At 65.5% G+C, this 57,671-nt stretch carries 1 protein-coding gene (running past one end of the window); it reads left to right on the top strand.

The window, feature by feature from the left end; all coding sequences use genetic code 11:
- The coding region annotated (locus ACQI5H_RS21780) for a LuxR C-terminal-related transcriptional regulator (protein WP_427081364.1) crosses the window boundary (this coding region is incomplete at both ends): on the top strand, nt 1–57,671 show 57,671 of its 64,580 nt. Its footprint begins 6,909 nt before the window's first position.

Raw genomic sequence — 57,671 nt, 5'->3', positions numbered from 1 at the left:
TGCGTGACGACCCACAGTTCGAGCGCCGACAGCGGCGGTATCGGGCCGAGGACCGCGCCATCCGCAAGGTGGTAGATACCCGCTTCGCCGAGCCACTGCTGGTCCGGGTGGTCGACAACGGCGAGTGGGATCTACTGCATCTGGTGGGCCAGGATCTCTCCGGTTGGCACGGCCGCTACCGCATTGCGCTTGAGCCGACCGAGGACGGCCTCGCGGGTGCGCTGTTCGATGATGTTGAGAGGGTCGGCGAAGTCGTGTGGCGCTTCTCCGGTGACGGTCAGGGCAATCGGGTCGCTGAACTCGCGAATCTGAGGCTGGAGCACGATTTTCGGGGCAAGGGGATTGCCAGGCAGCATCTGGCGTTCATGGAATCCCTGTTGGAGCGTTGTGGCTTTCGCATCGGCCAGGGTCAGCCTGCCGACGTCTCCAACGACGAAGGGGACGACCGACGCGCCGACGCCGAAGACGTAGCCGGCGAACACGCCGAGGACGATGACACGGCCGGTGATGCTCTTCCGTTGGAGGACTACTTCGACAACTGGCGTCCGTCGTCTGTCGGCGACATCGCGAACAACTGGAGCGACGCCCAGTGGGTTGCGTGGGCGTTGAAAGAGATCTATCTCCGTGAGATCGACCTGGGCGTTGCGCCGGGAACGGTTACGCTGCTTGAAACGCTGGATAAGGCCGTCGGAAGCGATGCGATGTTCGCGACCGACACGGACGTCGCCGCGGTTCTGCGCGACGGCCTGAGACGCGGCTCAGCGGCGATCGTGACCTTAGATTTTGGAGCACCCGGCTACACTCGCTTTTTCTTCGCAGTCAACATCCGCGGAGAGATCCACTACTACGACCCCCACTTTCAGATACTGACGAGCTGGCCACCCCCGTTTGGCACAGCAGCGGTCGATGGAGAACCCGTGTACTGGGGCGACGCGCTGGCCCGTTACCTGGATCGCGCTGGGCGTCCCTGGATCCCGTTCTCCGATGAGCCGATTCGCGGCTGGGCGGGGGTCCCGGATAAGAAGAAGCTCTCCGAGGCGGGCAGCTTAAAGTTTGGGCGCGACATGGCTGCCCTGGACGCCGATTTCGCCGCGGCGATGGCTCGGTATCAGGCGGATGGGAGTATGGCGCCGGGCTCGGAGGAGGCCAACAGGCTGGCCGAACGACACTTTGCGCTGCAGAGGCGAATCATCAACGACTTCAGCTATGCGAGGCATTCCTATGGCGCGCGCAGACTGGTGGTGCATTCCCGAGATCGTGCGCCCTATGAGCGGCGGGCGATCGGGTTGGCCCGATACATCCATGATGTGATCGCCGCTAACGCTGAACGATTCCTGGGCAGTGACGCCCACAGCGTGGAGAACCAGGCGGACGCGGCTGGGCCGGGTGAGGGCGCCGGGGCAGAACAGGCCGAGGGCGGCGACAACCCGCCCGGTGTCGACTCCTCGATGCGCATCAATACCAACAATCCGGGTGGCGGCGAGGATGCGTCGAGCCTGGATGAGCGGCGCGCCCGAGTCGAGCAGTTGTTGCGTCGGGTCGCGCCGCAGTACGGGTCGGATCCGGAGCGGTTGCTGGCACGCGGTAGTTACCGGCGAGAACTGCGGGACGTTCAGGAAAGCCTGCAGGTCGAATTCGACGGTGGCTTCTGGCGGCTGGTGGAGCTGACGCAGCAATACCATCGGCTGGGTCGTCTGATCGCGATCCTTGGTCCTGAGTTGTCGGGGTTGGCTGGCGAGTTGGGAAGGACGTCCATCGACGGGCCGCTGGCTTCGGGGCCCGGGTGGAGGTCGGTCGGTACAGCCGACGGCGAGGTTTACCAGATCGTCGAGGCTAGCGGCGCGATCTGGCGTTTGTGGTTCGTCGACGAGGCGGCGTCCGACGATCCAGACCAGTCGCCGGGATGGCGGCTGCAGCATCCGCCCAATGAGTACGGGTTATCCACTGAGCCTATCGGTGCTGAGGTGGTCGAACGGATCCGCGATTGGATCGACGGCCAAGCGGTCGACACGGACGACACGCTGGGGGCCGCCGTGGCCCGGTGGGTGAAGGTAGCCACCAGAATCCAGGAGTTGGCTGATGTCTTTCCATGGTTGAGCGAGTATCTCAATGATCACCCAGAGGGCCTCGGCTCAACGTATATCGACCGCACGCTGGACCTTCTGGGACAGACGCCCATGGCTTCAGAGTGGCGCGAAGCCTTCGATGAAATGTTGCTGCTGGTACCGGTTTTCAAGCTTGCCGACGCCGCGATCCGTCGGGACCGGCTTGACGACAATCACACCCGCGGCTCCCCCGGAAGCTCGGATGACCACAGCTTCGACAGCGACAACACTCCGGACCACGACGACTCCGACGCCGAGCTGCACACCGAGAGTGAGTATGCCGGGCAGCAGGTGCGGGATGCGCGGCTGGCGCTGGCTGCGGCGGAAAGCAGGCTGGCGCAGTGGATGCGCGGGCTGGCGATCGATGTCGATGACGCGTTGTTGTCGCCGCAGAAGTTGTTGGACGCGATGGAAAGCCAGGATGTGCGTCTGGCCGCCTCGACGATGGGCGAGGAGGAGTACACGAGGTTCGCTGGGTTGCTGGCGCAGTATCTGACGGCCCTCGCCAAGGTGGGCATCTACGAGCATTGGCGGGCCAACTTGGCCGCTCAGGAGGGCGTTGCCGGACCGGCGATGGACGTGGTCGGCGAGCTGCAGGCCAAAACCGAGGGGGCTTGGGAGTTGGTGTCGCTGGAGGAAGCCGATCTCAAGCGTCAGTTGGCCGCGGTGGTTGCCACACAGGCGCCGGCGCTGCAGGAGGAGATCCGAAAAATCCCGGTAATTGCCCGGGTGTCGCGGTTGTTGCTGGAAGGTTTGTTCTGGCACGACCGCGGATTGGCGCGCGAACTCGTCGAGGCACACGTGCGACTCGAGGCCGCACGGCACCGGGTGTACTGGATGAAGCAGGCGCTCGACGCGGTCTGGCCCGACCAAAACGAGCCCCGCACCGAGAGTGAGGATGCCGCGCAGCAGGTGCTGGATGCGCGGCTGGCCATGGCTGCGGCGAAAAGCGGACTGGCAACGTGGATGCGCGGGCTGCGGCTGCCGCTCGATGTCGAGGAGGCGTGTTCGTCGCCGCAGAAGCTGTTGGATGTGATGGAAAGCCCTGTTGTGCGTCTGACCGTCTCGACGATGGAGGAGAAGGAGTACAGCAGGTTCGCTGGGTTGCTGGCGCAGTATCTGACGGCCCTTGCCAGGGCGGACATCTACGAGCATTGGCGGGCCAACTTGGCCGCTCGTGAGCGCTCCGCGGCACCAGCGATGGACCCGGTCGGCGAGCTGCAGGCCAAATCCGAGGAAGCCTGGGGGATGGTGTCGCTGGAGGAAGCCGTCCTCAAGCGACAGCTGGCCGGGGTGCTCGCCACCCAACCGCGGGAGCTGCAGGAGGAGATCCGAAAAATCCCGGTTATGGCCCAGGTATCGAGGTTGTTGGTCGGAGGTTTGTTCTGGCACGACCGCGGAATGGCCCGGGAACTCATCGAGTCACACGTGCGACTCGAGGCCGCGCGGCAGCGGGTGTACTGGCTGAAGCATGCGCTCGACGGTCGTCACCAGCAGCCAGACCCAGGCGCGGGAGGAGACGGTAGCGGTTACCACGGCGAGGCCCAGGTCGGCGGTTCCGGTGATGGACAAGACGATTCCGCCGACACTGACGCCCACAGGACCGGGAACCAGCCGGACAGTTCGGTCTCCGATGAGGCATCCACTACTCCCCCGGCGGGCGTGGATGAGCCCAGCGGCCCCGATGGATCCCCGTTCATTGTGGACCGCGACGCGGTCGCATCGATGAGGATGAACACCCAAAACCCCGACGGCGGCAAAAATTTCGACGCGGACGGCGACCGGCCCGAGAACGAGGGGGCGCGGAAGCGCGTGGTGGTGTTGACCGTCGACGAACGCCGTGTGCAGGCGATGGTTGCCAACGGGTGGACCAACGAGGACATCGCTGAACAGTTGCGCGTCGGTGAGACCGCCGTGGAAGCGCACGTTAGTCGTGTCATGGAGAAGCTGGGTGCGGAGAACCGCCCGGAACTGGTGGCGAAGACCTGCCTGGGCGGCCTGGTAGATCTGACGTGCCCACCCGACATGCCACTGCTCCTGCCGACGAGCGAGCTGACGTTAATCGACCTCAAATACCGGGCGCTGCTGATGGTCGTCGAGGGTCGCAGCGAAAAGGAGATGGCCGCGCGGTTGTACGTCGGAAACGACACCGCCACAGCGTTGGTCGCGGCTATCTGCAAGCTGCTGGGCGCAAGGACCCGCTACGGCGTGGTGAAGAAGGCTCACCAGCATGGCTGGCTGCCACGGGGGACCCTCGCCGACGGACCATCCGAACTGCGGCCGCTCCTGGAGAAGCTAACCGCGCAAAATCGCCGAGTTGTGGCGGCCCTAGCCGATGGGGGCGCCCTCAAAGAGGTCGCTCAAAGCTTGGGCCTGAAACGTAAGGGATTGAAAATCCACATGGAGCGCCTTCAGGGGAGGCTGCGCATACAGAGCCGCAACCAGCTGGTGGACATGTTCTTCCGACACGGCGTGCTAGATCCGGAGCCGCCCGACGCGCCATTGGTCCTGCGGATGAGCCACCAGATGACGTTAATCGACCGCAGATACAGGGTGCTGCGGTTGGTGGTCGAGGGCCGCAGCTATGACGGGATCGCCGCAGAATTGGACATCAGTGGGAACACCGCCAAATCGGACTTCGCGGCTATCTGCCAGCTGCTGGGTGCAGAGACCCGTGAGGATGTAGTGAAAAGGGCTCACCAGCATGAGTTGCTGACTCGGCTGACCCTCGCCGACGCACCATCCGAACTGCGGCCGTTCCTGGAGCAGGTGACTGAGCAAAATCGCCGGGAAGTAGCGGCCCTAGCCGATGGCGGCTTCCTCGAAGAGGTCGCGTCAAAGTTGGGCACGGAACCTGAGGCACTGCGAAAGCGAATGATGCGCCTTCGGGCGGCGCTGGGGGTAAAGACCCGTGAGCAGCTGGTGGACATGTTCTTCCGATACGGGCTGCTGGACCCGGGATTCCCCGACGCGGATGGCCCGGCCGAGCGATCAAAGCCGAGCACCGCCAGTCCCAGTCCGAAGTCCGCCGAGTTTCCAGAACCCGGTGGACCGCAGTCCCTGGAGGACGTGTCGCTCGCCGGTTCTGCCTGGGCCGAGGATCGTCCGGATGTGGCGCCGGCGGTGGGTGCTGGGCTCAATCGGTGCGCTGCTGCGGTGGCGGCAAAAGTCGATGAGATTGTTGGGCAAAACGTGAGCGATCCCGGACATCGTTGGCGGGTCAGTGTTCCCCATGTGGAGGCGCAGGGGGTGCCGGTCGGTCGGATGTTGGCGGCGTTGCTGGGCCGCCCGGTTGAGAGTCGGCGGGATAGAGACCAGTCGGACGAGGGCTGGCTCCCAGGTGAGGTCAAGGACTATTTCCTGCGTGTGTATCTGGACGACAGCGACTCGGTCCGCTACCTGGCGAATGCTCTGAGCAAGTGCATTGACGAAGCCGCGGGGCAAGGTGCTGGGGATGGCCTCATGTTGGTGGTGTTCATTCCGCCCACAGCGGGCCGGAAGAATTGGCATGCCGAGTTGTGGAAGCGGGATGCCGAGGCCGGCAGCGTCAAGGAGGTGCCGCTGGGCTTGGAAAAGGTTCGCGGCCAGCCGGAGGCGGGGACACCCCGGGTGGTGCTGGGTCTCACCAGGCACGGGTATCCGTTTAGGCCGGTGCCGGAAATGGTCATGGAGCAGCATCCGGATATCCACTGGCACGATGGCTCCGATTGGCCCTTTGGCTGGGACTTCTACGTCGGCGCATCCGGTAACCCTGGCCATGGTGGAAGCCGGCACGACGACACATCCGGCTCCGGCAACGAGCCGTCACCAACCGATCCATCCTCGTCTTCCGCTGGGCCTGTTCCAGGCGCTGACGATCGTGGAGCGGGTGAAGGTCGTGATCCGTCGGAGTTGGTTCAGCCGGCCGGTGACACGCCGTTTGATGCGCAGCGGCGGTTGGAAAAAGGGGCATTGGATAAGCGGACGCCGTCGTTGTTCGCCAAGGAACTAGTCGCGCGACCGGGTGACGCGGAGCAAGCCGCCAGGTTGGCCGGTGCCAATGTCCCATGGATGGTTAAGCTCTCCTCGGACGAGGTCGACGCGCTGATCGAGCTTCATTGGCTAGAGATGGCCAACGGGGTGTTCGGCCAGGATGAGATCAACGACAAGGCGTTTCGCCGTAGGCAGGCGCGTGCGCTGGACCGAGCAAATCGCTTGCAGTCCAAGCAGAGTCGCCGCACGCGCGCAAAACGCAAGGCACTCCGCAAGTCCGCGCAGCGGGTGTTCTGGGTAGAGGCGGCGAAGCTCCAGATCGATCAAGACGTCGAGCGGGCCGGGATGGGCAGTCCGCTGTGGGCGGGGTTTGATTCCGCGGCGTGTGGCGGTGATGGGCGCGCGATGATCGTCCTCGGCAACCGCTACCGGGCGAAAACGGTGACGTGGTGGATCGTCAGAGAGCCGATCGACGGGCTGTGGCAGACAGACATCGGCCCTGTGCTTGACCAATTGCGGCTCGACCAACAGAACGGGTCGGCGGCCGCCGTCATCTGCATCGCTACGAATACGGGTCTTCTCTACGCTGACCTTGCGGCGTTCCACGCTGCCCGTAAGGCCTTGGGCGAGCCGCGCGCCGAGAACCACGTGTACGCGCTGGGCTCCCCGTCGAGCGCCGGGCGGACGAGGGACAGCGACCGCACCCCGGGCAAGCCGCTGTGGGTACCGCGGGATGCCCGCCCGTCCGCGGTTGCCCATCGTGGAGCCTCCGCCGATCGCCCCGAGAGCACTTGGGCCGCATACAAATTGGCCCTAGAGCAGGGCGTCACCTGCCTGGAAGGCGATTTCCACCTCAGCAAAGACGGCCACCTGGTCCTCATTCACGACCCGTGGATTAATCGCACCTCCGATGGCAGAGGCTTTGTCAGGGGCAAGACCCTCGCCCAGCTGAAGGCCATCTACGTCGAGGACGGGATACTCACCGGCGACGAGTGGGTGCACCGGGTGAAGGACTGGGTACACAACAACGACCCCGAACGGCAGGTGACGCTGTTCCTCGAGGTCAAGCACTTTGTGCCGCGTTACAAGTACTACGACGTCGAACGCGAGATGGTGGCGCTGCTGAAGCGCCATGGCCTGGCCGAGCCCGCACCAAACGACCAGCTTCGCGCGGCGGTGATCGGGTTTTTCCCGGACGGCCTGCGGCTGGTGCGTAAGCTCGCGCCGACACTACCGACCGCGTATCTCGTGCCGCCACTTGGCAATACCGCGCCGCGGGCGTTGGCGATGCGTGCCCTGGATGTGGCAAAGGCTATCGGAGCCACCGCATTCGGGCCCAGCATTCGAACGCTGCGCGCCTACCCCGAACTCGTCGACCTGGCGGCCGCCGAAGGCATGGTCACCTACGCCTGGGTTGTCAACGACCCGCGCAATATGGAGTACGTCAGAGCTCTCAGGGTTCCCTTCATCGGCAGCGACTATTCAGAGCAAGCCATCAGCTGGCTTGCGCGGGGGCCCACCGACGCCGGGCCCGAGGAGGCTATTAGCGAACGCGACCCCGCCGAGCGTTGGCGTGATGTGCCCGCCGGGATCGACCCCGGCGGCGGCCTGGCCCTCCACGCGCTGGCGACGAAGTGGGATCCGCCGCTTTCGCCCGAGGCCGTCGAGAAGTTGCTCAACGAACAGGGCACCGCCACGGAACGTGTCGAACAATCAGCGGCCGACGCTCGGGCGTGGCTGACATTGACCGGCGAAGAGCAGCGCTCCCTGATCGACAACTACTCGGAATTCGTTGGCAACGGCGGCTTCCCGACTGGGGCGCGCTACGAAGCCAATGAGCTGACCTTAGAGCGGCTCCGAAATTACCGGCACGGGCTGCTGTTGCAGCAACGCGGCGGCACGAAGCTCACCGCCGCAGAGCGCAAGTTTGTGGCGGACGTGGACGAGGCCGACAAGAAGATTGAGACCACCACCACCGGCGCTGCTGAAGTCGGGATAGCCAAGCCGCATATATGGGCGTTCGACCGCCACGGCCGCCTTGTCCTCAGCGGTGGCGATCCCCTCAAGGAACCGATCGAGTTGCTGGCCGACAGGCGAGGCAGGCTTCCCAACGTCGATGCCTTCCCGCCCGCGGTGCTCGACGAGGTGCGCTCGGCCGATCCGCACGCCTGGATGTTGTGGGCACGCCCGGATCGCGAGCCGGTTAAGGATGCGGCCCTGCGCCCATTAAGGCTGGGCCAGAGCGCTCTTTACCGCGACCTCGTGGACTTGACCGCCGCGCGGCGAGTGTGGGGGCCCGAGGGCACCAAACCCGCCGTCCCGCAGGTGCATTGGGCGTTCGACCCGTCGCGGCGTCCTGAGCACCCCGCGCACAAGTCGGTGCTGCGCGCCCCCGGCGGTGGCGTATTGGTGGTGGGCCACCGCGGGGCTCCACTTGACCGCAAGGAGCTAACCCTGGCGGGCTACAAACTGGCGCTCGAGCAGGGTGCGCACGCCATCGAATGCGACGTCCAGCCCACCAGCGATGGGCATCTGGTCGTCATACACGACAAGACAGTCGACCGCACCACCACAGGCACCGGCCGGGTCGCCGACAAGACGCGGGATGAGTTGCGCGCACTCGACCCCGAGCTGCTCACGTTGGAGGAGCTCCTCGACTTCGTGCGTAAGTATCCGCGCCCGGTAACGATCATGATCGAGACCAAACCCCCGTATGTTGCGCCCGCGGCGTATTCGCGCGAAGCGCTGCGGGTGTTCAACCGTCCTCCGAAGCCCGCGGGAGCGCTGGAGCGCGAGCTAGTGCGGCTCCTTGACCGCTTTGGCATGGCCGCGCCCATATCGGCAGAGGAACCCCGCGCGGTAGTCGTTTCCTCGTATCAGGATTCGCTGTGGCAGGTGCGGCAGCTCGCTCCCAGCCTGCCGACCGGGCTGATCTGGGGTAGTGGGCCGGAGGCCTTCGCCGCCGCAAAGCGCATCGGCGCGTCGGCGATCACCGTCAACATCGCCGAGCTGCGCGCACGTCCCCACTTAGTCCAGATGGCCCATGATGCCGGCCTCGATCTCATCTGCGCGTGCCGCCGCGGCGCATTTGGTCACACCGCGCGCAGGGACGCGGAAATATGCCAGATCCTTGGGGTGGACGTCATCACGACCAACGAAGCCGGCCAGGTGGCGGGCTGGCTTCGGCCCCAATCCGGAACTCCGTCGGAGCAACGCATTGCCGGCGTCGACGACGATCACTTAACCGAATCACTTGTGCATGAGCATCGCCGTGCCGCTTTCGAAACGCTGAAGGCGGCCCGCGAGATCTCTCCCGACGGGTACGGATGGGAGTTCTTCCCCGAAGGATCCAGCCGTCAGCTTGCCGATCCTTCCCAATTGAGCAAGTCCGCGTTGGCCGAGGCCGCCGCGTGGGTGCTCGACAACCCGGATTCGGACTGGCGCTCCCAGACGTACGCCGACGCTCGCGCGTTCTGGCAGATGCCGCCGCTCGACGCGGCGGAGGTGGAGCGATTCCAGGCAGCCGAGCGGCTGAGCATCGACAAGCCGCACCTGCGAGACCGCTCCGAGCTGGACGCGATGGTGGCAGCGGTTGACGATACGGCCGCGTCACTCGACCTCGCGGGCATCGCCGGCGGGGGGCCGATCGTCATTCCGCCGTCCAGCTGGTTGAACGCCAAGCAACTGCTCGCACTGCGCGCCATGCTGGGCGGTGTCGATCCGTCGGGCCGGGACCGGACTATCGAGCTGGCAATCGACTACACCGATTTCCTCTCACTGCGGGGCGTGGCCTGCGCGGTGGCCGTTGACGTCGCACGGGACCGATCGGCGGTGACGCTGCGGTTCGAGTTCCGCAGGGTCGGGATCAACCAGCAGGTCCCCCCCGCCCGGGATCCGTGGCCGGACATTGTACTTACCGCCTTGGCGGCGATCGAGCCGAGCGTGGCGTTGCGCGTCTCTCCCACTGAGCCGACCTTGCTGCAGGCCGAGATCACCGTCGTCGCCGCGGGACGCGATGATGGGGCCCATTCGCTTGCGAGCGAAGGTGGCGCTGACGCCGACGCGGCTGTTGACCTGGGGGCCGACCCCGAACACGTAGTCGACGGCCGCGACGCGCACAGCGACACCGACTGGTTCTTCGAGACCTTCGATAGTTCAGCGGACCCGAGCGAGATGTCGGAGCCGGTGATCTCGTGGTGGGTTCCGGCACGACTCGATGCGGTCGGCGAGGCGTTGGCCAAGCAGATGCGACTGTTGGGTCATCCGTCCGGCGAGATAACCCTTGCGGTCGAGTGGGCCAATGATCAGCTGCGGCAACGGATTCGGGTGCAGTGGGTGTCCCGGGTGGTGGTTGGGGTCCTGGCGTCGGGCGAGCCGCTGTTGGTTTTCCAGGGCAACGGACCGCTCCTGGATTGGGCTGTGACCCCCTCCGGGGTAGTGGCGGCAGCCGATGAGCTGGTGGTGCCGGCGGGAGCGTCCGATCGCGCCCCGGTGCTGCGGGGCTTCCTCGCCTCTCGGCTGCCGGGCGATTGGGGCGGTCGCGCCAGGCGGCGGGCTAGGCGGGTGCTCAAAGCCGTGGTCGGTGGCCTCGCGAAGGATCAGCCCGTCACGGTCCGGATCGGTGTTCGCGGCGACGTGGCCAGGGGAGAGGCGGCAAGTGTTGTCGTTGCGGTCGAGGGGACTCCGTGCGATCCCGTCCTCGATAGCTTCGCGGACTTCGGGTATTTACCCGGGGCCGCACCGTGGTGGGTCGAGCAGCTCCCGGACGGGGACAAATCGCTGCGGCGGGTGGTCTTCGAGGTTTCACAGCGCACGCCGTCAGCCCCACGGGTGCAGTCATCGCACGACGAAACCGTAGCCCCACTTCGCCCGCCCGTTAGGCACGGCGGCTTCCCCTGGATACGGGAAGGTCCGCCCGAGGATCTCGCCAGTGTCCTGGATGTCTCGTCCTTCACATGGACGGCGGACTGGATTCGGCACTGGTGTGCCGTGGCGCCCATCACTGGCGCACGAGCGGAGCTGACGAACCCGACAAGATCTCAGCCCGCCACGTTGTTCACGAAGCTGATCGGCGGCGTTGCGGGGGATTGGGTCCTGCTCGGGCCTGCCAGTTCGCTGGTGCCGTGGCAGTTGTCCGTCAGCGCCCGGTTGCCCATCGCGGCGCGCGACGGGATGGATGGGCTCGCCGCGGCGGCCTGGGTCGCGAAATTGGCTCGCGACGAGGGTGTCGCCGAGAAGCATGCCGATGCCGCCGCGGCGATCGCCCATGTGCTGGACGAGCGGCATCTCGCGGCGAGCGGAGAGCGCGGTTCGCTGCGCTTGCAGCTGTCCGGTCCGGTTCCTGGGACGGCCGCGCTGACCGGCGGGGTGAATGACGATGCCGGCATGCACGAGCCGAGAGGTTCTGACTCCTTCAAGCCGGCGCTGGGCGAGCCTCAGCTGGTGCTCGAGGTGGTCGATTCGGAGGGCAAGGTCGCCTATTCCTTTGCGGGTTTGCTGTTGGATCGTCGGCCGCCGGGGTTTTTCGACCACCCTTGGTTCGAGTCCGTCGCCATGCGTGCGGGCTTGCCTCCGGGGCTCGATGATCACGGCTGGGAGCAGGTGCGGCTGTTCGGGCCATTGCACTTGCAAATGGTGCCGATCTCGGGTGCAGTGCACCGCGCCATTGGGGCCTTAGGCCTCGGCTGGTTTGAGCGCATCGAGGGATTGGCCTACGAGTTGGTGCGAGCCGAGCTGGCAACCGGCGACGACTTCTTGCAAGACGGGATGCTATACGTCACACACACCACGGGCGGCGCGACGGAACCGGTCATCGTTGTCGCCGTCGCGGGCCGCGCTCGCGCACACGAGGCTCAATTCGAGGTTCCGGCTGGTCTCGGTGTGTCCCGCACCGGAATCGAGCGTCTTGCCGACGTCCGGGTCGCGTTCGCGTCGGTGCCGCGGCCGTCGTGGCAGTTGCTGCGCGCGGAGGGGTTGAGCCGTTCGGAGCCGGTGGGCGAGGCCAAACGCCGGATGCTCGGTTTCGCCGAGAAGAGTGGAGCGTTGGATCCTGACGGCGTCGGCCGCGCCGACAAGGTGCTCACCGAGCTTGTTGGTCATTTGTTGGGGTGCACCGAGGGCGCGGTGGGGACGCGGTTGTTGGGCACGGGGCGTGGTGTGCGGGTGGAGGTGGAGGGCGACCTCGAGGAGTACTTGCGGCGTGCGGCGGGGTCGGGGGCTGAGCTGTCGAGCACGGTGATGCTGGATCGGTTGGCGGATCGCTGGGGTGTGTCGGCTGACGACGGGCGGCTGGTGTTGTGGTTCGAGATGGACCGGGGGTCGGCGGGCAAACCCCAGTCGCCCGAGTCGGCGGGGGTGGTGTTGTCGCGGCTGGTGCGTCGGATTGTGGCGTGGCAGCAGGCCGCCGCCAATGTGAGCGTTGCTGATGTCGAGGATCAGGCGGTGCTCGAGGCGCTGCGCGAGCGTTTGCGCGGGCCGGTGGACGAGTTGCCGTTGCCGTGGGAGTTGGTGGCGGTCATCGGTAAGTCCGGGGAGTCGATTGGGGCCAAGGTGTTGCTGCGCGGCGAGGAGCTCGCGCCGGTGGGCGGAGGCGACTTATCGGTCGCGCAGGTGCTGGCCCGCACGGCGGTGGAGATGCGCGGTGTTGTGGGTGTGCGGGCGATCGATCAGTGCGTGCCGGCGTTGACCGCGGCGTTTTGGCTGAGCACCAACCAAGCCAACGAAGCCGACGGCACGGTGGGTGCTCTCAGCGATGTCGTGGTGGGCCGCAAGGTTTCCTCGCTGCGGGAACTGGAAACGGCGTTGCAGGGGCGGTGGGCCCGCGACCGCGCCCAACGCCGCGGCTTGTGGCGTGACCTGTGGCGCCGCCTGCTCACCGGTCGCGGACCAGCCGAAGGTTTTCCGCAGGTGCAAAAGGTGGAAAGTCTGGAGGCGGCCTACAAGTTGTTGCCGGCATTGGGGCAAGGCCTCGTCGATGCGGGCCGCGAGGGTGATGGGCTGCGGATGATCGTGGGCCTGCCTGGCGGTGTGGGCCACGCCGCGGAGTTGGATTTCGACGCCGCCACCGGCGAGGTCACGTTGGCCGACGTCACTGGGGACGAGGAAGGGCTGCGATCGATCGCGGCGAACACACCGGTGTATGTCATGGTCTACACCCGACGGGGCGCCCCGATGACGGTGGTGCCGGGCAGGCCGGAATTCGCCGGCATCGGCACCATCTCGCTGCCCGACGCGGTAACGGATTTCCCGCTCGGCCGATCCTCGGGCTCGTCGCAACTGACCGACCCCGAGCAGCAGGTGCTTGAGCTCGCAGCTCGAGGGCTCACCGTCCAACAGATCGCGGACGTGTTGGTCATCCCTTGGCAGCGCGTGAGGTATTTCGCCGGGCGCATGACGCGCAAGCTGGATGCACGCAACCCCGCAGACGCGGCGGCAAGGGCTTATCGGCGCGGCCTACTGCCTCCGCGATTTCCGAGCGACCCGGACCCGCGATCTCCGGAGGACCCTGACGCCCTGAAGGAGCGCATTAAGAGGTTGGGCGCCCGTGATCGTGAGGTGCTGACGATGCTGGGCGGCGAGGGGCTCACCGACGAAGAGATCGCCCGCAATCTGGACATCAGTCTGGGCATGGTCGAGTGGCATGTTGTTAGCTTGCAGTGGAAGCTATTTGCGCGCGACCGCTCGCACCTGGAGGCGCTGTACCGGCTGCTGACTGACCGCGAATACCAGGTGTTGTGGCTGTTGGTCGAGGGCTGTACCACTAAACAGATCGCCAATAGGTTGACCATCACCGAGCAAACTGTGCTCGAGCATGTGATGGCCTTGAAGAGGATGTCGTATGCGCGCACCGTCGCGCAGGTAGTGACGGTGGCCCTGCACAGTGGGCGGGTGCCTCGGGGCGACCGGGCCGACGCCGCAGCCTTGCGGGATTGCGTAAACAAGCTGCACACCCGGTACCTAGACGTGTTGGCGCTGGTGGTCGAAGGCTACGACGACGATGAGATCGCCGACGAGTTGCTCCTCCAACCGCGCATCGTGGCAGACCGCATCTCGGTCTTGAAGGAGAAGCTGGGTGCACGTAGTCGCCACCAGCTGGCGACAGTGGCCTATGTCGTGTCGGACGTCCTGCAGGAGCGGCTGGAGAACCTGGCGAGCCGGCAGGTCGCGGTGTTTGCGCTATTCGCCGAAGGGCTCCCCGATAGGGAGATCGCCAACCAGTTGGGCGAGCCGACGCGCTTTGTGGATGATTACTCCCGGCGCATCAGGAACAAGCTGGGTGTACATCGTCTACACCAACTCCGCCCGACGGCGCTCGATTGCTGGAAACGCATGCTACGGGTGCGGCACCCAACCCACACGACAGTGGCCCTCTGGAAGACCAAACTGGGCCCTGGCCAGCCGCCGGGCTCACCGGCCGATATCGCCCAAATCTCCTTCGCCGAAAGTCCTTGGTTGCGTGGGGGTTTCGCCGGTCCCGGGGCGGGGTCGGGGTTGGATTGTGTGTTGTGGAATGTGGGGTTTGTGCGGGAGTTTTTCGCCGAGCGCGGCGTGGTCGGGGTGGTGGATGGGTCGCGGTTGCCGGTCGGTGGGGCGGGCGGTTTTGTGTTGTCGGTGCAGCACTCGACCGGCGCGGGGGTTTTTCGGGAGGTGGGTTCGGGTGCGGAGTTGGCGCAGGAGTTAGCGCCGGGTGAGGTCGCGTGGCTCGCCTACTGGGACGCCGAGGCGGTTCGGCCACTGAGTTTGGATGAGGATCCGGCGAGGTCGCATTTGGTGACGGTGTATCGAGACGAGTCCGGCCAGGTGTGGATGCGCGATTCTGTTGTGCGGCAAGGGGAACCACAGCGGTTCGATGTGGGGTCGTTGCCGTCGGGGGCGAGGTTGTCGGTGATCCGTTGGTCGGCCGACGGCGACATTCGTGACTGGCCGGGCGACCCGCTGCTTCCGCCTGGGTTTATGGCTGGTATCGGCGCGTCTGAGCAACGCGGCGATGGGGAGAGCTCGTCGCTGCTGAGTGAGCGCGAGAACGAGGTGTTCCAGCTGATGGCCCGGGGGCTCCAGAACAGAAGCATCGCCAGCAGGTTGTCTATCCGTTTGGAGAGGGTGAGATCGACTGTCAGCCGCATCTTGAACAAGCTCGATGCTTCCTCGCGGAGCGAGGCGGTCGTGAATGCCTTCGAGCTCGGCCTAGGCCCGGGATCTCCCGACAACGAGGGTCGGCTGAAGACGCTCATGAAGACGCTCAGCCCCCGTGAACATGACGTGCTGGAGGTGCTGGGCTGCACGGGGGCCAGCAACGAACAGATCGGCGAAGTTTTGGGCATCCCAATTAATACCGTGAAGACGCACGTCACTCGTTTGAAGCGCAAGCTTGGTGCAGGCGGCCGTGCCTACCTAGTCACGCTGTACTGGCAGTGGAGAAATATTGAGGAGCCGGGGTGGCGGCCAGTCGGCAGGCCGCCCACGCCAGGATTGGATCGCCAACGGCCGAATTCGCCGAAATCCGCGGGTGATCACCTGAGGGATGGGTCCGCCGGCGAATCGAACGCTGGCCAGGCCGCGGTTGTCGGAAGCGTTGAGCGTGGAGGCGGTGAGCACGCAGAGCAAGGCTTAGCGCTGCTGAACAAGCACCCATGGCGGGTGATTGAGCTGGTGGCCTGGGGGTTCAGCGGGCCTGAGATCGCCGAAGAGTTGGGCATCAGTGTGGCCAAAGTGAAATGGGATATCTCGGAAATCCTGACCACGCTGGATGCAGAGAGGGACGTTGCCCGGGCGGTTGCGATCGCCTATCTGCTCGGCCTCATACGCCCGCGGTGGCCCGATGACGCAGACGATCTGCGGCACCGCGTGGGGAAGCTATCCCGTCGTGAACGCGAGGTGCTGGCGTTGCTGTGCGGCGAGGCGCTGACCACCAAAAAGATCGCCGAACGCCTGATCAGCAGTCCGCTGACCGTGCAGGCTCAGATCGATGGATCGCGATTCAAACTGCGTGCAAGGGACCGCGCCCATCTGGTGACGCTATATTGGCAGTGGAAGCTCATCGAATCGCAACGGCTGCAAGATGGCGCCCAGCCTTTACCGGCGGAGCCGACTGTCGAAACCCAAACTCCACCAATCGCCCCGCCGAAGCTGACACAACCCGACCGCAGCGAAACCGATGCGAACGTGCACGGCCACCCCGAGGAGCGCGGTCCGGCGCGGCAACAGCAGCACCTGCCGGCGGTATCCGGGAGCCGGCAGCAGCTGATTAATCTGATGGTCGCGGGTCACGACTACACAGAGATCGCCCGTTTGCTGAACGTCAGCGAACGCCGTTTGCACGGGGACGTCCGGGCTTTGGAGTCGAAGCTGGGTGCACGCAACCGCGCAGACCTGGTGCTGAGAGCCCTGCAGCTTGGGGTGGAAACTTCGGGGTACCGGCCCGACACTACATTCCTGCGGGGTTACCTGAGGGATCTCGACACCCAGGACCTCAAGGACACCCGGTACCTCGAGGTGTGGTCGATGGTGGTGGGAGGCTACAAAACCGATGAGATGGCCGATGAGTTAAACCTCTCGATGCACTACGCGCGGACCTTCGTCGGGCACTTGCGTGCCGTCCTGGGTGCACGCAGCGACCATCACCTGGTGACGATGGCCTATTACGTGTCGGAAGTCCTGCAGCAGCGGCTTGAGAACCTGGCCGACCGACAGGTCGCAGTGTTTGCACTATTCGCCGAGGGGCTTCCCAACAAGAAGATCGCCAGGCAGTCGCGCGAAAGCCAGCGCTTTGTTGATGACTACGTCCGGCGCATTAAGAAGAAGCTGGGTGCATACGACCCCTTCCACATGACAGTCGGCGATTACTGGCACCAGATGCTGCGTGCGAAACACCCGGCCCACATGGCAGAAGCCCTCGCGAGGAGCTTCGCGAGACTGGCCTCCCGCGTCGGCGCCGAGCCGGAACGTAAGGCTCGGGAGGCCGCCGACGTCATCGGTTTCGCTACAGAACCGCGCGAACAAGGCGGCGAGGCTGGCGCCCCGCCGGCCGATATCGGCCAAACCCCCATCGCTGAAAGTCCTGGGTTCCGTGGGGGTTTCGTCGGTCCCGGGGCGGGGTCGGGAGAGCCCAACCGCCTAGATCCTGAGCGTGCGACGGGTCGTGACGATGAGGGCCCGGAGAATCCGGAACAAGCCGGTGGGCTGGGCGACCATTTCTTGGATGATGACTATCGGCGCAATGCGCCTCGCGACCCCGAGGACATTGCCGGCCGCGGTGCCCGCTTGAGAAGGGGAGCGCGATTGCGGGCCAGGTCGGGTGCCTCCGGCGGCGGTCACACCCGGGGCGGCTCCGATGACCACCGGGGCGCGGACAGGCGGGACGTCGACAGCACCCCAAGCCATCGTGAGGACCCGCAGCACCGCCGGGTGCAGCTGGCGCCTCGTGAGCGCCAGGTGCTTGAGAACATAGCCGATGGGCTCGCCAGGGACGAGATCGCCGAAAAGCTGGGCCTCGCCAAGCGGACGGTGAAACACCATGAGGCTAATGCCAAGCGGAAGCTGGGTGCACGTGATCGCACTCATGCGCTCGTGTTGGCCTACCGGCGCGGTCTACTCGATCTGCCCGACGTGCAAGAAGAGGTGCGGGAGCGCCTGAAGACGTTGACCGAGCGTCAACGCCAGATCATTGCGTTGCTTGCCACCGAGGGACTCACCGACCACGACGCGATCGCCGCGCGGCTGCGCCGACGTGGGCACGATTGCGATGCGGGCATGGTCGCGGCGGAGTTCCTTAAGATCCGCAAGACACTGGGTCTCAGAGGCCGTCTTTACCAATCGCAGCTGGTGAAGATTGCCCACGCGGGTGGGCTGGTCGATCGGGGATCGCTGCTCGATGCGTCACCAGCTATGCCGGAGCGCGCAGTCGAGCTGACTGCCCGCGCGGGCGAGGTAATTTCGCGGGTTGCCCAGGGGTACTCCGACCGAGATGTCGCTCGCGCGTTAGGCATCAGTGAGAAAACCGTCGGCTGGCACCTCGCCAAGCTGTTTATGACGCTGGGTGTCCACGACCGCACCCAGGCGGTGGTGGTGCTCTACCGGCTCGGCGAACTACACGCGAGCGTCCCGGAAGACTCAAAAGCCCTGCAGGAGCGCGTGGCGGCGTTGTCCAACGATGAATACAAGGTGTGGACGTTACTGAGCACCAGCGGGGACACCAACGCCGAAATCGCCAAGACGTTGGTCATCAGCGAGGACACCGTGAAACGGTGTGTCGATAGCTTGCAGGTGAAGCTGGATGCACGTGACCGCACCCACCTGGTGACGCGATACCAAGAGGGGAGGCTCGACCTGGGGTTGGGACTGCCACAGCCCGCAGAGGGTGCACCGCCAACATCGAACCTCGACCTGACTGCCGACGAGCGCACACTGTTGGGTCTACTAGGTCAGGGGCTCACCAACCCGCAAATCGCCGACAGGGCGAAACGATCCCGGTCCACCATTCATCGTCACGTCATCAACCTGCTGGACAAGTTGAGGCTAGACAACCGCACCCAGGCGGTGGAGTTCGCCTACGAGCTAGGTGTACTCGATCGCAAGCCGCCGCAGCGCGCGCCGCCACGCCTGCGAGCCGCTGTTGAGGGGATAACCGGTACGGCACGTGAGGTACTGCGGCTGCTGGTGCTGGGACTCGATGACCAAGAGATCGAGAAAGAGCTGTACATCAGCGCAAGCGACGTGAAGAGCCACACCAAGACGCTGCTGAAAAAGCTGGAAGCACACACGCGCGCTCAGGCGGTGGCAAGGCTTGAGGAGTACGGCTTAGTCGATGAGTTTGGGCTGCGTTTCAAAAAGTTTGCAGAGCATGGCCCCGGAATCGCGCCGGTGGAGCTGGCGACGCTGACCGGGCGCGAAGTGCGAGCGCTGACGCGCTGGGCCGAGGCGTTAAGTGATGAGCAGATCGCTGACCCGCGTCAGTTCGACCTCATCGGTGTCGATCCGGTGCTCCACAAGGTGCTAGCGAAGCTCGGCGGCACTCCCGCGTACATGATGGGGATAGCCTGCGCCAGCGGCCTGGTGGATCCACCGAAAGATGAGCGCGAGGCGCAGCTACGCCCCGCAGGACAGTTTGTGGTCTGGCGGGTGGCCGTCGGAGAAACCGAAGCCGAAATCGACGAGCATCTCAACGTCGGTGTTGAGCTCGTGAGGGAAGTGATTGATCGTCTCCGCACTGCGCTGGATGCGGACAGCGACGCCCAGCTGGTCCTCAACGCTTACAAGCGGGGTGTGCTACGGCGGCCATCGCCGACCGGCAGGCCGGCTGCGCCGATGCGGCCGAATACCGAAGACCGACAAAGCTTGGCGTCTCTGACCAGCCGCGAGCGCGAGGTGCTCGAGCTGGTCGCCCGGGGACTCACCGACCAGCAGATCGCCAAAAAGCTGCGGATCAGTCCGGGCACTGTGCGAGGTCACCTCCGGCACACGCAGGCGAAGGTGAATGCACAAAACCGTACCGAGGCGGCCGTGATATTCCTCCGGCAGAGCCGGCAAGATGGGCGGCCTGCGGATGACAACGCAATCGCAGGCCTGACCCCTCGCGAGTTCGAGATATGGACGTTGCTTGCCAAGGGCCAGAAGAACGGACAGATCGCCAAGCGGTTGAATATCGGTGTTCAGATCGTAAATGGCACAGTAACCAACGTACTGAGGAAGCTCGGCGTAACAAATCGCACCGAGGCGGCCGCGCTCTACCTTCGGCACACTCAACACAGCCCGAGGCCGGCGATTCGTTTGCCGTTGGGGCCGTTGCAGGATCGTTGGGCGTGGCGGCGTGCCGGGGGTGAGATCTGGCCACTGATGGGTGGATTCGTCAAGGCGGCCAGTGTCGAGGACATCCTGGATTGGTTGGGGGTGGCGTTCGGGCTGACGCTGGCAGACCTAACGGCGGCCCGGGGCGACGAGGTGGACGCGGGCGATATCGATGTTAAGGCGTTGCGCGGGTTCGCCTTATCCATCGCGGCGGTGCTGGCTCCGCTGGCCCTGATTTCACCGCCCGGCGATACCAGACTCGGTGATAGTGATCCGGGCGCGGGTGGGATCGGTGCGGTGGTGCGGATCCTCGACGAGGGCTATCGCCTGTTCCCGTGGCTGCGGTTGGAGGCGGTGGATATCGGGTCACTCGCCAACCCCGAAGAGCTCGCCGATGACGTGCGCCGCGGCATCGGTCGTGTGCTACGTGAGGCCTGCCGGGGCGATGTCGGGCCGTCGCTGGGCCGGTTGGTGTTCGAGCGGGTGTACGTCCCGCTGGTCCGCCTGACCGACCCAGAAGCTGAGCCCAATCCGGCGGATCCGGCGTTCCAGACGTGGGTGGAATCGACCTTTGGCCACCACGACCGGGCCACGAGTTCTGCCGAGCCGGTCAATCTCGGTGACATCCTTCCCGAAGCGGTAGTCGCCTTGATGACTCCTGGCCGAAAGCCCACACTGGGGCAGCTGGTCGCGGTCGCATGGGCAATGGACCGCTCGGCCCCGGCGGGTTTGTCTTCTGCCGAGCCGCAGACACGTGAGGTCGGGAAACTGTTTTCGGCTGCGGTGCCCAGTCGGGTCAGTGATCTATTGGATGCCGCGCAGCTACTGGGCACCACGGAGGTGCCTGCTGATTGGCTGTCGCGCGCGCGGTTCGGCGTCCACCGCGACGCGGTCGCATCGATGAGGATGAACACCCAAAACCCCGACAGCGGCAAAAATTTCGACGCGGACGGCGACCGGCCCGAGAACGAGGCGGCGCGGAAGCGCGTGGTGGTGTTGACCGCGGATGAACGCCAGGTGCTGGCGCTGGTGGGCAATGGGTGCACCAATGAAGACATCGCCGAACAGTCGTCGATCGGTGTCACCGCGGTGGAAGCACACGTCAGCAGCGTCATGGCAAAGCTGGGTGCGAAGAGCCGCCCCGAGCTGGTGACGAAGACCTGCCTGGGCGGCCTGGGAGATCGGACAAGCACACCTGGAGAGGCGCTGGTCCTGCAGAAGAGCCAGCTGACGATAGTCGACCACCGATACAGGGAGCTGCTGTTGATACGCGAGGGCCGCAGCGACAACGAGATCGCCGCGCACTTGTACATCAGCTACACCACCGCGGTAGCGGACGTCCAGGCTATCTACCAGGCGCTGGGCGCAAAAAACCGCGATGACATGGTGAAGAAGGCTTACGCACATGGGTGGCTGGCTCAGGAAACCGTGGCCGACGCACCATCCAAACTGCAGCCGTTGCTGGAGAAGCTGACTGAGCGAGATCGCCGGGTTGTGGCGGCCCTAGCCGACGGGGGCACACTCGCAACGGTCGCGCGGAAGTTGGGTATGGAGCGGGCGCAATTGAAACGGTACACGGAGCGCCTGCGGAGGCGGCTAGGTTTGCAAGGGAGGGCCGGTTCAGGCGGCCGCACCCAACTGGTGGACACGTTTTTCCGGTACGGCGTGCTCGATCCGGGGTCCCCGGCTCCGCGGGAGCACTCGTTTACCGAGAAGCAAAAAGCGGCACTCCAGTTGTGGTTACAGGGAAGAACGAGGGAACAGATCGCCGCGCAGGTGGGAATCAGTGTGACCACCGCGCGAAGCTGGATCGACAAGTTTCGGGCTGCGCTGGGAACAAGGACCCGCGCGGAGACGGCGGCGAAAGCCGACGAGCTTGGCCTGGCAGATCCGGAGTCCTGGGCCCGGCAGGAACACCCAGTGACCTTAACCCCACAGGAGCAACGGGTGTTGGCGTTGTACGTCGGCGAGGAGCTCAACAGAGACGAGATCGCCGCACGGTTGCGTATAAGCGTGACCCGCGCCAAAGGACTGATCAGCAACGTCCTCACAGCGCTAGGTGCAACGAAACGCGCCGGCGCGGCGGCGAATGCCGCCAAGCTCGGCCTTTGGCCAGCCGAGGATGCCCCGACAAAGGGCGGCGACGCGGCGCCGGGTGTCGCCAACGCGCCTCCTGCCCTGCGGGGGCAGCCTGACGCGGAGCGGCTTTCAACCCCGGGTGGAGCTCAGGCGTCGGTGATCACCGCGGATGTTCGCGACGTGGGTTTTTCGGCTGAGGTGCCGGCGGCGGTCAGCGAAGTTTGGACTACCGCCGGCGTCGAGCCGGAAAGTGAGGCTGGCGCCGCGCCGGCCGATATCGCCCGAATCTCCTTCGCTGAAAGTCCTTGGTTGCGTGGGGGTTTCGTCGGTCCCGGGGTGGGGTCGGGGTTGGATTGTGTGTTGTGGAACGTGGGGTTTGTGCGGGAGTTTTTCGCCGAGCGCGGCGTGGTCGGGGTGGTGGATGAGTCGCGGTTGGCGGTCGGTGGGGCGGGCGGTTTTGTGTTGTCGGTGCAGCACTCGACCGGCGCGGGGGTCTTTCGGGAGGTGGGTTCGGGTGCGGAGTTGGCGCAGGAGTTAGCGCCGGGTGAGGTCGCGTGGCTCGCCTACTGGGACGCCGAGGCGGTTCGGCCACTGAGTTTGGATGAGGATCCGGCGAGGTCGCATCTGGTGACGGTGTATCGAGACGAGTCCGGCCAGGTGTGGATGCGCGATTCTGTTGTGCGGCAAGGGGAACCACAGCGGTTCGATGTGGGGTCGTTGCCGTCGGGGGCGAGGTTGTCGGTGATCCGATGGTCGGCCGACGGCGACATTCGTGACTGGCCGGGCGACCCGCTGCTTCCGCCCGGGTTTATGGCTGGTATCGGCGCGTCTGAGCAACGCGGCGATGGGGAAGGCGACGCCGTCGCGCGGGAATCGAACGCAGGCTCGCACGCGGATAGCGCCGACGCGCCAGTCGCCGGGTCGGCGAGCCCGGTGAATGCCGACTGGGGCACACCCGACACGTCCTCCGAGAGCATGCCCGCGGTCGACAACATCCAAGACCGTCCCATGACCGACCGCGATTACCAGGTGCTGTTGCTATTGGTCGAGGGCTGCACCACCCAACAGATCGCCAATAGGTTAAGCATCACCAGGCAAACTGTGCCCGATCATTTCATGGCCTTGAAGGGGATGCTCGGTGCACGCACCCTCGCCCAGGTGGTGACGATAGCCCTGCGCAGTGGGCGGGTGCCTCGGGGGGACCGGGCCGATGGCACGGTAGCCCTGCGGGATTGCGTGAACGAGCTGGACACCCAGCACCTCGAAGTGTTGGCGCTGATGGTCGAGGGCTACGAAGACGATGAGATCGGCGACGAGGTAATAATGAAACCGGGCTCGGTGCGTCAATACATCTGGCACTTGACGGAGAAGCTGGCCGCACGTAGTCGCCACCACCTGGCGACCGTGGCTTATGACGTGTCGGAAGCCCTGCAGGAGCGGCTGCAGAATCTGGCGAGCCAGCAGGTCGCGGTGTTTGCGCTCTTCGCCGAAGGGTGCCGCGACGACGAGATCATCGTGCGGTCAGGCCTCGAAAAGCCCTTCGTCAAAAATTACGTCCTGCGCATTAGGCGCAAGCTGGGCGTGCACCACCGCACCCACCTGACCGCGGTCGACTGCTGGAACCGCATGCTAAAGGTGAGGCATCCGGCCCACACCACAGAAGCCCTCTGGACGAGCAAACTCGGTCCCGGGGGCACTGTGGCGGCGTGGTGGCAAAGGCTGCCCGGCCGTGTTCGGGCCGGGCCAGCGGATAACCCCGCTGCCGCCCATGTTGGCAGCGGCCGGGAACCACGCGGTGGGGGCGAGGGCGCTGCCGACGCTGATCCTCACCCGGTGGAGGACTTCTTCGAGGGTTGGCAGCCACCGTCGCCTGAGGAGATCGCGGATCACCTGCCCGGCCAGGTGGAGAAGACCCTTGCGCTATGGACACAGATCTATGGGCATGATGTGCGCCCTCGCGGACCCCATCAAAGTCCACCGGCCGCGGCGGCGCACGACGCCGTCGGAACCCACCCGCAGGCCGCGACCTACGCGGAGGTGGCCGAGACGCTGGGCTATTTGGGCCGCGATTGCGGGGCCGTGGTGGTGGGCCCGGGCCGCTTCGGTGAGGACTTCCCGATGGGTGAGGACGTCGTTTCGGTCTTCAACGTCCACGACGAGATGCGCCGTCACGACCCCAGGGTGGAGCAGCGTTCCCGAGGCGAGTTGCTGTTGGGCTGGCCACCGCCACCCACGCACCCACCCGTGAAGGAGGTCTTGGCGGGTTACGGTGATGATCGCGGCAATCCCCTGGTTCCCTTAGCCGACCACATCCACTCCATTCGTGTAGTGATGCAGATGGACGAGGCGGTGGCGGCGCTGTCTGCGTCGGCTATGTCGCAGTTGGCCGACCAATGGTGGGCGTTGCACGCTGATTTCGCCTCGGCCATGAGCAGGGATGTGCGGCCGGGCTGCGATGAAGCCAACGCGCTGGCCGAGCGGCACCTTGCCCTGTCGCGGCGGCTCTGCGACGGATTCGATTACCGGGTGCAGCGTTACGAGGCGGGAAGAGTGGTCACGACGCCGGGCTTGCGTCGCGACTATGACTCGGCGGCGCCCGGGTTGGCGCGCTACGCGCGCGAGGTCATCGTCGCCAACATCGAGCGTCATCTCCGGCAGCAGGTGCTCGATCTGATGGCCGAGGGTTACACCGATCGAGAGATCGGCCGTTTGTTGAACATCTCCGAACACGCTGTGAACAAGCACGTCGCGGCGTTGAAGAGAAGGCTGGACGCACGTACCCGCACACAGGCGGTCAGGACAGCCCTCGACAGGGGATTGGTAGCTCCGAGCCACTGGCCTGATGCTGAGACGCTGAACGCTGGCCTGGAAAAGCTGAACCTCCAACAGCTCGAGGTGTGGTCGCTGGTCGTCGAGGGCTACGAAACCGAGGAGATCGCCGATGAATTAAACCTCACCCCACGCATCGTGGAGCCCTACATCGCGCACTTGCTGAGGAAGCTGGGCGGCCGTCGCCGCCACCAATTGATGACGATGGCGCTGTATGTCTCCGAAACTCTGCAGCGGCGCCTGGAGAAGCTGGCCGACCAACAGGTCGCGGTGTTTGCTTTGTTCGCTGAGGGGCTCGCTAGCCATGAGATCGCCAAGCGGTTGCGCATCACTACGGACTGGGTCAGCAAATACGTCGCGCGCATTGAGAAGAAGCTGGGTGTACCCGACGGCGATCAGATGACGGCGGCCGACTACTGGCGCCGCATGCTAGACGCGGCGCATCCGCCCCACACTGCAGAAGCCCTCCAGAAGAGCTTTGACGAACGGGCTTCCCGCGAGGACCCACAGCACCGTCGGCTGCAGCTGGCGCCTCGTGAGCGCCGGGTGCTTGAGCTGATGGCCGACGGGCTGACCCGGCGCGCGATTGCCATACGGTTAGGCCTGGCTACAGTGACCGTGAGAACGCACGGCCGTAACGCGCAGCGGAAGCTGGGTGCGCGTGATCGCCCTCATGCGCTCGTGTTGGCCTACCGGTACGGTCTACTCGATCTGCCCGACGTGCAAGAAGAGGTGCGGGAGCGCCTGAATGCGTTGACCGAGCGTCAACGCCAGATCATTGCGTTGCTTGCCACCGAGGGGCTCACCGACCACGACGCGATCGCCGCACGGCTGCGCCGAAGCAGGCACGATTGCGATGCGGGCACGGTCGAGGCGGAATTCGGAAAGATCCGCAAGGCGCTGGGTCTCAGCGAAGGCCATCTGTCCCAGCGGCAGTTGGTGAAGATTGCCTACATGGGTGGGTTGGTCGATCGGGGATCGCTGCTCGATGCGTCACCAGCTATGCCAGAGCGCACAGTCGAGCTGACTGCCCGCGCGGGCGAGGTAATTTCGCGGGTTGCCCAGGGGTACTCCGACCGAGATGTCGCTCGCGCGTTAGGCATCAGTGAGAAAACCGTCGGCTGGCACCTCGCCAAGCTGTTTATGACGCTGGGTGTCCACGACCGCACCCAGGCGGTGGTGGTGCTCTACCGGCTCGGCAAATTACACGCGAGCGTCCCGGAAGACTCAAAAGCCCTGCAGGAGCGCGTGGCGGCGTTGTCCAACGATGAATACAAGGTGTGGACGTCGCTGAGCACCAGCGGGGACACCAACGCCGAAATCGCCAAGACGTTGGTCATCAGCGAGGATACCGTGAAACGGTGTGTCGACAGCTTGCAGGTGAAGCTGGGTGCACGTGACCGTACCCACTTGGTGACGCGATACCAAGAGTGGACACTCGTCGAGCCGGGAGGGCAGCAAGATAGCGGCCAACAGCTGACGGAGCGCGAACTGCAAGTGATGACCCTGTGGGTCAAGCGGTTCACCGACGACGAGATCGCGCGCCGGGTGCAACTCGACTCGGAATTTGAAACTGTCCTCAGGGGCGCTGCCCGGAAGTTGGGCGCACGCACTGACGCCCAGCTGGTGGCGATGGCCTACGCGCACGGCTTTGTAGCTCCAAAGGCAGACGCGTCGAGCCTGGTGGTGGCCGAGGGCGAGCGCGCCGTGGTAGAGCTGCTGGCCGCCGGTGGCACCAAGCGAGACTTCCCTACGCTAGCCGCGCGGTCCCATGTGTCCGTTGCCGTCGTTGAATCGTGGTGGAGCAGCGTCAGGAAAAAGTTCGTCGCAGACGACGACGCCACGCTGGTGGCGCGCGCCTACGAGTGTGGCGTGTTAGTTTCGCGGCTCGACGTTGCCGTCGCGCATGGCAATGTCGGCGGCATCGACGGGGTGTGCGCTCGGGTAGCGGACTGGCTGGGTGCTCTGAGGTGGCTGACTGGTGATCAGGTCGGCTCGGTGCAAAGAGTGCTCAGTGAGCTAGTGGGCGATGGGGTTAGCCACGGCGAGGGCCCGGTGCGGGTGAGGGGTGACGCGCGCCGCGACCGGTCGCGTCAGCGGTCGGTGCGGATCGCGGTGGGCGAGGGCGGTCGTCGCGTCCCGACGTCGGCCGCCCTGGTTGAGAGCCGGAATATGGTGTGGGGTTACGCGGTCGGGGCGGCCAGCACGACGACGTTTGTGGAGCTATTCGAAAACGCGCTACGCCAGCGGCCCCCGTGGTCGGGCCTTGAGCAGGCGAAGTCGACGATTGCTGAAGTGGCCCTGCGCCATGGCTGGTCGCTGGAGGACGTGAATGCTGCGGTCGCGACGGCTGGGGAGCTGGTGGGCGGCCCCGCCGAAGCGCCCGATGCCGCCGATGCGGCGCGGGTCCTTGTCGAGGAAGACGACCCATCGGGTCGGTGGTTGCGGGTCACCGTCGCCGACGGGGGCGGTGTACTGCCGGACGCGACATGGTTGCAGCGTTTTAAGCGGTTTGGTGCCGCGCTGGCGGCCGGTGGTCGTGTTCGGCGCGTGTGGTTTGAGATTGAACACCCCGGCGACGGGACGGCGCTCGGCGACTCCGAGCGCAGCCCCCCCCGACCGGGTGTCACCCAACCCGTCGATCCCCCGCGGGTGAACACCGAGCATCTGATCTCGGCCCGTGACGGCGCCGCCGTCGTCGCCACGGTCTCCACGGACAGTGTGCGGGGCGCAGTGATCGAGACTTCGGAGCGCGATCACGACCAGGAGTCGACCGACGGGTTGGGACTGACCGACCCCAAGCGCCCAGATCCGGAGCGCGTGACGGGTCGCCACGATGAGGGCCTGCAGAATCCAAGACCGGCGGGTGGACTGGGCAACGATTTCTTGGGTGACGACTTTAAGCGGAATGCGCCTAGCGACTCCGAGCCCAGGTTTGGCCGAGGTGCGCGTGGGTCCCGCTTCAGGAGAGCGCGACGGTCTGCCGGGTCCGGAGGCTCCGGCGGCGGCGGCCACACGCCGGGCGACTCCGATAACCACCGCGGTGCGGACGAGCGGGACGTCGACAGCACCCCAAGCCGTCCCAAGGTCGACGCTGCGGCCATGCGTGACGCAGACGTGACGGAGTCCGTCGGTGAGGGCAAAGACCTAGGCGCGGGGCGCGGGGCGCGCGAGGATGGCGCGCACGCTCGGCGGGGCTCGTCGCGCCTGACCGACCGCGAGCAAGAGGTGCTCGACCTACTGGAGAGGGGTCTCCTCGACAAAGAGATCGCCCGACTTTTAGGCATCAGCATGCGCACTGTGACGACCCACCGCGAGAATATCCAGCGGAAAGTGGGTGCCCACGGGCGAACCCAGGCGGTGGCGTTTGCCTTCAGGCTAGATCCACCCAACGTCTCAGAAGACCTGAAGGTGCGCCTAGTGAAGGCGTTATCCGCCCGTCAACTCCGGATCCTGAGGTTGCTAGCCGACGGGCTGGCCAATGCCCAGATCGCTGAGCGGTTGGATTGCAGTGAGCGCACCGTGAAAACCGAGCTCCAGAACATCCGCCGGACGTTGGGAATCGGCGGCCACCGGCGCGAGCCGCTGGTGAGAATCGCCTTCGAGGGTGGGCTAGTAGATGACGAGGCTCTGGACGGCATGTCGGAGGCCGGGCAGGAGCGTCCCGTCAGCTTGACTCGCCGCGAGCAGGACGTGATTGAGCTGATGGCCAAGGAACTCAGCAACAGAGAGATCGCTAAAGCGTTACGCATCAGCAATAACTACGCGAACCACTGTGTCGTGCACTTGATGACGACGCTGGACGCACGCGACCGTACCGAGGCGGTAGTCAAGGCGGACCGGCTCGGGCTACTAGCCGGGCGCGTAGATGCGCGTTTTCTGGTGGGCGTAAGGGATTTGACCGAGCGTCAGCGTGAGGTGTCGGCGCTGCAGGGGAAGCTGCACGGCACCCAGGATGTGGCGGCCCGGTTGGGGCTGGCCAAGAGGATCGTGGCCGCGGAATTGGACCGGGTGGCACTGGAGGTGGGTGCTGATGACCGCGCCCATTTGGTGGCTCTGCTCTACCGGTACGGCCTGCTGTACCCGGGGCCCGTAGAGAATCCTGAGGTTTTGCAAGCGTGTGTGGCGAAGCTGAGGACCGTGCCGGCGCGCGCGGTGTTGAGGACGTTGGGCGTCGAGGGGCTCACCGATGACAAGATGGCCGTCCGGCGGAACGTTGATGCGGCCACCGTGCGCGACCTTGTGCAGAAAGTCATGGAGGAGCTGGGCGCTGATGAGCGCGTCCAGTTGGTGACCCTGGCTCGCCAAAGCGGCCTGGTAGTCGATGCCGCCGATGTGGGTATTGGTCGGCTGCACGGGCGTGGGTTGCAGGTGGTCAAGTTGCGCGCCCGGGGCTGGTCTGAGGCGGAGATCGCCCAGTGGACCGGACTGTCCCTGGCAAGGGTGCAGGCGTACCTGACTGAGGCCCGACACCGGACGGGTGCGCTGACAGTGGAGCGCTTGGTGGCGATGACCCACGAGAGCGGTGTGGCCGCCGTGGCGCAAGGATGGCGGCCAGGCCCGCCGCAGCTGGTTGATCTTCAGCGCTGGATTTTCGCGCGGCTGGCCGAAGGGGTCACCGTCGAAGAAATCGCCATGAGGTTGGCGTGTTCACCGACCGGCGCGCCCGTCTCCGGGTCGGCGCTGCCGTCGTGGCAGCTGGTGCGTCCGGAGCCGGATTCGCCAGCCGATCTTGCCGACCCTGCTGACGCTACAGACTCGGCCGCCAACTCGCCTGAGGCCTCGCCGGTTGATGAGGCGACGAAATCGGTTGCGAACGCCGACACCCCAGAGACGCGCCCAGCGAATGGTGATCGCGGCACAGCCGATGCGGCCACCGAGGGCGCCGCGCTCCTGACCCCGCCGCAGTGCCAGGTGATTGGGTTGAAGGCCCTGGGGCTCAATGACGAACAGATCGCCAAGCGGTTGGGCATCAGCTTGGGGGAGGTGGAAACGCTGGTCAAGAAGGCCCTGACCAGGCTGGAAGCAAGCCAGAACCTCACCCTGGGGGTGGCGAAGGCCTACCTGCTCGGCCTGATACATGCGCAGTGGCCCGACGACGCGGACAACCTGCGTGGCCTCGTGGGTGCGTTATCCCCGCGTGAACGCGAGGTGATGGGGTTGCTCGGTGGCGAGGCGCTCACCATCAAAGCGATCGCCGAACGCATGACTCTTAGTCCGGACGAAGTGAAGGTTTGTATCACTAGCTTGTTGCGGAAGCTGCCCGCGCAAAACCGCCCCCATCTGGTGACGCTGCACCAGCAGTGGAAGCTCGTCGAATCGGAGCGGCTGCAAGATGGCGCCCAGAATCCACCGGCGGAATCGGTCGCCAAGACCGAAGCGCCAGACGCTGCAGCCCTGCGGGATTGCGTGAGGGGACTCGACATCCGCCACCTCGAGGTGTGGTCGATGGCGGTCGAAGGCTACGAAATCGAGGAGATGGCCGACGAGTTAGACCTCTCCGCGAATTACGTGCGGATGTTCCTCGGGCACTTGCGCGAGGAGCTGGGTGCACGTAACGACCACCACCTGGTGACGATGGCCTATTACGTGTCGGAAGCTCTGCAGGAGCGGATGAAGAGCCTGGCCGACCGACAGGTCGCGGTGTTTGCACTGTTTGCCGAGGGGCTCCCTAACAAGAAGATCGCCAGGCAGTCAGGCGAAACCAAGCACTTTGTTGATGATTACGTCCGGCGCATTAAGAAGAAGCTGGGTGCATACGACCCCGCTGACCTGACGGTGGACAATTACTGGCACCAGATGCTGCATGCGAAACAACCGGCCCACATCGCAGAAGCCCTCGCGAGGAGCTCCGCGAAACAGGGCTCCCGCCGCTCGCCGGACCTGCTCGCGGTTGAACGCAAGGTGGTAGGGCTGTGGGCCGAGGGGCTCGACATCGAGCAGATCGGTGTCGAGGCGGGCCTCGACCCGGACGGCGTGGAACGCCACCTGGGCAGCGCATGCGCGAAGTCCGGTGCCCGCAATGACCCTCACCTGGCGGCGATGGCCTACGAGTTCGGCTGGGCAGGTACCGAGATAGGTGTGCTGGGCCCAGCGCGGTTGTCGTACAGCCGATACCTCGTGGCCGCACTGTTGGCCGAAGGGAAAACGAGGAGTGAGATCGCCACGGCGTTCAAAGTCACCGAGGACGTGATTGGGGGATTGATCAGCGGTATCGAAAATGATCTCGTCCTGTCGGGCGACTGCGACGATGCCCAGGTGGTGGCGCGCGCTTATAAGCGGCGCGAGTTGGTTCCATGCTTGGGCACGGCTGTCGAGCATCGCGATCTTGGCGGGGTCGCCGAGGCGTGCGATCGGGTTGCGGACTGGTTGGGTGTGATGGGTTGGCTGACTGTCGATCAGCTTCACGCGGTGCGCGTCAAGATCCGTGTGTTAGTGGGCGAGAGTGTCGGGCGTGGTGAGGGCCCGGTTCGGGTGACGGCGTCCCCGGGCCGCCGTCCATCGAATGAGCGGAAGCTGCGGATCGAAGTCGCCGAGGATAGTCGTCAGGCCCCGGCGTCGGCCGCTACGCTGTGGACCCCGAATATGGTGTGGGGCTACGCGATCGGGGCCGCCGGCAAGACCGCGTTTGTGGAGTTGTTCGAGAAAGCGGTGCCCGAGTGGGTCCCGAGCTCTGCGGCCAGCCGTCGTGAGGATTTGGTGTGGCCGGACCCGGAGGCGCCGGCGAAGATTGCTGCGTTGGCGGAAAGCCATGACTGGTCGGAACAGGCCGCGCAAACGGATGCCGAGGGGGCGGTCGCGACGGTTTCGAAGCTGCTGGGCGGCCGAGCCGATGGTGCGCGGGTCGTTGTCGAGGTGCGAGACGACCCGTCGGGTCCGTGGTTGCGGGTCACTCTTGCCGACGATGGACGTGAGCTGCCGGACGCGAAATGGTTGAAGCATTATCGGCGCTTTGGTGCCGAAATCGATTCCGCTGGGCGGCGAGCGTGGTTCGAGATCGCACGCCCCGCCAACGGCACGGCCGACGCCAAATCCGAGCGCGCCCCTCCCGGATCCGACGACACGCATGTCGCCCCCGCGGGGCGCGCGAGCACCGAGCACCTGGTCTCGGGCCGCAGCGCCCAACCCAATCGCGCGGACCCGCCACATAGCGTGCAGGGGCCAGGTCCGCTCACCACCCGCGCCGACACCACCGGTCCCGCTCGCGCGGCCCGACGCAACGTGTCCGGCCCCCGCTCCCGCATCGACACACGTGGCACAGACGCCGGTCTCATCGGCAACCCCACCTCCAACGCCGACTTCGGGTCCAGGCCCCCCGGCGGCATTCCGTTGCTGCGGCTCGGAAGCGACGAGTGGAGCCGGTTAGACACACCCGCGGAGGTGACGCAGGCACTGCGCGAAAAGCACGGCGTCCGCTTGTCTTTGGGGGATGCCGACACGGACCTCGAGACGGTGCGTGACTTTGCGCGGGTGGTGGACTACTTCTGCGCCGCGTTCGGTGACGGCCTGCCGATCGAGTCGTTCGACCTGACGGATTTTGCGACGGCCGGCCTTGACGAGTCCGCGCGGTTTGATATTCGACTCGGCGCTGGCGGGATCGCCGTGCGGGTAAATTCCGCTTGGTTGGCACCGCCGCGGCGCGCGCAGCTATCACAGGGGCCGGGCGCCCGAATTCTGTTGTCGGCGTTGGGCGATCGGCCGGCGGTGGCGTTGGCCTTCGAGGCCATGGCCGCGGCGCTGGTGCGCTGCGGCGGGTACCTGACCAACCTGTTGGCGACCTCGCCGGGCGCGCTTCCAGCCGGCAGCGCATGGAAAACGGAAACTGAGGATCTCGGCGCGATGGTCGGCATCGAGCAGGTGAACGATGCATTTTTCCGGGCTGCGGGGTTCTTGCTCGAGCGAGGAGCCAACGGTATTCGCTTCCACCACAGGGAATTCCGGCTTCCTGAGGTTGGGCGACCCGTGGCAGCGGTGGCCGTCAATCCGCAGAACGTGTTTGTCCGCTACGTCGGAGACGACAACTCTCACGGCGATCAGTTCGAGCCAGCCGACATCCAGGCGCGGTTGGATGAATTTATGAGGAAGGCTGTGGTCGTCAGGGATCAGTTGCTGCAGCAGGGGTTTGAGGACATCGGTGATGGGGTCATGCGGTCACGCAGCGACGCCCGGGAGTTCACCGCGGTGCTGGGTCGACATGGCGTGGTCGAATTCTTCCGTCCGGTCCAAGCCGACGTGGAGCGCCAGAACCTCGCCGGTTATCGAGTCGTAGGTGTGCGCACCGTGCGATTGCGTGATGATCGTGAGATGCCTGCCTTGGTGTTGCAGGCAGGCGATAGTGTGCGCCGTTGCGTTGTTTGGGATCGGGACGTGATCAAGACTCTGGTCGAGTTGCTTGACCCGGTGACGGCGGAAAGTGTCGGTGGGCTGCCCGAGGTTGGGCGGGTTGTGGAGCCGTCGAGGTTCGCGCTAGAGGGAATCAAGCGTCGGATGCGCCCAGGGGACGCGTCGAGCGAAGGGTTCCTCGGGCAGTTCGAGGAACTTGACAATGTGAAGGCGCGTGATGGGGATCTTGTTGCGGCGCTGCCGGACGATGTCGGATGGGAAGCCGTCGCCGACTGCCTGCGATTGATCGTCCAAATCGTCGACTTCTACCACGTCGGTAATGGTTCAACGGTTCGCTACACCGACGAGTATGGGAACGGCTACCGCGTGGAGGTGACTGCATGGCCGGGACCGCAGAAGTCGCCTTACATGGACGGCACCGAAGGAAAGCGCGACTACGTCGTGGTCAACGAGACCACCGGTGTGCGGCTGGCTTTTTCGGAGCTTGTCGCGGACATGATGCGACGGCGGCACTTCTGCGAGGGGCGGGCAACTCGCTATCGAGTGGCACCCGAAGATGTCGTCACTGTTTTCGGTCATCTGCTTGACCGGGTCGGCGGTGCCGAGCGGTTACGCCAAGTGGTCTCGGAGGTCAACGCCAGCCACGGCTGGCCCGACAACGCTGGGCCAGCCGAAATACTGTCGGTTGTCGCTGAATTCGTGCCCGGCGCCGCTCCGGATATCGAGTTCGATGTCGCCAGCGCCGAGCAGTGCCAAGCGCGCGGTGTGGCCGACTACCTAGCTGGGTTCGGGGAAGCCTCGGAGTTCGTCCGGGCGGTGCGCGATCGCGGGCTCGCTGCGGAAGTGGTTGCGGCCGTGGAGGTTTTCTATCGAACGCCACCGTCCGAACGCTTGGCCATGGCGGGGGTTTCCTGGGCGGCCATCGACGAGGTGCTGTTGAGGGCCGAGAAGATCCTGACGCAGGGCACAGTCGTCGTCGAGCAGGAGCCTGCTGGTGGCGATGGTCCGTCGGACGGGGACGACGGCGCGGCTGAGGTCCCCGTCGCACTGGAATGGGATGCGCATGCGGCCACGCTGCAGGCCCTTGCTGCGGTGGCGGTGGGAGCCGCGAGCGACGGACAGATGGCGCTCGTCGAACTGGCAGTGCAGCGCGCGCGGGGAGTCGGTCAGCAGCCGTCGCAGGGCTCGCCGCAGGCGATCACTGTGCCGGACAACGCCGATCCTCGGAACGACGGCACTGACGGCGACAACCACAACGCCGCGGGCGAATCGGACGCCGCCGAAGAACGGCGAGAGTGGAAGGTGATCCGGCGGGTGGCCCAGGGGTTCACCTACCAACAGATCGCCAACGAATTGGCCATCGATCCAAAGACCGTGGCAAGTGATCTCAAGAAGATCATGAACGAGCTGGATGCGAACGACATTACCCAGGCGGTGGCGAAGGCCTACCTGCTCGACCTGATACGCCCGCGGCGGCCAAACAAACCAGGCGCACTGGTGGCTCGGATGCAGACGTTGACACCTCGTGAACGCCGGGTGCTGGCATTGCTGGGCGGCGAGGCGCTGACCGTTGAAGAAATCGCCGAAAGGATGCGTATCAGTCCGGCCGCCGTCGAGTCTGACATCACTCGGATGATGCATCACTTGCGCGCGCAGGGCCCCCAGTTGGTGACGCTGTACCAGCAGTGGAGGCTGGTCGCATCGGACCAGCCAGATAGCGCCCAGGCGCCGCCGGAGGGGGCTGAGGCCGCGACCCCAGTAGCAGGGCCGACGATGCCCGCGAATGCCGGCCACGGCAACGTCGATGCGCCTACCGACAACATCCAAAGCCATCGCGAAGATCCCGATGCAACGCAGGGACAACAGAACCGGTCGCCGGCGCCGCTGCCGTTTGACCGGGAGGCGGTGGCGCTGTGGGCCGAGACTCTCGACGTCGGGCCACTTCTTCGCAGGGCGGGACCCCTCCGTGCCAAAGAGATGGCCAAAGAGCAGCTTGGTGCCCGCAATGATGCGCACCTGGCGGCGATGGTGTACGGGTTGGGCTGGGCAGATCCCGGGGAAGCAGTGCTGGGCCCGGCGCGGTTGTCTTACCACCAGTACCGGGTGGTCGCACTCTTGGCCGAAGGGAAAACGACGGCCGAGATCGCCAGGAGCCTCGATGAGGAGGTGGCCGTCGTTGAAGGATGGATCGGCGACATCAAGGCGCGGCTGGGCCTTCGGGGGAACCGTGACGACCTCGCCCAGGTAGTGGCGCGCGCCTACAAGCTGCGCGAGCTGGCTGCCCCGTTCGACGCTGCCATCGAGCATGGCGATCGTTATGGGGTCGACTTGGTGTGCGCACGGGCAACGTACTGGCTGCGTGTTTGGAGTTGGCTGGCGGCTAACCAGTTCCTCGCAGTGCAAGAAGTGCTCGTACAGCTGGTGGGTGAGGGCGTCAGCAACGGCGACGGTCCGGTGCGGGTGACGGCGACGGTGGGCCGCCGTCGGTCGGGTGAGCGGGTGGCGCGGATCGCGATCGCCGATGGTAGCCGTCCGGTCTCGACCTCGGTAGCCACAGTTGAGACCCTGAACATGGTGTGGGGATACACGGTCGGGGCCTCAGGCAAGACCGCATTCGTGGAGCTCTCCGACGCCAGGGGGCCTGCGCGGATCCCGAGCCCTAAGCCCGGGCCCAACGTGGACCTGGAGCTGAGGATTCGTGAGCTGGCGAAGAGGCACGGCTGGTCGCAGGAGCACGCGAAGCTTGTCTCGGCCGACGCGGTCGAGGCGGTCGCGGCGCTACTGCGTAACGATGCCGCCCATCCGGCGCGTCCGGCGCGGGTCCTTGTCGAGGTCCTGGACGACGAGTCCGGTCAGTGGTTGCGGGTCACCGTCGCTGACCGTGGCGTTGTGCTGCCGCGGATGGGGCCGTTGGAGCGCTTTCAGCGTTATGGCGCCACGCTCGGCCCCGGTGTTCGACGCCGGTGGTTCGATATCGCAGCCCCCAGCGGCGGGACCCCCGACGCCACATCCGCGCGCGGCCCCCCCGGACCGGGCGTTGCCGCAACCGCTCCCGCCGGGCCAACGAGCACGGAAACACCCGACCGCACAGATTCGGCCGCCGCTGAGCGGGCCAGCGACGCAGCACGACCCCGCGATGAGCAACCAGACCCTAGTTTTGACTTCAACATCGGTGCGTCCGGAAAACCCGACCATCATGAAGGCGATGGCAGCGGTGGCAACAACTCCGACGTCGCCGGGGAATCAAACGCTGGCATGGACGCGGGTGTGATAAGCGCTGAGGCTGCCGTGCCGCGGCGGGCCGGGGATCATTTGGATGCCGCGCGGCTGTTGGGTGCTACGACGGTCCCTGCTAGGTGGCTGCCCGACGATGAGCAACCACGCCCCGGTGAACCGTCGCCCGGACCCCGTAACGATTCTGGCTTTGGTGCGGAGGACCCGGAACCAGGTGGTGGACTGGGCAACGATTTCTTGGGTGACGATTTTAGGCGCAACGCGCGCAGCGACCCCGAGCCTAGGTTTGGCCGAGGTGTGCGTGGGTCCCGCTTCAGGAGAGCGCGATGGCCGACCAGGTCCGGCGGCTCCGGCGGCGGCCACACCCCGGGCGACTCCGATAACCACCGCGGCGCGGACAAGCGGGGAGGGCTCGTGGACCGGCAAATCCCCAGCGACGCGTCAGAGGCCGTGCAGGAGCGCCCAGTCAAACTGACCCTCCGCGAGTACGACGTGTTTTCGCTGGAGGCCCAAGGGCAAAGGCGCGCACAGATCGCCCGAGCATTAGGCATCGGTACAAAAGCCGTGGCCTTTCGCGTCAACAGCGCGAAGAGGAGGCTGGCTATCGACGAGCGCGCCCATGCCCGGGTGATCGCGATGCTCTACGAGCGTGGCAGCCTGCATCCGCGCCCCCCCGACGACCCGAAAGCCCTGCAGGAGGGCGTGGAAGCGTTGGCCGACGTTGAACGTGAAGTGTGGGCGTTGTTGGGCGCCGAGGGCCTCAAAGACGAAGAGCTCGCCACAATGCTGCACTTTTCCCAAAGGACTGTCAGAACACATGTCGGGCGCTTGCGGGCAAAGCTGGGCGCGCTTAACCGCAACCACCTCGTGACCCTGTACTGGCAGTGGAGGCGGTGGCAGCAAGATGGCGGCCGCCCGGTGGATGTGAGCTCGGTCGAGATGCTGGGCGACGTCGTTCACACCGATTGGCCGGCCAAGATCGACCTCGGCCGAGCCCGTCGGCTCGCCGAGGGCCTGGAAGGCACGTTAGAGGACTTGCTCATTTGTCGGATGCGGGTTTACCGCATGCGTGATCACCGCCGCTGCCGCAATGAACTCGTGTTTGATGGTCGGGTATTCAAGGACGGCACGCCAGCCGGAAGTCTGCGGGCGTCCTTCTACCGTGATCATCAGGACAGGCTGGTCGCCGTGCACCAATTTGTGGTTATCGATGACGAGGTTTACTGGAAGCTGGTCAGGGGATTGGAGCCCTTATATCGGCGCTCCAACGTGTATTGCGTCATTGCTGACCGCATCAAGGTGGGTGCGGCGGATGACGATGCTCCTGGAAATTGGAATTTGAAATTGCCCGGGGGGGACATCACCTACGGATTGGCCCTTCAGGGCAACAAGTTTTACGACCGTGATTACAGCTTTAGCGCTTCGCTGAAGAACATAGGAGAAAGGGCTCTGGCCCTTTCTCGGAAGGTCAGCTCCGAGGGTCGCACGCTCCTCGAAGGCATTGCGTCGCGGTGCGAACCCGGACACCGCAATCCGCCGACACTCGCTGAGCTGGCGCTTCTAACGACGGACGACGAACGCGATCTGGGCCGTCGCTTGCTGGCGGGAATTAGGGTGACGGCTGTCAACTATCTCCATGGTGAGGGGGCAGCCGGCGGTCGCCGGACCGCGGGTTCGAGCCGGCTGGAACCGAAAGGGACGGGCTCAGCACTGCTGACCGACCGCGAGCAGCAGGTGCTTGAACTGGTAGCCCTCGGGCGCACCACCGCGCAGATCGCCGCCGAGTTGCTCATCCCGGTGGAAAAGGTGACACATCACGCCGGGCGCATGATGAGGAAGCTGGGTGCCACCACCCGCGACGAGGCGGTGGCGAGGGCCAACGAGCGTGGTCTGCTGCGTCGGCGATTCCCAGACGACGCAGACCTGAGCTCCCCACACGAGGCCTTGCCCGCCCACGCCTTCGGTGACAGGCTCTCCGAGGTCGAGGCGGCAGGCACGGCCACCCGCAGGTCCGGCGCCGCCGGTACGGCCATTCTGGCTGGCCGCTCCGGAAGCCAGCCGCGGCTGACCAGCGGCGAGCGTGACGTGATTGATCTGGTGGCCGCCGATGGGCTCACGCAGAGCAAGATCGCCCGCCGGCTGGGCATCTCTACGCGCAGCGTGGAGATGCACCTGTATCGGATCCGGCGGAAGCTGCATGCGGGCCCACTCTTCCAAGTGGTGGCGTTCGCGTTCAGGCTAGAACCACCTGAGGTGTCAGAAAAGATGAAGGAGCGGCTGGACGCCACGCTAGACGGCCGTCAGCTCCTGATACTGACGTTGCTGGCCCACGGGCTCGACCACGAACAGATCGCTAACGAGTTGGATCGCGGCAAGCCCATCGTGGAGGGCGAGCCCTGGAACGATGAGCTCTCCGTGGAGATGGAGCTCCAGACGATTCAGGAGCTGCTGGGTGTCGGCAGGTATGAGCAGCTAGTGAAAATCGCCTATCAGGGCGGCTTAGTAGATGAGGGCTCTCTGGAGAACGTGTCAGAGGCCACGCAGAAACACCCTGCCAAGCTAACTGGTCGCGAACAGCAGGTGATCAAGTTAGTGGACGACGGGCTCACCAACGGACAGATCGCTGAAGAGTTGGGCGTGTCCATGCGGACCGTGGAGCACGACCTCCGGAACATCCGCGGCGTGCTGGGCGTCGTTGGGCGCCGCCGTGAGGGGTTGCTGGCACTCGCCCATGAGCGCGGGCTGGTAGCCGCGCCGCCCAGGCGTTTGGATCCGGATTTTCTGGATGCCGTGAGGAGGTTGGAAGAGCCTGGGCGTGAGGCAGTGGTGCGGTTGAGCGCGGTGCACGGCGGTCGGGGCCCGGCCGGGGGCGTCGTGTGGTCCGAGCTGGACCAGGTGGCAATGGAGTTGGGTGCCGAGGACCGCACACATTTGGTAGCCCTGCTGTACCGATTTGGGGTGCTGCATGCGGGGCCCGTCGAGAATCCGAATGCCTTGCGGACGGGTGTGACGAAGTTGACCGACCCAGAGCGCGCGGTGTTGACGGAGGTGGGCAGTAAGGGCCGCACCGCTGATAGCGCTGTTGTGGACAAGATCACGGCGACGTTGGGTGTTGGCGATGCCACCGAGTTGGTGCGGGTGGCTCGCCAATGTCGGCTGGTCGACGACGCCGCCGATATCGGGCGGGGTCGCCTGGACGGGCGTGAGTTGCAGGTGGTCAAGCTGTGGGCCCGGGGGTGGACCGACCAGGAGATCAGTGTGTGGACCGGCCTCTCGCTGGCAGGCATACGGGTCTATCGGGATGCGGCCCGACGGCGGGCGTGCGCACGCACTCCCGAGCGCCTCATGGCAATGACCTACGACAGCGGTGTGGTCCACGTGCCCAACGGGTGGCGGCCCGAGCCAGCGCAGGTGACGGATACCCACTGTTGGGTGCTGGAGCTGTTGGCCGCTGGGCACACGAAGGACGAGATCGCCAGGCGGGTGCGCATGAGCCTGGACGATCTTCGGTTATTACTCGACGGCCTGCAACAAGCGCTAAAAGCCGCTGACGACGCCCAGTCGGTGGCGCGCGCCTATTGGCAACGCCTACTGGTTGCGCGGTTGGGTGTTGCGGTTGAGCATGGCGATGTCGCCGGTGTGGATGGGGTGTGCGCCCGGGTGGGCGATTGGCTGGCTGTGTTGGGGTGGCTGACCGATGATGAGGTCCGCTCGGTGCGCGGCGTGGTTGGTGTGTTGGTGGGTGAGGGCGTCGGGCGTGGTGCGGGCCCGGTGGACGTGTCGGCGACGGCGGGCCGCGAGCAGGTGGGTCAGCGGATGGCACGTATCGCGGTCGACGAGGGCAGTCGCTGGGTGCCGGCCCCGGTCGCCCCAGTGCAGGCGCTGAACATGGTGTCGGGCTATGCGGTCGGGGAGGCCGACACGACGGTGTTTGTGGAGTTGTTCGAGACCGCGGTGCCCGAACGGCTGGCCGAACCTGACCCGCGGGTTGGTGTGGAGTTGGGGTGGCCCGACCCGCAGGCGCTGGACAAGATTGCTGTGTTGGCGAAGAGCCATCACTGGTCGGAGCGGGACGCGCACACCGCTGCCGCGCGTGCGGTCGCGGCGCTGGGGGAGCTGGTGGGTGATGGCGCCGATGGTGCGCGGGTGGTTGTCGAGGTGCGCGACGATGGGTGGTTGCGGGTCACGGTGGCCGACGGCGGTCAGGGACTGCTGGACGCCACGTGGTTGGAGCGTTATCGGCGTTTGGGTGCCGAGGCCGATGCTGGTGGTCGGCGCGTGTGGGTCGAGATCGAAGGTCCCCGCGATGGCACGGGCGACGCCAAGTCCGCGCGCGCCCCTCCCGGATCTGATGACACCCATGCCGCCGCGGCGGAGCCCGCGCGCATCGAAGAACGCGGCCCCGACCCCACCCCCCAAGCGGGCCCGCCGCACCGCGTGCGGGGGCCAGGCCCGCTCACCACCCGCGCCGACACCACCGGCCCCGCCCGTGGCCGACGCGGCACACCCGGGCCCCGTTCCCGCGTCGACACACGCGGCACAGACGCCGGCCTCATCGGCAACCCCACCCACAACCTCGACTTCGAATCGGATAGGCCGGATGCGGAGGAGCAGGCTTCTCTCCAGAATGCGTTCCGGGAACTAGTGGGCGGCACCGAGCCGATGGTGTTGCTGTTTGCGGACGCCTTCGACGGCAATCCACCCGTGCTGCACTCAACGCGACTGCGGCAAGAGCAGGACGTCAATGCCGCGTGGACGGGGGACAGCTATGGCTACGGGCGCGTCGAGGTCGCGTTGCGGTGGGATGAGAACGGTGCGGTGTGGCTGCGGGCTGATCCTCGTGATGGGCTACGGGTCAACGGGATGCTGGTCGACACGCGCGAGCGGGTGCGGGTGCGCGACGGCGACCTAGTGACGTGGCACGGAGGGCACAAGGGCGTCGTCAGGTTCCCTCGGGCGCTGCACCGCGCCGACACCGAGGACGAGTTCGACCCGTCGCGACCGGTGACCATCTGGAATGTGCCGCCGTGGGATCAGCTCGACTTCGAGCCTTTGTCTGGCTCCGCGGGCGCGTCCCTGGTGGTCGGCTACCGCGGGGTGCCTATTGGCGTGTACAAGATGGGCCGTAGCAACGCCGCGATCCGCGACGAGGTCGCGGCCTGGCTGGTCGCCTGGCTGTTGTTCCCGCAGAACCCGACCCTGGTGCCACCCACGCGCGCGTGGCTGGGCCCGGCAGGCCTTGGAGTACTGCAGCAATACATTCGCGGCGCCCGGACCCTCGATGAGGATGACGCAGACGACAGCACACCGGCGTTCGATCTGCGCAGCATCGAGGGCCAGATGATCGCCGTGTTGCACTATGTTCTTGCCCATCCGGATGGTCATGCCAGCAACGTGTTGGTGGAGCCGCTCACAGCTGTCGACCACGAGGGAATGGAAGCGTTTGGCTATCACGGGATCGTTCCGCCACCGTGGCAGCACCGGCAGTTGGTTTCGATCTTCGTTGAAGCGAACCTCAGCAGATCCGGTGCTGATCGGCCGCTTGACACCATGCTGCTCGCGAGGCTGTTAAAGGATCCTGGGCGGTTGCTCGATCTGCTGCGCGCGTTGGGGTATTCGGCCGCCGAGGCGCATTGGGCAGTGTTGCGGCTGCGGGAAGTGTTGGCGGAGAGCCGGATCACTGGGCGGGCGTGGGCACACGACATCGAATCCGAATACGTGCGTGGCGTGGTGGATCCGACCGTGCTATGGCCGACAGATGCGCGGGGTCTAGAGGCCGTGTTGCAGGAGCTGGCCGAGCAAGTGTCGTCCGGTCCCACCGCCGAGTCCGAGGCGACCGTGGTGGTACCGGATTTAGCCGGCCTTGAGGCGGTCGATGTTGAGGTGGCCCAGCATGCGATCACCGGGCCGTGGGAGACCGGACCGGAGTTCGGCCGCTACCCCGACGGTCTGACGTTGCGTGTCGGGTTGGGATTGTGGGCCACGACGCTGCCCGGGCCGCAGCGGTGCGCCCCAATGTGGGCGCTGGTGGCCAAACCTCCGGCCGAGAACGACCGGCAGAGTCACGCGGTGCTGTGGAGAGTCACCTCTGAGCGGGGCAAGGCGATGGTCTGGGAGTGGGACCCGCGGCACCGCGACCAGGGGTGGACGCGATGGTCGCCGGCGCGCGATGCCGGGAGAGACGGCGTGTGGCAGGCGGCGGTGCTGTTGGGTGACGGCACCCCGGCGCTCGCACCGCCCGCTGCGCCGATCGACAGTGCGCTCCTGCTGGCTGGGTTCAGCGGCTCGCAGGAAGCCGGCCGCCAGGACGCTGATGTCGCGGCCAAGCATTGTTTGGCCACGGTACTGAAGGCGGCGTGTGAGGCGGGGTGGATATCCGATCAAGCAGCGCGTCGGTTGGTGCAGACGGCTGGCGGTATCGACCGACCGGCCGCCGATACCGTTGGTGACGCCGGGGTGCCCCAAGCCGACGACCCATCCCCCGGCACCCTCGGGCCAGCCGGGGCCGCTGCCGTGTGGTGGCGAAGGCTTATCGACGAGCCTGGCCGTATCCGGCGCGGGCCGGTGGATAGTGGCGTGAGCACCTGGGGGATGGGCGACACCCATCGACCAGATTACGACGGTGAGGGTCCCGTTGACTCGGGGCGCGATGGTGTTCCTCATCCGGTGGAGGACTTCGTCGCCGTGTTGACGCAGATGGATGCGGCGGTCGGGGCGATGCCTGAGTCGGACGGGTCGCAGTTGGCCGACCAATGGTGGGCCTTGAACGCCGATTTCGCATCGGCCATGGGGCGGGGTGTCAGGCCGGGCTCGGAAGGAGCGAACATGCTGGCCCAGCGGCACCTTTCCCTCTCGCGTTGGCTCTGCAACGGCTTCGATTGCCGGGTGCAGCGTTACGAGGCCGAAAGAGTGGCCACGACCCCGAGCTTGCGCCGCGACTATGACTCGGCGGCGCCCGGGTTGGCGCGCTACGCGCGCGAGGTGATCGTCGCCAACATCGAGCAGCTGACCGACCGCGATCACCGTGCCCGCTGGGTGGTATCGCTCTTGGCCGAGGGCTACACCAACAAAGAGATCGCCAAGAGTCTAAATATCGATGAGAGCACCGTGGAGAGTGACATCCAGGGCATGATTGAGGCACTCGATGCCCGGACGGACGTCGACCTGGCGATGAGAGCTCTTGAGAACGGGCTGGTAGCTCCGGGGTATCGGCCTGACACGACGGCGCTGCGGAATTGCTTGAACGGCCCGAACATCCAAGACTTCGAGACATTGTCGCTGGTGCTCGAGGGCTACACCAACAGAGAGATCGCTGATGAGTTGGACCTAAGCCCAGGCGCTGTGAAGAACAATGTCGGGCGCTTGCTCACGGAGCTGGGCGCACGCAACCGCACGCACGTGGCGACGATGGCCTACTACGTCTCAGAAGTTCTGCAGGAGCGCCTAGAGGACCTCGCCGACAAACAGCTCACGATGTTTCGGCTGTTCGCCGAGGGATTTCCCAGCAAGAAGATCGCCAATCGGTTGGACACCACTGAGCGCGTGGTCAACAAGTACATCCGGCGCATGCTGAAGAGGCTGGGTGCACGCCACCGCGCTCACCTGGTGGTCGTCGTCGAACCCTGGCGCGCCGTACTTGATGTGGAGCACCCGGCCCATGCGGATCAAGCGCTCCGCAAGCGACTAGCCAAACTCCCGCCTCGCCATGTCGAGGTGTTTTTGCTGGTGGCCGACGGGCACACCGATGACGAGATCGCCCACCGGTTGCGCCTCCGTCCACGCACTGTGCGAATGCACATCGGGCACTTGCTGAACAAGCTTGATGCAAAATCCCGCGCCCACCTGGTGGCGATGGCCTACGAGAGCGGCTTGGCAGCTCCCTCGGGCGCGCGGAGCGACCCGCTTCTGACCGCGGGCGAATGCGCTGTGGTCGAGCTGCTTGCCGCCGGAGGCACGGACCAAGACATTCCCGCCCTGGCCGCGCGGTTCAATGTGGCCCTTGCCCTCGTTGAGACGTGGTTTCGCAGTGTCAGGGAGATCTTCGTCACAGACGACGACGCTCAGGTTGTGGCGCGCGCCTACGCGTCGGGCGAGCTAGTTCCGCGGCTCGACACGGCGGTCGCGCACCGAGGCGGTGAGCATCCCCCGACCGGCCCGACGCGATTGAATGACCGCGACGAAAAGATGCTCGAGTTGGTGGCCGAGGGGCTCCTCGATGAGCGGACCGTGAAAACGCATCTCAACCACTTGATGCGGAAGCTAGCTGCTCGCGACTCCGCCGACCTGGTCGCGAAGGCCTATGAGCGTGGTCTACTGACTCCGAGATTGCCGGACGATCCAGATCCGGAATCCCCTGAGGACCGAGCCGCCCTGAAGAGGCGGATGGCTGAGTTGGCCCCGCTGCGGCGCCAGGTGTTTGCCCTGGTGGCCGCGGGACTTGACAACGCAGAGATCGGCGCAAAGTTGGGCGTCTCTAAATACCTGGTGAAAGGTTACGTCTACAGGTTGCAGCGGACGCTAGGTGCACGCAACCGCCCGCACCTGGTAAGGCTGCACCACCTGGTGGGGCTTGAACCGGGGTCGGAGCAAGACGACGCCAAGGGTTTGCCAGCGGAATCGGCTGCCGAAGCCCCGGCGCCGGTACCCACGCCGAACCTGAACGAAGTGGCGGGCCAAGATCCGCAGTCCCATCACGGTGATGAAGCGAGGGATCGGTCTTCGGACCAGGGAGGCGTCCGCGAGGGCCTTCCCCTTCTGACCGACCGTGAATACCAGGTGCTGTCGCTGGTGGCCGCGGGCTACGTCAGCCAAGAGATCGGCGCTGAGTTGAACATCGCCAAGGCTACTGTGGACAGGCATGTCGCCATTTTGAAGGCGAGGCTGGGTGCCCGCACCCGCCCCCAGGCGGTGACGATAGCCCTGGGCCGCGGGCTGGTAGCTCCGAGGGCGCTACCCGACACCGAAATGCTGAAGACGCGCCTGGCATACCTGGACCCCCAATACCTCGAGATGTGGTCGCTGGTGGCCAAAGGCCAAACCAACAAAGAGATCGCCGACGAGTTAAACCTCCAACCGCGGTCCATGGACAGGTGCATCTCGGGCTTGAAGAAGGAGCTGGGTGCAGGCAGCCTCGAGCACCTGGCGACGATGGCCCATTACGTGTCAGAAGCTCTGCAGGACTGCCTGGAGAAGCTGGCCGACCAGCAGGTCGCGGTGTTTGCGCTGTTCGCTCAGGGGTGCCCCCGTGAAGAGATCGGCGAGCGGTTGGGCCTGCCTGAGGACTTCGTCAACAACTACCTTCAGCGCATTGAGAAGCGACTGCTTGAGCTGGTGGCTCGCGGGCTCGCCACGCCACAGATCGCGGACGAATGGGCCATCAGCCGGCAGAGCGCGAAAACGGCTGTAAACCGCTTGATGTCGGAGCTGGGCGCTCGCGACCTCGCCGACCTGGTGGCGAAGGCTTACCAGCACGGCCCGTTGCGTGCGCGATTCCCGCACACCAGGGATCCGGGATCCCCGGAAGACCCAGCAGCATTGAAGAAGCGTATGGCGGCGATGAAACCGCGCAGGCGCCAGGTGTTGACCCTGGTGGCCGCGGGGCTTTCCAACGCAGAGATCAGCGCAGAGTTGGGCATCAGCGAGTCCAGCGTGAAATGGGATGTCCGTCAGTTGCATGGGTGGCTGCTTGCACACAACCGCGCGCACTTGGTGAGGCTGCATCATCTGTGGAGGCGCGTTGAACCGGAGTGGCAGCAAGATTGCGCCGCGGATTCACCAACGGAATCGGCTGCCGAAGCCGCGGCGCCAGTAGCTCTACCGAAGCTGAACGAGCCGTCAGAAGCCCCGCACCCTGACGCCGCGCGGCAGCGGCAAAGTCCGCCGGAGTTGACGCAGCTGGAGCGCGACATTGTTGCGCTGATGGCTCACGGGTTCACCGATAAAGACATCGCCAAGGACAAGACATTGGGCCTCCGCAGCTTGAGCAAGGTAAGGACTTACCGCTCGAGCATTCGGGTGAAGCTGGGTGCAGGTACCCGGGTCCAGGAGGTGGTGTTTGCCTACCGGCTGGATCCTCCCGCGGTGGTAGTAGACCTGAAAAAGTTTCTGAAGGACAGGTTGTCCGGCCGTCAGCGCCGGATGCTGGCGTTGCTGGGCGCCGAGGGACTCAGCAACGAAGCGATCGCCAAGCGGTTGGGGTTGGATCGGCACACCGTGAGTGCGGAGCTGCGTAGGACGCGAGATCTGCTGGGTGTGGGTAGCGACGAGCAGCTGGTGAGGATTGCCTACGAGGGCGGGCTGGTAGCTCAGGGGTCCTCGGGTGAGGTGTCGGGAGCCGGCCGGGTCGATGGCTCGCGCGGTGAGTTGACGAAGCCAGTCGCTAGGGCCACGGTCTCGGTGAGCCAATTTGTTGGTAAGGCGGTAGGCCCGTTGGAGGGCCTACGATCGTTTGAGCTGATGGTGTTGGCGCTGCTGGCTGAGGGCCTCGACGTCGAGCAGATCGGTGTGGCGGCCGGTCTGGACCCCGACAGCGTGGAGCGCTACCTGGGCAGCGCGAGCGCGAAGTTGGGTGTGGGCAATGATGCCCAGTTGGTGGGGGTGGCCCACGAGTGCGGCTTGGTGGGTGCGCCGACGGATGTGCCGGGCGCGGTGGGCTTGTCGTATGAGCACTACGTGGTGATCGAGTCGTTGGCCGACGGGAAAACGCGGGACCAGATCGCCGCGTGGCTGGATGTGTCGGTGGCTGTCGTTGAGGGGTGGGTCGGCGATATCAAGGAGGCGCTGCGCCTGTCGGACCGCCACGACGACGCCCAGGTGGTGGCGCGCGCGTACGCATGGGGTGTGCTGGTTGCGCGGTTGGGTGTTGCGGTTGAGCGTGGCGATGTCGCCGGTGTGGATGGGGTGTGCGCCCGGGTGGGCGATTGGCTGGCTGTGTTGGGGTGGCTGACCGATGATGAGGTCCGCTCGGTGCGCGGCGTGGTTGGTGTGTTGGTGGGTGAGGGCGTCGGGCGTGGTGCGGGCCCGGTGGACGTGTCGGCGACGGCGGGCCGCGAGCAGGTGGGTCAGCGGATGGCACGTATCGCGGTCGACGAGGGCAGTCGCTGGGTGCCGGCCCCGGTCGCCCCAGTGCAGGCGCTGAACATGGTGTCGGGCTATGCGGTCGGGGAGGCCGACACGACGGTGTTTGTGGAGTTGTTCGAGACCGCGGTGCCCGAACGGCTGGCCGAACCTGACCCGCGGGTTGGTGTGGAGTTGGGGTGGCCCGACCCGCAGGCGCTGGACAAGATTGCTGTGTTGGCGAAGAGCCATCACTGGTCGGAGCGGGACGCGCACACCGCTGCCGCGCGTGCGGTCGCGGCGCTGGGGGAGCTGGTGGGTGATGGCGCCGATGGTGCGCGGGTGGTTGTCGAGGTGCGCGACGATGGGTGGTTGCGGGTCACGGTGGCCGACGGCGGTCAGGGACTGCTGGACGCCACGTGGTTGGAGCGTTATCGGCGTTTGGGTGCCGAGGCCGATGCTGGTGGTCGGCGCGTGTGGGTCGAGATCGAAGGTCCCCGCGATGGCACGGGCGACGCCAAGTCCGCGCGCGCCCCTCCCGGATCTGATGACACCCATGCCGCCGCGGCGGAGCCCGCGCGCATCGAAGAACGCGGCCCCGACCCCACCCCCCAAGCGGGCCCGCCGCACCGCGTGCGGGGGCCAGGCCCGCTCACCACCCGCGCCGACACCACCGGCCCCGCCCGTGGCCGACGCGGCACACCCGGGCCCCGTTCCCGCGTCGACACACGCGGCACAGACGCCGGCCTCATCGGCAACCCCACCCACAACCTCGACTTCGAATCCGCGCCTGATCAGCCCGAGCCCAAGGAGCACCCTGCCCACCTGCCGGAACAGGCGGACCGACACGAGGACTTGCCGCGGCTGACCAAGCCTCAGCGCGAGTTGATTGATCTGGTGGCGCAGGGGCTCACCAACCGCGAAATAGCCGGACGTTTGAAAATCTCTCTGGCGTCCGTGAATATGCAACTCCACCGGTTGCTGCAAAAATTTGGAGCACCGAACCGCGCGCACCTGGTGGCGATGCTCAATCCGCGGTGCTCGGTCGACCCAGATCACCTGCGGCAGTGCATTGAGACGTCAACCGACGATGAACGCGAGATCATGGCGTTGCTCGCCACCGATGGGATCAAAAACCGCGAGATCGCCACGATCGCCAAACGGTTGGGACGCGCTCCGAAATCCGTGGAGATCGATGTCGACGGCTTGATGCGCAAGCTGGGTGCCGTCGACCTCATGGACCTGGTGAATATTGCATACCAGGCCTACCCGAGTGGGCTAGCAGGTCGCGCCGATGCAGAAGAGGTCAAGCTCGCGCCCCGCGAGGTTGACGTGATTTCGCGGGCGGCTAAGGGCTGCAACAACTTAGAGATCGCCGGCCAGCTTCACCTCGTTGAGGCGACCGTGAAGATGCACCTCTACAACGCGACGAAGAAACTGCATGCGCGCAGCCGCCATCATCTAGTGGCCCAGGCCCATCGGCGTGCCGGACTAGATCTGGGTCCTGCGCCAGAAGGTTTGCGTGACCGCATGCTGGAATTGACTCCTCTTGAGCGCGGCATAACAACACTTGTTGTCACCGAGGGGCTCACGTACCGAGAAATTACCGACCGGTGGTTCCTCAGCGAGGGCGCCGTGCTGCGGTCCGTCAAAAAGATCAAGGCGAAGGTGGGTGCGGGCGACGACCTCGTACAGCTTGCGACGATACTCTGCCAGAGCGGGTTGGTCGAAGCGTGGCGGGCGGAATTCGCCAGGGAAGTCGAAGCGCCGTTGGCTCCGGACAGTTTGAAAGAGCTGACGGAGCGCGAAATTCGGACGCTGAAGCTGTGGGCCGAGCAGCTCACCAATGACAAGGTGGCTGATCGGCCGAGACTCGACTCGAAAGACGCGAAAACGAACCTCAGGCTTGCCGCCCAGAAGTGGGGCGCACGCACTCCTGCCCGCCTGGCGGCGATGACGTACGAGAGCGGCTTGGTAGATCCCCGGGAAGGCGCGTCGAGCCCGGTGCTGACCGATGGCGAACGCGCCCTGGTCGACCTGCTGGCCGCGGGCGGCAGTGAGCAAGACATCCCTGAGTTAGCCGCGCTGAGGGAAAAGTTCGGCGCAGCTAACAATGCCGAGCTGGTGGCGCGCGCCTACGGATGGGGTGCGCTAGCTCCGCGCCCACGAACTGACGCACCAGCAGCCCAACTGGCCGCGGCCCGGTCGGTGGGGACGGTGCTGGGACCTGGCGACAGCCCCGTTGCGGGCGGGTACCGCGAGAGTTCGCGGCTGGCCTTTTTAGGCGTGGAAGAGCCGGTCGGGCTGCCTGGCGATCAGGAGGCTCGGGCGGCGCTGGCCGAGCGGGCCTTGACGAAGCTGGGGGTGACGAGCGCCGACGAGTTACGTCCCCAGGCGACCGGCCGAGCTGAGCGGGCCCGGACAACCGCGGCCGCTTGGAAGCAACTAAGCCTGCAGGAAAAGTGGGTGTTGATCGTCGAATACCCCGAGCAGATCGCCACCGCCGAAGGCATCCCCGACGGCTGGGCATCCCACCAGGCCAGCATCCGCGTCATTGAGAAACACCTGGCCATCCGCGATGAGCTGGTGTCGCAGCTCAGCGAGCGCATGGACCCGACCGAGCGAGTGTTTATCGCGCATTGGAACTGGATCGAGATTCAGCTGCGTCAGGCCGCCGACGCTGCCCGGTTTATGGAGGTCGACCTGCGCCTGCTGCGGTTTGACCCCGCGGCGAACCACAGTCAGGGATGCGCCATCGTCGCCTTTAGCCAAAAGGGGGTGGATCCCTATCAGGCGAAGACGGTCTCCTGGCACCCGTCCACCTTGGGGGCGACGATGCGTACGTTGGTTCCTTGGCTGAGCACTGCGCTCTACGGTCTGCTCTCCGACATTCGGCGGGAGCCGGGGTTGCCGGCGGCTTCGATCGCCTGCATCGGCTACCAGGCGAATGTTGATCAGCACATCTCGGCGTTTGACATCGCTCGCGACGTGCGGGCCGGCGACGCAAGCCGCTTCGACGGACACCGGGTACTGGCGCACGACCAGCCGGTCGTCTCCGGCTTCGAGCGCGTCTATCAGCCGGTGGTCCGTGAGGCGCTGAAGCGGCTGAAGCTCCAACACATCAGCGAGTTGGCCCGTCGCGTCCAGACTCTATCGGACGCCCCTGAACCCGACGGCCTTCTGGAGCGCGCGAATGCGGCGGGGTGGCGACGGTTAAGCCGTAGGCAGCAGTGGGCGCTGATCTTGGCATATCCGGCACCTATTGGTAATTCAGTCGACGGATTACTGGGATGGGCTCGTAACGAGGCCAATATCCGGTGGCTCGATACCATTGTCGCCGACGCGGAGAAGGGGCTGCTCAACCCGGATAGCGAATTGTCGGCGTTGCAATTGGCCGCCGCGAACCGCGCGGTCAAGCTTCGGGTCACGCTGCGCGAGGCTCGCGAGAACGCCCGCGGGGCGGGGATGGAGCTTCATGTGCTCCAGCTTCAACCGGGCATTTTCGGTGGGTCGATCGAAGGCGCCGCGGTGGCCTTCACCGCAAAGAATGTAGATCCATATCGCGCCGATGCGGTGTCCTTGCATTTCCCCGGCAATACGACACCGCTCGATGAGCTGGACCGCTGGATGGATGAAGCATCTAACCAGCTGCTGTCGACGCGGCGAGAGAACCCGCGGCTGAAGGCGGCCTCGCTGCTGCACATCGATAACAGAACATCCGACGCGACTCCCGAACGAAAGTTGGATGCCGAGCAGCTCTCTCTTTTCCTCCGCAGATTCGAAGTCATCCGCAAGGCGTGGGCCGACGATGACGACAGCCGCTTCACTGGTTACGACATCTTCCCGTACGGCCGCGTGGGGTCGATGACCATCGGTGCGGCCCTGCGGGGCGCGGGGCTAGGAGACCTGGTTCGCGCGGTCTTTTTTCGCGATCGGTGGCGTGTCCCGCTCGAGAGCGCCAGCGAGGCCGGTTTCGGCGTCAACGTAATCGCGGCGGCGCGCTCAGATCGAGCTCCTGACCCGGAAGGCCCGAACTTCAGGCGAAGCGCGGGCGTCGACCCGACAGCGCCGGAGTTTGGCGCCATCGTGGTCAAACTCGGCCGCCCGGCCGGCGCCGACGAGATGGACATGGCGCGAATCCACAATCCCGACGGGGGGTGGGTCAACCAGCGTGCGGGCCAACGCGGACCGTTCCTGATCGCGGCCGGAAGGATCGGCGCCGGGCTTCCCGACCGGGTGGTGGACCAGGCCCTCGAGGATGCGCGCATCGAGGACCCCGACCCGGCGTTCGGTAACTGCGACGATTACGCGCTAGGAAGGTTGTCGGCCAGATACCAGCGGGTGTTCCGTTTCGACGCCGAGGATGCGGGGGCGCCCCCGCGCGGCAGGCCGGCGCGGGCGACGTTCAAAGCCATCCGGTCTGGGTCGCGGTTCGCCACCTACGACGAGCTGTATGAGATGGCTGCGCAGTTACCCAAGGATTGGACGATCGTGGTGGCCACCAAATGGGCGCCCGACAGCGGGCGCCACGGCGGCCACGTCTGGCTGCTGCACAACGACCCCGGCTGGATCGTCGTCGACGACAACAACGGAGGCGAGCGCCCGTGGCCACCGGGGTGGACCGCGGACGAGGTGGAGCTCAACGCGTACTGCATCCTGGGTCCCGACGGCAATCCGCGCTTCGGCCTCGACGACAGCCTCGAGCCGCGAGCAGCCCACGCAATCTCTCACGTCCGAGGTGCCCACGACGGCGGCACCGCAGAAGAACCGGGCGAGGACCCGAGCGCCTTGCCGGAGAGGCTGGACGTGGTGTTCGCCAACCGCGCAGACAAGGCCCGAGTCAAACAGTTCACCGACGCCATATCCGGCAAGTGTGGCCCATACGAAGTTCTGTGGAGCGGTGACGGGACCGGCATCGATGAGTTGGGCTTGACGGGTCGTATCTTCTATCGCGGCCGTGAAATCGGCACAATCGAGCGGTCCCTGTACCTTGATCTTGACGGCAGCCTGGTTGCCTGGCACGAATCGCTGGAATTCAAACAGCCGGTGTTTTCCGATGAGGAGTTCTACGCGGCGCTGGCCTCGAAATTCGACGACGGCTTGTACCCGGCCGCCGGGGTTGATCGCGTCTGGTTGACAACCCGGGGTAACCATGGCGAGTGCACCTGGGCGATGTTCGTCCAGGGTTTTAAGTTGGTGCGTTCGACACGAGCACTGCTGGGGTCGCTGGCCAGCATCAGAGAGTCGGCTGTCCGGCTCAGGCTGCAGTTCCCGGCTGCTTGGGCCCGTCTTTCTGACATTGTCCAACGTTTGGATGCCTGTACGAGCGAACTGAACGAACACGGTGACCGAGCTGATCTGAGCGGTCTGCCGACCCCGCATGAGCTAGTGAACCTCGAGGCCGGCGGCGAGCAACTCGGGCTCCTGCTGCTGGCCAACACAGAGGTGGCGGTGGTCAAGCATTACCCTGCGCATACTGCGGACAGCAGGGCGCACCCCCTCGCGACGCGCCCGCTGACCGCGGAGCGCTGGGCGCGCCTGATGGGGGATCGAGGCCAAGGCCCCCAGAGCCCGATGGATCCCCCGGGCGCCCCGGCGCTGGGTCAAGCGGTCGACAACCTTGACCAGCGGATCGAGGCGACGGCCCTGGTGGGTGAGGGCACCGCGCTGATTCGCGAGGGGTACGCCACCTGGAGCGAGGACGCGGATAAAGTCCGCGAGTCGGTCCTTAACATCACAAACGCGGCTCGGCGGCTACTACGGGAAATCGGCCCCGATAACCCCGACGCCCTTATTCTCGAAGCGCTTGTGCGGCGACTGGAATCCCCACACCTGCGTCCTCCGACCCTCACCGAGCTTTTGGCCCTCGGCGATCTCGGCCAGCGACTGGTGGACTCCGCAGTCTGCCACGTTGCCAGATATCTCGAGGACGGCGAATCGACCGGGCCGCGCGATGACCCGGACTTCGCGGCGCGCCTGCGGTATTGGGGCCTGGACAAAACCACCCGCACGGTGGCGACTCGCTTTGCCGAGGCGCTGTGGGAGGCGGTCGATGATTTCAACGGCTGGCGAGTCGAGCAGCTCGCCAGGGATCTGTCCGGTTGGTACGGGGACGACTACCGCATCGAGTTCGCGGGTGACTGCCGGGACGGGCGAATTTTTCTCAGCGGTCGCATCTACGACCGTGACGGACATCGTATCGGCACCATCGACTGGAGCTTCGCCCGTGACGATCACGGCCGGCTGGTCGCTGTTTGCGACGAGCTGGTGCTGCTTTATGAGGAGCGGGACGAAGAGTTCGTCACGGCGATGTGTGCGACGCTCGAGCCGTTTTTCGAGCGCTCCGGTGTCGATCGCATCGAGTTGATCACCAACCTGGCCCCCGCCAGCATGTGGACCGATCGGGACTTCAGTTTGAATCCGGCCAAAGTGCGAGAGTCGGTCAACAGCCTCCAGGCCATCGCCCACATTCTCGGCGGAGCTGACGCCGTCGAGAACATCATGCAGACGTTCGGCGATGCCGTTCACGCGGCCGAGCTGGCGGACTTCGGTGAGCTGGCGAACATAGACGACCTAGCGGTCGATCGATTCTCGGCCGTGACCGCACACCAGGAACCCAATCTGGGCAAGCCACTGATGGGCTTGGCACCCTGCCATGTCGTCAAGTATCTGGGCGGCGGCGAGACCGATCACTTACAGGCGGACACCGGCATCGCCGAGACGCTGGACGTGGTGCTGGAAAACCTCTACCAGCGGCGAGTCGATGAGCTAGCCCACGACCTGTCCGGCTGGTACGGACCCTACTTCATACTGTGGAAAGGGTCGTTCACGGACGACATAGTCAGCTTAGAAGCCGAAATCTGCAGGGGCGGCAGGCAAATCGGCCACATCGAACGACACCTCTACGGTGAACCGGGCAACTTCGCCGCTCGTCATGGCGAGCTGGTCATCGAAGACCGGCGATTTCGGAAACAGCAGTTCTGCAGGGCCCTGGAGGCGCAGTTCGAGCACTACTACCTGCGCAGCGGGCTTGACCGCGCCGGGTGGCTAACGTCAGGCACTGAGGAACAGTCCACCCGCGCGGCGATCCAACACGGCGCCACCTGGCTTCTCCGTCGGCCAGACCTGGACGAGTCGCTGCAAAGCATCATCGAGCGGGCCGAATATCTGATGCAGGAGGACAGGGTCGGTCTCGACGCCCAGGCCGTTCTTGTCAGGTACGTGAAGCGGTTGAGTTCCTGCCGGCGGCAGCTGAAAAGATTAAGTCACCGAAAGGCATTTGTTCCGGTGGAGCTGGATGATCTGCCGTCGCTCGAGGAGCTTGTGAATCTGAGCCCAGATGACCAACCGGATCTGGGTCGTCTTCTGTTGGCTCACACGGAGGTCGAGGTCGTCAAGCGTTTCCGCGAGACCCCGGCCGTCCTGCCGAGCACCGTCGGTTCGCAGTCGCTGATTGAGTACGCGCTGGGCAGCAGTCAATATGTCGATCGCCTCGCCCCAGTGCTCGACGAGGTGATCGCCCGCGGTGGTGCACAGCAACTGCAATTCCACGTCGACCGCGGCGTCGATGCCGATGACGGGGTCGTCATCATCCGGACACGGGTCGGCGAGTGGAGCCTGGAGCAGGTCGTTGACACTAACGACGAACTGTCAACCGAGATTCGCGCCGGGCTCGCGGATAGCGACACCGATGACGTTCGTGCGGTGCTCGCCGCCTGTCTGCCCGAGCCCCAAGCGTCGCATTTTGTCGACACGATAATGGCGGGCGTCGCCGACCTGTCCGAGGGCCCGCTGCTGATCGCCGTGACCCGCCCGATCGGCCATCGAGCGGTCGAAATCACGGCTGCTGGCCGGCACATGGTGTTCTTCGAAGACGGTCGCTACGCCTTGCCGCGACGTCACGCCGATGACGCCGGCGACGGGGCGTATCCGCTTGCCAACGACCTGGACCGTGCCGAACACGACGCACGAGTCGCGGCGCTGGATCTGGCGGCGTTAACGCCCGAGGCGGTCCACAACGCCGTCTATCGGGAGGTACTGATCGACAAGAAGGTCACCGGCTTCTACGAGGGCCGGGTCGCCAACTTCGTGAGGCGCGAGGTCAAGCGCGCACGGCTGCATGTCAAGCGAACACTGGACAAAGCTTTCTTTGTCTCGGGTGACATCGCCAACCTCCGGGGTCTGAATTGGGAATTCCTCCGAAGGGCCGACGCCAATACGCACTATCGGAACCTGGCGGCCATTTTCCGCGCGGCACTCGAGGAAACAGGGGCCGACGTGGTGCCGATGCGCGTCGGCGGCGACGAAATCTGCGCCGTCGTCGTCGGTGACCTCGACCAGGCGGCCATGGACAGGGCATTGGCGAGGATCCACGCTCGCGCCCAGGCATACGCTGTAGAGCACAACTTGTCCGACATCGAGCATCCGAAGCATGAGGGACAACCGGAATACAACGGTGTTGGACTACATGTCGGCTATGCCGAGATCCTGCCCGGCCTGAGGCTGAAGAACATCTTCAGGCGCGCCGACCTCGGCGTGAACGCGAGTAAGACCAGGAGCAGACATGTCGCAGGAGAACCGGGACGAGCGGCTGGGGCTGACGGGGCTGACCCCGCAGCAGCAGCGGCGGCGGATCCAGGAGCTGGAACGCAAACTCGCCCGGAAAGAGCAGGCGGCGAGGGCGAAGCTGCAGGGCGCGCGGGCGCGCAGGCACAACCCCGACACCCGCTGAGCGGTCGCGCCCGATACCCGCTGCCCGAGGAGGTCAAACGCGCTTGGGTCATGAAGAAGGCCGCCCGAATCTGCCGGCTCGCGCCCGACGAGGCGCGTATTGCCCTCGGAGAGCTTTACGAGCCGCACCCCCCGGATGAGGCCACCGGTTACCTCGACGGTCGTGACGAAAAATTCATGCACGACGAGCTGACCCGAGCTCATGATCACGTGACCAACAGCGACGACTCCGGCTTCGTGGTGGCGACACGCCTGATCAACCTGACCGGCCTCAATACGTACGCACGGGACCGCGCCGACGTCGCCAACGTCCATTACGGCGCTATCGCCTACATCGCGCGCAGCGTGTTGTTGAAGTTGGCCGAGGCCACGGGGGCGAAGGTCGATTCCTTCCGTACCGGCTCTGACCTGATGGCCCACATTGTGATCGGCAAGATCGACGCCGCCACCATGGCTGTCGCGATCGCCGAGATCAGCAGCAGAATCGAGACCTACGCCCAAGCCGAAGGCTTGGCGCAGATCTCCAATCCGTCGCAGCCCGAGCGCCCAGGCCTTCACCTGGACGTCGGATATACCGACATCGCGACACACGTCAACGTCGACGGCATCGTGCGTGCCGCCGTCGAGCGGCGGGATCGGCGGCACGCGGATGAGGATTCTGCGGCACGCGACGGTCGGGAACGTGTTGCGGGCAAGGGCTTCGAGGCGCCCATGCTGGCGCGCGACCATGACCACCACCCCGTAGAGAATCACTTCGCCGGCGAGTCGCTCACACCAGAGGATGAAGGACTTTCGGATGTGCACGCGGCCGCGGCTATGTTGACCGCTATCCACGGACGTGAGTTCCGCGCCGACGACCCAACCGAACTGTTGTCAGCCGCCAGCTGCTATTCGCAGCGCGCAACGTACGGCGAGGTTCGTGCGACGCTGCGCTATCTGGGCCGCGACTCGTCGGCCATCGTGGTGACGGACAGCGGCCGAGTCTTTCTTGCGTTCAACGTCCGTGGCGAGGCCTACTTCTGTGACCCGCGAACCGGGGTGGGGACCCGCTCGCCACCGAGGGGCACAGTACTGAAGGACGTTGCCTTGGTGGGTTACCTTGATTTCCGCGGCAATCCTTTGGCGCCGCTGGACGAATACGTTCCCAGCTTTGAACGGCTCGGGCTGTTGTTTGACGACGAACACGAAGCGCGCTGTCAGCAGTTCGAAAACGATTGCGCCGCCTTGAATTTGGATTTCCTCGACGCGATGCGTCTCGGAGTGCTACCGAGCTCGCCGGAAGCCAACGAGCTGGCCGAGCGGCACTTCACCCTGCATCGGGATTTCTTCAACCCCGCCAACTTCAGCCGTCAGCTGCAGAGATTTTTCGCGCGAACGTTCGTCACGGATGCGACGTTGCGGACTCGCTACACGTGGATCACTGACCCCGTCAGCGGCGAGCAACGCCACGTGCCGCAACTGGCGCCATACGTGCGCGATGTGATCGTCGCCAACCCCGAACGCGGTCCCCCCGACAACCCCGATGGCCCAACGGATCCCCAC

It is taken from the genome of Mycobacterium heidelbergense, assembly GCF_050205645.1.
Taxonomy (GTDB): domain Bacteria; phylum Actinomycetota; class Actinomycetes; order Mycobacteriales; family Mycobacteriaceae; genus Mycobacterium; species Mycobacterium heidelbergense_A.
Note: the sequence above shows the minus strand (reverse complement) of the source record. Positions and strands in the feature narration are given on the sequence as shown.